The following is a 57,671-nucleotide window of genomic DNA, read 5'->3' on the forward strand; positions in this document are numbered from 1 at the left end:
TGGTACACATCCCCGCCAAGAATCGAAGAGCGTAGCTCGGGCGCTCGAAGGATTTTTCGGAACGGAGAGGCCGAATAAAGATCCCGTTGCTAGCGCACCTTCAAAAGCATTTGGCCATACGGTACGACCGGCACAAGACGCTCGATCTGCCGCGCCCCTTTCGCCATGGGCGCGTATTGAACAGGCGTTGAAGGTGACCGACCTGTTGTTGCAGGGCGGCGGCTTCAGTGCAGTGGTGCTGGATATGGCAAGCCTGCCCGCGAAGTACACCAGCCGGATTCCTCTGGCGCATTGGTTCCGCTATCGTGCTGCGGCGGAACACTCACGTTCCAGTGTCCTTTTGCTTTCGCAGCACGCCTGCGCGAACAGTAGCGCAGGACTAGTGCTTCACCTCGACGGATGCAGTGAATCATCGCAACGGAAAACGGTGCTGACCGCAGGCACACATCGGCTACAGGTTCATCGCCAGCGCTTCATGCAGGAAAGCAATGTCATTCCTATGAAGAAGCCGGTAACGAAGATTACGACGGCAGAGTGGGAGACACATGCAGCGTGGGCGGGACGCCGATGAAAGCGCCTGAACTCTACGCCGCGCTCTATGTAAGAGAGTTTCCAGCACAGGCAGCCTTGCGCCTGCGGCCTGCACTGCGAGAACAACCCTGCGCGGTTCTGGACGGCATTCCACCAAGTGAGTTTGTGTGCGCGATGAACACCAAGGCGCGGGCTCGCGGCGTGCGGCATGGCATGACGCGCGTGGAAGTGGAGACCATCTCATCGGTCATTGCGCTGGCACGAACGCCACAGGAGGAAGCACACGCGCAGACGATCGTGCAGGAAGTGGCCGGAGGCTTCACGCCGCGTATCGAAACACGTACCTTCGAACGTGCCTTTCTGTGCGTCCTCGACATCAGTGGAACGGAGTCACTGTTTGGACCCCCCCGACAACTTGCGCAAGAACTCCTGAAACGAATCCGTTCGCTAGGCATGGCGGCCACGATTGCTGTGAGTGGGAACTTCCATGCGGCGTGGTGCATGGCGCGAGGCATGTCAACAAAAGCTGCAATCACTGTCCTCCCGCAAGAGAAAGAACGGGACGCACTCGCACCGCTACCCCTCGCCGTGCTCGAACTGAACGAAGCGCAGATGTCTACGCTTTCGTCGTGGGGTATTAGCACGCTGGGCAAACTCGCAACGCTTCCTGAAAAGAGCTTGATCGCACGATTGGGTCAAGAAGGAAAACGCCTGCACCAGTTGGCCGCTGGCGAGCTTCCACACTTGTTTCAACCGGGGGAAACACCGTTCACCCTGCGCGAAGAGATGGAGTTGGACAATCCCATCGAACTGCTCGATGGCCTGCTCTTTCTGTTGAATCTCATGCTGGAGCAGATAATCCGCCGCGCTAGTGATCGCATCCTCGCGCTGGCATCGGTCTCTGTTTCTCTCGCACTTGAAGGTGGAGCGACGCACACACGCACCGTGTCTCCGCCCTCACCCACCAATGAACGGTCTCTCTGGCTGAAGTTGTTGCAGATGGAACTTGAGGTGCATCCGCCGCAAGCCGCTATCCTGCATGTCGTGCTTCAGGCGGAGTCTGGACATATCAGTAAGGTCCAACTCGGTCTGTTCTCTCCGCAGTTACCGGAACCTGGGCGACTTGAAGTGACATTGGCACGCATTGCCAAGATCGTAGGCGAAGATGCGGTGGGACAAGCCGTGTTGCGAGACACGCATCAACCGCGCGGCTTTCGCATGGAGCGGTTCCGAGTGCCCACTACGATGCCAGCGCCTACAGAGGTCGATGTAGTGCGTATCGCGTTACGCGAGCTGCGGCCATCTGAACCTATCGCAGTTCAACTCAACTCTGGAATGCCTTTCAGTCTTCGATTCCGCAATGAGCCCTACCGTGTGGACGCGGCCTATGGGCCATGGGTCATCGGGACGGACTGGTGGAATCAGGAGCATTGGGGACAAGCCCAATGGGATCTTGTCTTGGCAGACGCGAGTGATACGAAGCTGCGTTGCTGCATCATCCGCGACCTCAAACAACACTGCTGGCAGATGGCAGGGTTCTATGACTGAGTACGTCGAACTTCACAGCGCGAGCGCCTTCAGCTTTCTGGAAGGGGCATCCCAGCCCGAAGCCCTGATCGAACGAGCGACTGAGTTGGGGATGCACTCGCTGGCCCTGACGGATCGAAACGGAGTCTACGGCTCGGCACGTTTTCATACGGCGGCGAAGCGCGCTGGATTGCAGGCCCATGTGGGCGCGGAAATTGCCGTCGCCAGTCTTGGTCCAAGGCTTGCGCCGCCAAAGTGGTTGCCGCATCAATTCGGCATCGAACCCGCGCGTGTCTCTCTGCTTTGCGAATCGCAGACCGGCTATCAAAACCTGTGCCAGCTCACGACGCGGTTCAAGCTGCGGGAGAAAGGCAAAGCCGAGGGCTCTGCATTACTTCGCGATCTTCAGGAGTTCTCCGAAGGTCTGATCTGTCTCACTGGAGGCGATGAAGGGCCATTGGCCGCCGCACTCGTCAAAGGTGGTGCGGAGGCAGGCCGGGAGACGCTGGAGAAGCTGATATCCGTCTATGGTCCGCGCAATGTGTACGTCGAATTGCAGCGGCACCAGGAGCGTGAGGAGGAATGGCGGAATCAGGTTGCGATTGATCTCGCTCAATCTCTCAAGCTGCCGGTCATAGCAACGAACGGCGTTCGCTACGCCACGGCCTACGAACGTGAGGTGCTTGACCTCTTCACCGCGATTCGACATCACACCACGCTTGACCATGCGGGACGCCTGCTGGCGGTCAACGGGCAGCGTCATCTTCGCTCCCCGCAGGAGATGGTGAATCTCTTCCGCGATGTGCCGGGGGCAACCAACAACACCCTGGAACTGTCGTCGCGCCTCGAATTCCAGCTCGACAATCTCGGTTATCAGTTTCCCGCGTATCCGGTGCCGCCCGGCGACACGATGGACTCCTTTCTGCGCAAGCGCGTGGAAGAGGGCGTCATCCGCCGCTATGGCCCGAAACGAAATGCCGATCTGATGGCACGAGCGCGTAAGCAGGTGGAGCACGAACTCGCGCTCATTGCGAAGCTGGGCTTCGCTGGTTACTTCTTAATCGTTTGGGACATCGTTCAATTCTGCAAGCGCAACGGAATTCTCATTCAAGGCCGTGGCAGCGCCGCCAACTCGGCCGTCTGCTATGCGCTCGAAATCACGGTCGTTGATCCGGTCGGGATGGAACTGCTGTTTGAACGATTCCTGAACGAGAGCCGGAACGAATGGCCGGACATCGACCTCGATCTGCCCTCGGGCGACAAGCGCGAACAAGCAATTCAATACATCTACGAGCGCTACGGTGAACTCGGCGCAGCGATGTGCGCCAATGTCATCACCTACCGCGGGAAGTCTTCTGCGAACGAAGTAGGAAAGACCCTGGGCTTCGATCGCGAAGCTCTGCGGCGCCTGTCCGGGCTTGTAAGTCATTTCGAGTGGCGCGGCCCTACGGACACGATGGCGCACTCGTTCGACAAGGCGGGATTCGACATCTCGAATCCACGCATCGCCAAGTACCTCGAACTCTGCACACGCATTCAAGACCTGCCGCGCCACCTCGGACAACACTCCGGGGGCATGGTGATCTGCCAAGGTCAACTGAATCGGGTCGTGCCGTTGGAACGGGCGTCCATGCCAGGCAGGACGGTGATTCAGTGGGACAAGGAAGACTGCGCCGACATGGGGATGATTAAGGTCGATGTGCTCGGCCTGGGCATGATGGCCGTGCTCAAAGACTGCACCGAACTCATCCCCGAGCATTACGGAGACCAGATCGACCTCGCGCAGCTCCCACAGGATGATCGTGTGTATCGCACGCTGCAACGTGCAGACACCATCGGCATGTTTCAGGTGGAGTCACGCGCGCAGATGGCATCGCTTCCGAAGAACTGCCCGGAAAAGTTCTATGACCTCGTGGTGCAGGTCGCCATCATCCGCCCCGGCCCCATTGTGGGAAAGATGATGCACCCGTATATCCGGCGACGCCAGGGTATCGAGCCGGTGACGTATTTACATCCGGCACTCGAAAAGCCGCTGAAGCGAACCAAAGGTGTCCCGTTATTTCAAGAACAGTTGCTCATGATGGTGATGGCGATCGCGAACTTCAGCGCATCGGATGCCGATGAACTGCGACGCGCCGTTGGGATGCGTCGGTCCTGGCAACGCATGAAGAATCTGGAGTCGAAGATGCGTTCCGGCATGACAGCGAACGGTATCGCTCCTGAGGTACAGGAGCAGGTCATTGAGCAAATCGGTGCTTTCGCTCTGTATGGCTTCCCGGAATCTCATGCTGCGAGTTTTGCGATGATCGCGTATCAGTCCGCGTACATCAAGGAACACTACTTGGCGGCGTTCACGGCTGCGCTCCTGAACAATCAACCGATGGGCTTCTACAGCGCCGCTGTAATTGTGGAAGATGCGCGACGGCATGGCCTACGCGTGAAAGCCATCGACGTGCAGGTCTCCGATTGGCAATGCTCGATAGAGCATGAGGCTGACTTCAGCAAGTCATTGCGGCTTGGTCTCGGATATGCCAAGGGACTAAGGAGGCACATTGCCGAAGCATTGGTGAAGGCCCGCATGGAGGGCGGAGCCTTCCGCTCGATAGAAGATTTGACCCTGCGTGTGCCATCCCTGAGTCGTGGGGAGCTGGCTCTGCTTGCTCGCATCGGAGCACTCAATCAACTGGAGGGAGTGGCACATCGCCGTGATGCGCTATGGCAGGTGGAGCGAGCGGGCAAACTCGAAGGGCCGCTCCTACGACAGCAGAGTGATTGGCTCAAAGAAGAGGACGCAACGTTGCCGCTCGATTCAATGAGTGATGAGGAGAGATTGGTCGCGGACTACGCGGGCATGGGACTCACGGTGGGCCACCACCCGATGCATTACCGACGCAAAGAGCTGCGATGCCGGGGCTTTCTGACAGCCACGGACCTGCAACGCAAACGAACGGGAGAATACGTGCGGACGGCTGGACTGGCGATTGTGAAGCAGAGACCCGGCACGGCGAATGGGATGGTCTTTATGTCCATCGCGGATGAGACGGGCATCTTCAATGTGATGGTCACGAAAGAGTTCTTTGAGCGTAATCGTGAGACGGTCGTCCTCTGCAAGTTCATTAGCCTGGAAGGTCCGCTCCAAAACGAAGGTGGAGTCGTCCACGTACGCTCCACGCGCATGTCTCCGTTGCCGCAGCGGGGATTGGAGGTCGAATCGCATGACTTCCACTAATGGATCGCGCGTGGGCGGCTTTCGGAAAGAAGTGGATCAGGAGCGATTAGGACCGACCCTAGCAATCGCCGCCAGTCTTGTTCTGGGAATCAGAACTGCGAAGTGGCCTGCAACCCATAGCGAGGGTTTGTCCGATTCAGATTGGGATAAGGAGATTGAGCACAGCGTGCGAATCGCGAGAACTGTGCTTTCGCATCTGACGACGAGGCATCCTGAGTTGTTTCGTGCCCGCGAAGTACCTTGGTATGTGGCGACGGATGAAGATGCCCCACGGTAATGAGGACAGGAGTAAAGGTAATTTACAGAGCAATGTCGAGATAAACATTTGCAATCTGATTAGACTCTTTCTCTATCAGAATGTGCCCATCACAACGTGTCGTAAGGACTCTCCTAAATTTGTTCCCCGGCCAAGTGACACCTCGGGCGTGCTTGGCGTAATCATGTTCTTGGCTCTGATGAACGAGATTCTTATCCGAGAGAAGGATCAAGTCGGGTGAGCAGTATCTAAATACAGTTTCGCAATAGCCTGCATGCCGTCCGTGATGAGATGCGATGAAGATCGACGTTCTCGAAAGACATGCGCGAAAAGACGCATCTTGTAAAAGAGCTTCCCACCCGTCTGACTCCAGATCGCCTGGGACCACAATGCCAAAGCCTTCGTACTCCATAAACGTGACAAGACTTAGATTGTTTGTATCCAGAAAGCGAGGATGCCGGTTATAAAAGTAGGTCAACCGCACGCCGCCGTAATCCATAGGTACTTGCAGAGGCGTTGTCCATCCTTCGTGCATCTCAAGTGCAGAGGTCATAGCAGCGGTGACAACACCGCCAGACATTTTCTCTTGACGGATAAACGCTGACGGAACCGATGGATTGCGAGTAATGGAACTGATGAATGCCTGCCGACGAATAGCAGGCAAATCGCACACATGATCTTGGTCGAAGTGACTCAGGACCAAATTGTGAATGTTTACAATTCCTCGGTCTTTGAAGTATCGAGAGGGATAGAACTGCAATTCATCATCGTAACCACAGTCGAAGAGAATTGAGGCCCCTGACGGTGTCACTGCATAAGCACAAAATCCATGGCCGACGTTGAAGATTAAGAAGCGAAGCATTACCAGTCTCCCTTCCGTACATGGTGTCCGTTAGACTGTGTTCCGTGAACTGGTACACCACAGATCACTGCGGAAACCTCCGACAGCTTGATCGACTATCTAATCTTGACTTTGTTGCGGGACTTCGGAAATAACCTTCGCGCTCTCCAACGCGAGGACATTTGAAACAAGATGCGTTGCAGCATTACGTGCGGCGAACATTACTATCAGGTATTCGACAATTAACAGCAGAACTCCGATGACGTCCCGTTTGACTGGAACGTCGAAGAAAGCACTACAGGCTATACCGACCACGATGAAAGCAGCAGCGAGTGTTGTCATCTCTCGAAATCGCAAATAAGCACCATGCGCGTCTTCGACGGAAGTGTCCGCAGTATGAGTTCGATAAATTCTGTACCATAGCGCGGTTTGCTCTGCACATTCAGTGGGGAATGGCCCATGCTTGGTCAGAAGTTGTTTCATGTCGACCCGCGGGTCACGGTGTCCAATAACAGTGAAAGCTCTGCTGGATGGCAAACAACGTCTGCCTGTCTTCCAGAAGACAATGGACTCTTTTGCAGTCCGGGGCATCGCCCAACCGATAGTGCCTGTGACCAGCGTCAGGAACGCCGGAACGGCGATCAGCTTTCCGACTATGGTCCAGTTGCCCTTTGAAAGCTCCTGGAGAAGATTGAGAAGCTGAGGAAGCCCCAACGCGATCACGCCTAATGCAATTGCATTTGAAACGACAAAGGTAATCAGTTGAGGTTGGTTCTTTTGTTTGAGAGACTTTGCCATACCGTCCTTTCACTTCTCGATGCCATGTTTTCGAAAGAAGGGCCGGAGAGCCTCGCGGTTTGCGAGAGCAAGATGTTTTCTAGGGTTCTCTGCTTTTTCTAGAAGGCCAAGGTGCTCCAAATGATAAAGAAGAAGCGCTTCTTGGACACGCAGGATCAAGCGTCCGCCTTCCATGCAGTAGTCGGCTTCGACAACCTTGCGCTGGTCAGTTGAGAGATCTGGATGAGGGACGATGATGGCCTCGACAAAATCGTGCCAATCGGCATCATCTTTAGGATCAATCGCAGAGACGTCTCCCAGATGGATCGCATACACGCGTCCTAATACAAAGTCCCGAAACTCATTGCGGGTGTGACAGAACGCCCTCACATGCCAGCGGCGCCCGTCGAATCCTAAAGCGTGCGGAGACACCAGGCGTGAAGAAGGGCCGGGATGGCTCATCGATTGGTACTTGATCCGAATCGACCTCCGCTCACGCAACGCCAACAACACAGTTTGGAGCACTAGTGAATCGACCGACCTCGCCGGGTCGCGGACGATACCGGTCACGGGTATCCAGCCAAGGAACGACGAGTTTGCGTTCATTGCGCCGGTCGATGTGGCCCAAAGGCGGGTCAAATACTCTTCTGAGGAATCCCGAATAAGAAGTGGCTTGAACGATTCGCTTGCTATATAGGTCCTCTGCAAGACGTCGTATACGGCGTTCGTTGGCGCAAGCTCCCTGTAGCGCGCGAAATCCAAAGACGCTTGTGGAGTCGAAATGGAGAAGTAATTTACCAAATCGGTGCGATTGACTCGTCCGTCCCACAGTAGGCGAAACTCAATGAATTCCAACCGCCGTTCTTGTCCCCACCTTGCCGGTAAGAGCTGATTTTCCGCCAAACCCACCCTCTTTTCCACGTTTGTTCGCCATCTAAAAACTAGATGGGATATAGTAATCTTGATTCTACTTCAAGGAGGGACGACCCCGCCAGAAATCGAGACGAGGCCAGTTCCGTGGGAGATTCCTGCAATGGCAACTTCGATTACCTTCTTCCCCGTAGATAACGGGGATATGACGCTTATCTGCCTGGGTGACAAGTCCGGGAAAACCATTCTGATCGACTGCAATATCCGCGCAGCTGCGGACGATGCGGATGACGAAACTCGCGATGTAGCAAAAGATCTTCGTGAACGGCTAAAGACAGACGTGAATGGACGCCCGTTCGTGGACGTCTTTCTTTTGAGTCATCCAGACCAAGACCATTGCCGGGGGCTGAAGAAGCACTTCCATCTCGGGTCGCCGGCGGACTACGCAGACGACAAAAAGTCCACCAATGAAAAGCGCATTCTGATCGGGGAGATGTGGTCCTCGCCTATGGTGTTCCGGCGTGCCAGCGTCGAACATAAGCTTTGTGACGATGCCAAAGAGTTCAACGCCGAGGCGAAACGACGGGTTGCCATTGCACGCGAAAAAAACTGCTCGGGCATTGACGACGGTGATCGCATTCTGATCTTGGGTGAAGATGAAGATGGGAAAACCGATGACATCCTAGCGATTGTCGTGAAGGTCGATGAGGACATCACAAAGGTAAATGGCTCCGAAAACGCCGTCTTCAAGGGACGTCTGCTCGCGCCCATGCCGAAGTCCGAGAGCGATGAAGAAGAAGAAGAACTGCGCAAGAACCACTCCAGCGTCATTTTGAATATGGAATTGGCAGATGACGAATCCCGCAAGACGGTCAAGAACTTCCTGAGCGGCGGGGACGCCGAAGTGACCATATGGGAAAAGCTTTGGACAAAGCACAAGCAAGCATCCGCTGTCCTGGAATACGATCTGTTGCAGACGCCGCATCACTGCTCTTGGCACTCGCTGTCCCATGACAGCCGTTCCGACCTCGGCGATAAGGCCAAGGCCTCACCTGATGCGAAGTCGGCGCTCTCACAAATTCGCGGCGCAGGACGAATTATCGCCAGTAGCTGCGCGATCAAGAATGATGATTGCGATCCGCCCTCCCATGCGGCAAAAACTGAATATGAATCCATCGCCAAAGGAGCAAAAGGAGAGTTCCTCTGCACGGGAGAGAATCCGACCGAGGCCAATCCTGCACCGATGGAGTTCACCATCTCCGAACAGGCCATCAAGAAGTCTGTGCGAAAGGCGGCCATCGAGGCACCCTATGTGATGAAGAAAGGCCTGATTGACGAAATTGCTCGGAAGGCCGCAGAGGCAGAAGCTGTCCAGAGGGGTGGCAATAGCCGCTATGCCTGAGCGGACTGGCATCGCGATGCGTCTACGTGAGGAAGGAATCTCGAAGGTCGATTCCTTCCTCACGTCGGTGTGTAACGCGCGGCGCTTATCTTTGGGGGAGATTGGGGCCTATGAAGGCCGTTCGTTGATTGCCGGTTGGGAGTTCCACGTTCAAACGGACTTGGTGGCTAGACGGCTGCGGGTGGTGCTTGATTCGCGATTTCCGTTTTCTCTCCCCAATTTTTTTCTAGTGGATCGACCGGAGTTTTTGACTTGGCCGCATATAGAAGAAGATGGCCGCCTCTGTCTACGCGCCGACAATAAAGTCAAAAGGCCAGATCACCCTGCGGAAATCGTCGGTGTTCTTCTCGGCCAAGCCGCAGACTTCCTGTGTGCCTGCGAGAACCGATCCAATGAAGGCGACTTTCGCACGGAGTTCTATTCATACTGGAATCGGAGTGTTGAACAGGACGCCGTGGAGGTGTATAGCCTTTTGAAAACGGAAGGTCCCAGCAGGTTCGTTAGAGTTTGGCGAGGTGAATCTCGGTCACTAGTGGGAGAATCTGAAGAAGACATCCTAGCCTGGCAGCGGCATCGCTACGGTAACCTTCCCCAGTTCCAATCAACTGACATTGCATGTTTTCTCTGGCTTCCCCAAGCTCTCGTTCCAAGTCAATATCCGCATACAGCCGGTGATATGTATCGTTTAGCTGAGATGACGCCGGGAGGCAAACAGCTAGTAGAGCAATTTAGCCGAAAAGGAAAGTCCCCCTTTCATTTCATTCTCGGGGCGGACAGCGGCAACGGTCCCTGCCTCGCCGCATTGAAGACACAGCCCTCCGTAACAGTGGATATTCGAGGCCAACGGCGAAATCGTCGGCTGAACGGATTTCGACCTGGGAAGATCCCGCCGTCCATTACGGCTTCTCGGCTGTTCTCTTCGAACAGCGCGGCTACGCGTTTGAAAGTGAATCGCGTCGATTCTGCTTGGATTCACGGCAGAGGATATGACCCGCACCACGCAAAGCTGTCTGGGAAGAAAGTTGTAATCGTAGGTTGTGGGTCTGTTGGAGCGCCGATCGTACAACAACTGATCATGTCAGGTGTTGGGCACCTGGATATCATAGACCCCGAGGTTCTGACTTCAGCCAACGTGGGCCGGCATCCGCTCGGCACCGAATACGTTGGCCAGAACAAGGCAATTGCACTTGCCGAAAATCTGCAACGGAACTACCCACACGCGACGATTCGAGGGTTTGGGATCTCCTACGAAGAGTTCGTTTTGCAGGAAGCTTCTTCGATGAGGGACGCCGATCTCATCGTCTGCGCTACTGCAGAATGGGAAATCGAAAAACTCTTGAATCTACAACACATTCTGGGGGAGGTTCCTCAAGCCATCCTGTACACCTGGACGGAGCCACACGCATGTGCTGGCCATGCCGTACTGCTCACATCGGCTAGCCCATGTTTCCAATGCGGTATGAGCTTGGAGGGAGAAGCACGCATGACCATGACAAAGTGGCCTGCAGGTACTAAGCAAGAACTCTTCGAGCCTGCATGCGGTGCGGTGTTCCAGCCATATGGTCCGGTGGAACTGCAAGGCACGATCTCACTAGCCTCATCTTTGGCGTTGGACAGTCTTCTAGGGAATCAAACAACATCAATCCATCGCGTTTGGGGCGGACCCCAGTCGTTATTGATGGATGCAGGCGGAAGGTGGACCGAAGCATGGCTGGAGGGGCACCCTGAGCGGCTGCGCGGAGGTTTCCAAGAGGAACTTGAATGGACGAGGGACGAACTTTGCCCGGCGTGTGGAAGAAACGATATTGGCGCAGTCTTCACTTCAGAATCGGAGATTCGGAGCAGCGACTTGTCCTCACCCCCAGGGTTCTTAACCACATAGCGAGATACCAGCAGTGCGAGCCCTCCTCTCCCGAAGCGGGCGGACAGCTCTTCGCACGATTCAAGAAAAATCAGATACATGTGGAACTAGCAACTGGACCGAGAGCGGCTGATCGACGGTCACGATATGGATATGCACCAAACCGTGCGGCAGAACAGCTTGAGATCAATGCATTGCACAAGCGCGGACTGCACTTCATCGGCGATTGGCATACGCATCCGGAGCGTCTACCGCATCCCTCTCAATCCGACGTGCGCAGCATCCGTGAAGCCTTCAGGCAATCGAAACATCATTTGAATGGCTTCATCTTGCTGATCGCCGGAACAGAGCCTTTTCCACCTGGCTTGTTTCTGTCCCTCTACTATTCTGACGGTGAAACGCCAATAATTTCGAATTCGCAACATTCGAGTGTCCCACCGGTTGCTCAATGATATTTCAAAGGCTGTGACCGAAGAGGTAGAGGCTTCTAAATAAGCAGGGTGTTTAACAAAGCGGAGATGGGCTCTCGATTCGTATATTTGTTACCTCTGCTCACATGCGATGCTCTAAGCGATGAGATATGGCATTGACGCTCTCGAAAGAGACAGCTGATGATTTCGTTGCGTCATGGCTGAGGTTGGATGCGAGTGTAGCCGCATCGTTGGTATAGATCCGCGCGTCGTGTGAGGCGCGAGAGACCGATACATAAGCGAATCTGCTGGACATCAACTCGGGATGAACTTCGGTGTCCATGTTGACAATCACTCGTTCGGAAGTGAGCCCCTGTGAGCTATGTGACGTGACGGCATAGCCGTGGTCGAGGTGTCGCATGGCGTTCGCGTCGAAGCGCACAATCCTGTCTTCTGTACCGTCCATACGCACGCTAATCTTGCCATCCTCGCCGATGTGCTGGATGGTGCCGAGGTCGCGATTGGCAACCTGCAAGTCTCTGGACGGAGCCGTAAATTGGATCTTGTCTCCAACCGCAAATTCACGCTCTATCTCGCGGTAGGCAGCGATGCCGCGCAACCGTGACGGGTCATAGGTCACCTGCTGGCCGTCGTCTCTCCGCACGGTCACGAGATTTTCAGCCGTTTTGGTCGTGACGACTTGAGCATAGGTTCTGGGCTCGATGCCGTGCTCTTTGCTGCCACGCACATAATGGAGAACATCTCCGGGCTGGTAGCGTGCGGCCCATTCGCGGTCAGCTCCGGTCATATCGTTGCGCGGCGTCAGCACGCGCATGGAATACTCTTTGCTGTCTACGACACCAAGTGCCTGCAACTCCCGCCGGACGGCCTGATTGATGGCGCGGCGCGAAGCGTTATCCGGCGAGACAATGAGTGTATTTTCGGGACTCGCAGCGTACTCTTTGGCGATGGCAGCGACACGTTCCTGCGCGTCAACGATCTCTCTGATGCGCCCCTGCCGCGAAAGCATCTCTACCCCGGCAGTTGTTTCGCTGTTGGACAGATGCTCGACAGCTTTCAGCAGTTCAGGGTCTTTCTGTCGCATGATCTGGTCAAGCTGCGTTGTCCTCATGCCAGCTTCCTGCAACTGCTCGAAGGGCTTTCCGGCGTCCACTCCCTGATGCTGGCGCGTATCGCCGATCAACAGCACCTTGTCGTGCGGAGCAATCTTATTCAAGAAGTCACGCATCTGCTGCGTCGATGCCAGAGAGGACTCATCGACCATGTAGAGATGTTTGTTCGCGGGATCGCCGGCGGCCTGCAGGCCGCCGCCCGCGAGGAAGCGTTGCAGCGTGTCCGCCTGAATTCCGGCATCTCGTAATTGCTTCGCAGCACGCGATGTCGGCGCAAATCCTTCCACGGCGTAGCCGTTGTTTTCAGCTCCTTCACGGATGGTTGCCAAGACTGAAGTTTTGCCACTGCCTGCCCGCCCCTGCAATCCTTGTACGCGGTCATAAGAAGTAAGCACTTCTTCGACAACCCGCTTCTGTGCGGAGTTGAAATGAGGACGCGAATCTACCAGCGGGACCGCGCTTTCAATCCCCATGATCTGTGGTGCGCGGCCCTGTCCGTCCCGCACCTTCTGCACGATCTCAGTTTCAGCATGGATGGTGGCCGCAGTGGTGAACCTGCGCCCGGCCTTGGAGCCATCGTCGGTGATTTGTTTGAACTCGCCGGAGGCGATGCGAGCCTCGAAGCTGGCACGGACCTCCGGGTATGTCATCTCTCCCATGCCTCGCCGCAACGCATCCACGTAGAGTTCTCGTTCATCTACAACCGCCTCACGCTCGAATCCCTTATCGCGGGCAAAGGTCACAGCTTCGCGCACCTGCTGTTGACGTTCCTTGGCGGGTGCTTCTTGCGCCTGTTCCTGTCTGCGCGTCCGCGCCTCGGCAACAACCCGGTCGGCTTGGTTGCCGAACTCAGCGGCAATCTGTTTGTGCGCGGCCAGGACTTGATCGGGAGAGAGGATGACTTTCTTGTCGCGGGTGTTATGTGCCGCGATCTGCGCGGCCTCCGGCCCGGCGAAGCCACTACGTGAAAGTGCTTCCTCGATCTGTTGGCGGCGTGGGCTGGATGCCTCAAGATAGGCCGCCGTGTAGCCTTTTACATCAGGTGCTCCACTCCTGCCCGCTTCGATTTCATAGCCAAGCTCGCGCAGCTTGTAGGTCAGGTGGGATTGATAAACGGCGGTCGCAAACTGCTGGCTCTCGAAGAGGGAGTGCGGCTGCAACGCTCGCATTTTCCCGCTGTCGCGTTCGGTCACGTTGAAGATGACGACATGCGTGTGAAGCTGTGGTGCAGCATACCCATCGACCGGACGAGCGGTGTCATGCTCGAACTTGGCGGCGGCAAACTTCCCGGTGGTTTCGGCGGGATTGTTGCCGCCGATGCGAGCCTGCGTGTACTTCTCCAATTCATTCAAGGCGACGTTCACGGCCTCGCGGTGTGCTTCGCGCACCCGGTCATCGCCACCGACAAGGGCGGTGAGCGAGATCGACTTTGGGGCGGAAAAGGTAGCATCCCAACCGGCGCGGTGCTCGACCGGAGAGATGACTTTGCCATCCGCGTTCTTGTATTCATGGACGACGCGATGCGATACCAACTGCTTGCCGGTTTCCGGGTGTTGACCTTCCGACAAACGGGCAAACTCTTCCGCGCCCACGGCTCCCGACAAACCAAACTCAGAGGCCAGCTTGCCATGCCATTCGCCCTGAATGGTGTCGCCCTGCTTCCAGTAGTTCTGCTCGGCGGCGGTGAACTCTTTGGCATGATAGGTCTGTGCCTGGGATGCGGAGAGCGGTTTCGAGATATTCAACATGGCAACTCCTTATCCCTTAAACGTGAGGGCCTGTTGCTCGCTGGTGTCGTCCTGCACAGCGGTTTCCTGTTGTACCTCGTGCGCTGCGACAGGCTCATTGGGTTGTGGCTGCGGTTCGACAGGAGCAGCGGAAGGCTGCGGCTCGTGTGCCAATTCCGCCGCACCGGCTTCCGTCTTCGGGATATACGGCAGCTTGTCATCCGGGCGTTCCCGCAGCTCGAATGGCTTCGCGACCTCCGGCATATCGAAGTACGGAAAGGAAAAGTACGTGACCTTGTTTTGATATTTCATAAATGCATGGAGGTCCGGCAGGCCGGAAATTTCCGACTCCAGCACAAGCGGCTCAACCTGCCTCTCGATGGTGAAGTTGTGGCCTGCGCGTGTCCCATCGAAGTGTGTCTCACGTAGGCGCTCGATCTCGACCTTGCCGATGAACTTGGACACCCATTCCCCGGCATTCGGTTCCTTGGTCGTGAGCCAAACGCTGGTCGCAGGCTGCGACAGCATCACCTCGGCGAGATGGCCGTACAGATACTCAAGCTGCGCCTTGCCCTGGAAGCCAAGCAGCACGGGATTCTGCCCCTTTCTTCCTTCGGTAATCGCCGTGTGAAGCTGCGGCAACTTCTGCAAGCTCGCCAACTCATCAATGACGAACCACACTCGTTTTTGCTCCTTCGTTGGCTCATTCAAGAGCCGCAAAACCAGCCAGTCAATCCATAGGCTCTGCAACGGACGGAGGGCTTCGCGCTCCGCCGGAAGCGACGTAATAAAGATCCAGCCTTTCCTTTTCTCAGCCCATTCCGTTGCGGTCCATGTGCCGTTGCCTTCGTCTCTCTTCGGGAGCAAACGCAGGCTGTCCGCCACGAGGCCGAGCGAGCCGAGAACACCGGCACGTTGTTGCTGGGCGCGCGGGTCAATCAGGTGTGCGTGCTCTGTTCCTTTTAACCTGCGGTCGATCTCATCCGGGTTGGACATCCACTGCACCAGCTCATCCGGCGTCGGTCTGTAAGCCATCAGGAAGGCAAAGATTTTCTGCGGCGACTCGATGAAAAACTCTCCCTTACGATCCTGGGGCGGTTGAAAGAGAGACGCAGCTAATGCCTTTGCTTCGGAGCGGCTGCGCAGGTCTTCGGCTGGCCCCCAATAGGGGCAGCGTGCGTCGAGTGGATTGAGAATGACATCGCCGCGTGTGGGATCGTAGAACCGCTTTACAAACTCGCGGGCCGGGTCATACACGATGGCCGAATCTCCGCGGCCCTGCACTTGCCGGAGCACCTGGAAAAGAAGGGCGGACTTGCCTGAGCCTGTGTCGCCGATGATCTGCATGTGCTGCGCTTCGGCCTTCGCCGGAATGCGAATCATCTCTTTCATGTCGTCGGTTTTGAAGCCGATGCCATCGCCCTTGACGGCTCTATTGAACTCCTGAGGTGTCAGCCGCTCCGGGCCTTTCAGTCGCCGCCCATACTTGAGAGTCTTCTGCCTGTTCACGTCTTTTGTGACAGCGAACGGTAACAGTACAAGGAAGATTCCGGCGCCGCAAAGCAGCGGGAGTTTCAACATCACCGACAGGTCACTCTTGTAGATGGCTACCTTAAGGTAATCGCACAACCGGGCATCCACGTAGCTCCGCACCGGGCCACGAAAGAGCAGGTCGTTGCCATGCTGGATGGCAGACGGAGAGAGCGCCAGTGGAATGATCTTCCCACCCGGCTCGATGGTCTTTCCATGCACCACGTCATTAGTCGTGACAGGGCTCGGCTTTACGCCCCGTCCCGTCAGAAAGAGCATCCGGTACTGGCTGCGATGCGTCCGGCTGAGTGATCCGAGGAAGGATGTACGCGCATAGACCGGCATATAAAACCGCTGCAACGGAGTACCGACAAACCGGAGTCGAGCATAGACAAACACGACCGTCAGAACGATGGCCGCGAAGATCGCGGCATAGGTATAAATGGGCCGGTGTTGCGGCCAGATGATCGTCTCTTTGCGACCCCACATTGTCTTTGCCATTGCCTTATCTCCTTCCTTCGGCCAGGAGTTTTCCGGCCAGCTCATGCTTGGCCGTGCCAATCTGGTCCAGTAGCTTGTCGAATGCTTCCGGTGTCATCGTTTGCCCGATAGCAACCGAGCGGAGCGCATTCACGAGCAGCAAACGAACTCCTACGATCTCCGGCAGGATGATCTTTTCTGACCCGCCTTCCGTTCGTGCGGCAACGGCGTCCAGCGCCAAGTCGCGCAGCCATTCGCCGGTCGTCTTGGCTTCCGCGCTTGCAGCATCCTCTACGGCGCGATATTCCGTCGCCGTGACTTTGGTCGTGAGCGTCTGGTTTCGGCTCTCACGGCCACGAATCTTGCCACGCTTTGTAGTCATCTGTGCATCAAGAATCGCCATGCCGCAATGCTCCAATTCTCGAAAACCGCAGGGAGCTAACTAGCTCCCCAATTTTCGTAAGTCCTGTACTTTGCCACGGAACCCATTAGCTCCCGCAGGGAGCTAAACAGCTCCCTACGAGGGGTGGAGTGTCGAAATACACCCGGTGCGCAGCACCGCTCTGGTACTGCCACGGATGTAGGTGGAGGATCATGCCTTCGATCCCGCCACAACTGACGGTGTTTGGGACGCTGAAGATGCTGCGGAAACCGGCTTCTTCACAGCCGGGTCCGGCGCCTCATTCGCGGCTGCCCTACGCACCCGCAATGTCGGTGTGACCCGTTGCGCCTCGGGAGTCCGAAGGAACTCTTGGAACTCACGATCTTTAGAGAACACATAAGCGAGTGCCTGTTCCACAACATCGTTCGCGGAAGCGTGAATGAAAGTGGCATATTGATCGACCTGAGTGGCGGTCGTATCCGTCAACCGAATAGAGGCGCTGAGGTGGCGGGTTTGGGTGACTTCTAGCAGGGGCATTGTGTTCTCCTTTGGGGTTGAAATCAGGCTGTCTTTCGATGAGCAATCATGCGCTGCGCCGTCGCCGCAATCTCCCGCGCACGAGTGGCACAAAGTGCTGCGGAAAGCTCGGCCCAGCGGCGGGACTCAAGCAGCGTGATCACGTCGTCAATAGCGATGCCCTCGATGAGCCAGAGGCGAGCCGAAGCAACATCGAGAGCTTCACGAACGAATACAGGAACTTGATATTGCTCTCAGTTGGCTCCAGAGCGAAGGGATTGACGCGCGGGCCGTCTTTTCCGACGCGGTCAACCCGCCCGCCGTATAATTCGACAACGCTCTCGTAGCTGCCGCCAATATCGAAAATGTAGGTAAAACCGCTGTATTTCTGCTCAAGGGCGATGATCTGGTTCCCGTGAACCGACTTCCCGGTCCCGGTCGGACCGATGATGAGCATGACGCGTACGCCATCCACATACACATCCTGAAAGAACGGTGTCCGGGTACGGGTCTCGAAGATATTCAGGTACTCCGAATCGAGGTCTTCGGAATGTGGGTGGCCGATGTGCGGAGCGAAGACAGAGGAGAGTCGCGCATGATGATCCTCCGCAAGCCACAGCGGGAAGACGTTGAACTTTTGATTACCGGGGAACATCGCGTAAAAGGCAGAGAGATTGCCAAGCGTCTCCTCCATCACTTGAGCGCGTGCATCGACGAAGATCCGATGCACGGCGGGCACGGTATCGCAGAGCTGCTCCGCGCTGCGTGCCGCCAGCAGCAAGCGGAGCGAGTATTCGCCCTGCGCTTTCTTATCCAACTCGCGGATGACCTGACTCAAGTCATCGACGTTACTGCTGGCGGCCTTCGCACCGGCACCTGTTTCGAGTGACGCGGTATCGCGCCCGCTCATCACGCGAGTCAGTACACCGACCTTGAAAAACGAGATGAACTTCTCCTGAGCGTCGATCTCGCTGCGGGCCGCGGTTGTGGACTTCACGCGCCATGTCGAGCACAGGACACTATCGCAATCGAGTGTGAGCAGGCTGGAGAACTGGCACGGCCTCGATGCTTCGGGCGTCGTCTTCAGGGAGAACATCTGCACATGGCGCTTGCCGACTTGCAGGTAATCGCTGTGCCACGCAACCGGGTTCTTCACGATCTGCCGGTCTACGCCGGTATCGCTGCGGAGCTGGTCAGCACTGGCCCAATCTTCAAGGTTGAACAGATAGCTGAAGAACTGAAAGACATCATTCTTCGGGAGCAACCGCAATCCAAGAGTGCTGCCGAGATGGCTTTCAAGGATGGTCGCTGTTTTCTGAAGCTCGGACAACATCCGCGATGTGTCAGCGGCGTTCTCTTGGGGCTCACGCTCAAACGCCTTCACCCTCGACGGCTCAAGCGTGAGGCACCAATGCAGGTCAATGCGGCGGAAGGCTGCCGTCTTCTCTAGGAATGCGAGCCGGTCGTCCACGAATACCTGCGTGGCGGCATTGATGTATGTGTTCTGACGTGGCAATTCAAAGCCGGACCTGACGCGGGCGTATTGATACAGGCAGGAACCTTCGGGCAGCCCACGTAGTGCGCCCTCAATCGACCGCATCCGCGCATCGAGTTCCTGGTCGGCCAAACCTTCTCCGTCGATGCCGGTGAGGGAGAACAGGCATCCGTAACCGCCGCCCTTGAGAGCAAAGACGTTCGGGCCGATGAAGCGCGAGATGGGCACAATCGAGCACGCGGCTCCAGCCTTCGTGAACCACGGCGTATGTTTGTGTTGCTCAGTGTTTGCGCGGGTCATAGTAGGACTTCTGGTTGAGGCTGAGGCCCCAGAGTTGAAACATCTTTGGGTGTTTGCGAACAATGAGCCATGCACTCACTGCAAGCGTGGGGAAGGCAATCATCGCCAGAAGACGAAACCCAACGAGGAAAACCGTCACGCAGACGAATACGATCGCCATCCATGCTGTAAGATCGAGACCAAGCTTGGCTCTCGGTCGATTCAGCGCTTGATTGATCGGTAACGGCTCTCCCCGCTTGGTCATAGCAGATGCACCTCCTACATCTGTTGCCCGGTTAAACTGCCTATCCAACCGGCACCCCAACCGAGCACTCCGGCACCGAACAGCGCGCCGAATAGTCCAGGAATTGCGTCCTGAAATCTCCCTGACATCATGCGGATTCCGGCGAAGATCAGGCCGCCGAAGCAGATAACAGCACCCGCATAAATACAGAAAGTTTTGAATGTTCCCATCAGGGTCGTTGCACCGGAGAAATCCATCGTTCCCTGAGCGTGAGCGACGCCGCTTCCGGCTCCCGCAAACAGGAGGGCAGCAAGCGTCGGTCCCATCACATGAAGAGCGTGGCGGAGGGATTGTTTTGAGAGGGAGATTGCCCACCGTTTGGCGGGCCGATTGATCGACCGATCGAGAGGCTTTCCCAACCGGATTGCGGGGCGGATTCTGAGCATCTTTGCACCTCCGCTGACCTCACTACGTCAGCATGGCGCAAAGCTAAGTGCCGTCTTCCAACCGAGTCCAATGACTTTTAGGGAAAGCGTTATTCCGTTTAGGAATAGCGGGGGCCGTTCGACTGAGATAGATTCGCTAAAGTTCGTATTCCCGAAGAACTTCGGGCGTGCCAACTCCACCCTGATACAGAGAGGCCGTCGCCGTAGGAGCATGGGACACGCAGCAGGAGAAAAAGGTGCCGTCCGTTATATCGATTTGAAGCTCGATTCCGCCGCTCCCGTCCTTGCAAATGCGGACCGTCTTGATGGTCTTCCCGGACAGTTCGGAGCATTCCACGTAATCTCGGTTCATGTTCTCAGACCTCGCTAGAGCTGGAAGCCAGGTCCATTATCACACTCATCGTGTGTAGACTCATAGTGGTCACGCTCCAAGTATGGAAGGGTGACCACTCGCTCCGTAAAGTCTCGATTTGGAACCGCGGTGCGAAGACTGCGCGCAGAACGGGGCTATTCCCAGGAGGAACTCGCGGAACGGGCCGGACTGCACCGAAACTATGTGGGCGGTGTAGAACGAGGCGAACGGAACGTAGCTTTAGAGAACATCGTAAAACTGGCGAAGGCACTTTCGGTTGGTCCCAAAGACTTGTTTGCCGACTTTTCATAGCTATCTGTGCAACACCCTGTTGCACGAATCCGGGTCAGAGGAGCCATCCCGAGGCAGCCACGGTATTCACGATGGCTGAAGCTTGCGCGAACCGGAAGTACCCCCGAATCCAGCCCCCGAGAGCAGGAGAGATCCAATCGCCACACTCTGCAAGCTGCGCCAAAGAGACCCTTCGTTGATGTCCGGCGTAGAGCGATCCGGCTGAGGTGAGGATCGGCTCATGATGGGCGACGCGATTCCGCAACCAGCGGATTGCTTCTAATCGTCGATGGATCACGGGGCGGGCGAGTCTGACGCCGGGAAAGGCCGCACTCAGGCAGGGCTGCCAGAGAGTCCAGTGATACCGTTGGGCAGCCAGATCTGTCCAGAAGCCAAACATGAGTTCGGCTACGACCTTGCCAGGGGAGGCGTTTGCCCCGCCCGCATCCCGAACGGCCGCGGCAATCTTGTCGCGCGCATAGGCCGACAAAGGAGCTACCGTGTACCAGCGCGGCGTGGCGAAATGGGCGGTGAGCTGATCGTGCATGCTATTGCGGATGGCGACTTCGAGGCCATGCAATAGGCCGAACGTCATCTCCGAGAGCGCCACATTCTGTTCGTAGAGAGAAACCGCGTCTCCAAGGTTTTGAGAGGTGGCGGCGAGATACCGCTTGAGCCTCTCCCTGGAGACGGCGCGCTCAATTTCGGTCAGAAGCTGCGCGGAATGGGGCAATGGAATCCTCCGAGGGACCGTGCTAGTATCAATTTGAGGCTTCCGGGAGCATCCCTGCCGCAAGGCATATTCCCAGGGCAAAGAGCGAGAAGGGGCCAGCGATGGCCCCTTCTTCTTTTGCGCCACGCTTTATCGTGGCCCCTCCATTCTGTTTTGTAAATACCTATGAATGAACAAGTTACCGACCTCTGCCGGAGTTCGGCAGAGGTCTCCTATAGGTCTATCCGCAACCTGTAGAAATGAATGATCTAGGGCCATCCGTTCAATTGCCATGGGTGCAGAAGGGTGCTCAACCGTGGGTCATTCCGTCAGCGCGGAGTGGAAATAGAAGGCGATCACGACCAGCGGAGCTTCATTATGCCGTCTGTTCTCCATGCCAAATCGGGAATCCAAGCAGAACCTGAAGATCGCAATCATTGCAGCTAATGGGTCTTCCCAGCTGAGCGAAGGAGGCCGGAATGCCTCTCTCCTGCAGTACCGCAAGCACAATCAAAGTCACGCCGTAGTCACAGGTCTACTGAACCTCGGGCTGCATTATGGCTGCGCATCGAGAAAATCCATGATCCCGCTGTAGGCAGTTGCCAACTGTGTCTTCAGTGCGTCCCGCTCCCGCGATTGAAGGTGCTTCGTCTGCTTGCCACCCTTGGTTTCGAACGGATGGCTGTCAGGAATGCGATTCCGGCGATCGTTCGCAGCCCTGAGCGCTGTCGCGATCGCGGTAAATTCACGCGCGAAGGCACCGTTAGCGTCTAAAAGCTGCCCAAATGTCCTGAGCCTCTGTCCGCTTCCGTCCACCAACGTCATGGCTCCAGCCAAGTTGTTGTCCGCCAAATACTTCTGGAAGGCACGAAAGACCGCATCGTTGAATGAGTTCTGGGATGCGAGCCATCCGGACTTATCCGAATAAAACTTGCTGTCGGCGTTCAGGAGCAGGTTGAGCGCGTGCTGAAAATTCGCATCGAGAAGTGGCTTCCAACCTCGCCAATAGCGCAGGCCGAACCTAGAACGGATCACGTCACCTATCTGGTCAAATTTGGTACTGCGAGTGGCGCCGATCAAACCGAGTCCCTTGAAGACGTTCTTCGTCTCTGGCGACATCCGGCTAACTCGCAGCCTCAAATCGTGCGTCGAGATATCGCGCTGCACTAACTCTTCGGCTAGCACCATCCCCGCAGCCGGTGCGTGCTGTTGAATAAGGTCAGCGACCACACCGCCCCGCTCGAAATCGCCATCAGCAAGGTGCGGTATAACGAGCGACTGAATATATGCGGTACTGGTACGAAGCTTGTTGAGGACGCGGGTTGCGGGGACAATTCCGGCATTCCTGCACGTCAGGAAGAAAGCAAGAAGTGCACGCTGGATGGAAAACGAGAGATGTCTGGCTCTGGCGCGCCGACGGGCGATCGGCAGCAACGCTGTAAGGTCGCTGTGATTCCCCAAGCGAGCAGCCAAAAGCCAGAGTTCGCCCTCGACATAGTCGTAAAGAACTCCTTGGGTCAGCATCGCTCGAACCTTGGTCATGATCGGCCGCGACTTGGCATAGTTCTGGAAATACGCTGCGAAGGCATCGATATGCTCTGGGTGCGAAGGAAGGAGCTTCAAGGTCGTGGCGAGTAGTTTCCGTGATGCACCCGCTCGGTAGAGGACGAAGCGAAGACGGCTCTTGTCCTTCACTCTTAGCGGTCGCCCCCCAACCGCGTCGTTGAACACCGCCACCGCCGAATCATCATCAAGCTCGGCTTCGTCGCCCGTCCTGCCCGTGGATTCGGCGATGCTGGGAAGCGTGCCTAGCGCATCTGCAAGCGTCGCCGCGTACATCACACTGAACTTCGAACTCTGCGGTATCAGGCTCCAGCGCCGGCACTCCATCTCGAGAATGATTGCGGCYCTGCGAACCTCCTCCTCGGTGTGAGCTAGAACGCGGATGTCGTCCACGTACCGGATATACGGGATTCCAGCCTTCGCCATCGCTTCGTCGAGTGGAAGGAGAAATACCTCCGCGAGAAAATCCGAAGCCACTGGCCCTTGCGGAATGCCATGGTCCACGGGGATGCCGCCGGCACCAGAGGTCCAAACGCACAGCCAATCCCGGATGAGTTTCCAAACTTCGCTGCTCCCACCAGATGGAGCCACGATGCTTTGTAGCGCACGGTGGGAGATAGTCTCGTAGAACGCAGCCAAGTCGAAATGTGCGATCCAGTGATTCCCGGCCATGAGGTGACGACCGAGGCGGGTCGAGAATCCGCTATAGGTGCGGCGCCAGTCCTGAAGGAAGAAGATCGACCTCGGATCAGGGTTCAGGCAATTGCTGAAGACGACGTTTCGTTCGACGGCGGCGCGCCGCGTCGCCATCTGCGCCGCGACCTCATTGGCAATTGCTTGAAGGACGATCTGATCGTCCAGGGAGAGGAGGGACAGCGGGCGAAGAAGCTTTGAAGCCTTCGGCATATAGAGCCGAATGGGACTCGTCGGTTTCCATGCGCCACGCAACTTCTCATGTAACAACCGAAGGTTCGGCTTCCGACCGGGCTCGTAAGCCTGGTACAGATGTCGGAACATCCGCTTGTGCTGCATATTCGTCGCCGTGGTTATGCGCGCCCAGGCGAGATCGAGATTCCGGATGGAAATCAATGAGGCTTTATTCATAGAAGATTGCCTGGCGCAGCGAAACGATTCTACGTCACGCGAAGCTTCTTCATGGAACAGCAGCTCAATTCTGCGAAGGCGTCGACTACCTTCGCTCAACCGGCCAGTCGAAGAAATCTAAATTGTGATCGGTCCGCCACCGCCGACGCCTCGCAGTACAGTGGCACACGCAAGTAAGCTCACATGGGTCGAACGGTGCTGTTCTCGGCCATGTCGTGCCAAACTGGGAGGAACCAGCGAGAACACAACTGATAAATAGCATGGATCGGTGTAAGTACGTAGAATAAAGCCACTTATATTTACCCGCGTCTATGAAAGACCAAGATGGAGGGTTTCTGCCGACTATCACTCCGACGGAATTGACGGCTGTGCTGACAGGAGATCCCGAAGCGCTCGAGATCCACCTTTCTTTAGTGGAGCGGGACGTTTCGATTGCTGGTCAGGCGGTAAAAATTCACTGTCACTGTCTGACAGTTGATGCGAATGGTCGAGTCCAACCGCAGAGGTTGGCCGAGTTCATGCGTAATGCGGTCGCGGACTACGCAATTCCGCGCGTTCAGCTTGCCAAAGCCAAGGAACGCGATGCTAAGTACAACAGCACCGAAGCCGTCGCTGCACTTGTCGAGCAGGCAAAACGCTCCTTCACTGACATCGCCCTGACGGGTGAGGGCGGGGAGATGCTACTGTTCCTCCTGGCCGAGCGCTTCCTCAAACTTCCGCAGATCCTCTGCAAAATGGACCTGAAGACCGACATTAGGATGCACTATCACGGTGCCGACGGTGTCTATGCCGGAGTGACTACTGACGGTATCCTCAAGCTCTACTGGGGCGAATCAAAAATCTATAAAGACCCAGGTGCGGCGATTCGGGAGTGTCTTAGCTCGCTCGCTCCGTTCCTCATCGAACTGGATCACGAAGGTGCGGAACGCGAACGCGATCTTATTCTGCTCGCTGACAAGGCTGATCTCAGTAAGCCGGAACTGACCGAGGCACTGAAGCGGTTTTTTGACAAGAACTCGACACAGTCCAAGCGCGTTCAATATTGCGGGGTTGCGCTCGTAGGGTTCGACGCAGAATTCTATCCTCTAGATCAGGTCAAGGTCGTCGCCGATTCCATCGCGAATGCGGCACGCCTCGAACTTGAGACATGGTGCACAACAATCGGCCAGAGACTGACAACTGAGAAGCTTGAGCAGGTGGAGATCGAGCTGTTTTGTCTGCCGCTGCCATCCGCCGAAGGATTTCGTTCTGCCTTTCTCACAGCGATGGGAGTCGCCAAATGAACCTTCCCGATTTGCAGAATTGGATGGTAGAGGAAGGGTTGCGCATTGAGCTTGACGCTCTCACTCGCCAAACGGTGAGAGCTGAACTCGACAATCTTGCTATTGAGTCTGCGGATGGTCAGGTCGGCGCAACTCCTGATTGGTCTCGCTTGCTGTTCGCTGGCAGTATTCTCGCCCGATCCCGTGAACGGTCGCAGCAAGAAGCTGCACTCAGGATCGCGACAGCTGCCATGACACTTTCCTCCCGCGATGCTGTCCGCGATACCGCCGCAGTGCTGCTAAGCAAGCTATCCAATTTCCGTGCGATTGCGCTCGCAACCCATCGCAATCTGCTCGTCGAAGGTCTTGAAGGGCGGCTAGGCATGACGTTGCGTATCGAAGCACAGCGACGGCAGATGGATCAGTCGGTGCTGATTCAGTCTAGTGGCCGCTGGCTTCCCGTGAATGAGTTCCAGCAGCGCTTTTGGACTAGCGCAGGTGATCCCGGCTGGCTGTCCGCCTCAGCGCCAACTGCCTCGGGGAAGACCTATGTCGTCTTGCTATGGCTTCTCGATCAGATGCGCTCGACCGACGCCAAAGTGGCGGTTTACCTCGCGCCGACCCGTGCACTTGTATCCGAGATCGAGGCTAGTCTCCAGCTTCTGATCGGCAAGAGTCCCGATATTGATGTGTCTTCCTTGCCGTTGCGCGCGAAGTATGACGCGGCGCTCGGAGATGGCGCAAAGCTCATTCTGGTGTTCACTCAAGAGCGCTTGCATCTGATTGCCAATGTTATTGGCGATGCGATTAAAATTGATCTCCTCATAGTCGATGAGGCGCATAAGATCGGCGACAACCAGCGCGGAGTCATTCTCCAAGACGCGATCGAACGAGTCAGCCGCGTGAATCCGGCCCTCAAACTGGTATTCATTAGCCCTGCAACGGAGAATCCGGAGGAGCTGCTCCTCGATGCGCCGGATGGCGTCCAGGTAGCCGCCATCGAGAGCGACGCACCAACTGTCCTCCAGAATCTAATTGTCGCCGAACAGGTGCCACGCACGCCGAAGCGCTGGGCCCTGTCGGTGCGCGGTCACGGTGCCTCGCTCCCCATTGGTGTGCTTGTGCTCGCCAATTCGCCAGCCGGACTCAAGAAACGGCTCGCTTTTATCGCCGCAGCGGTAGGCGAGCGTGGCGGAACCCTGGTTTACGCGAATGGCGCCGCCGAGGCCGAGGATGTCGCCGATCTCATCAGCCAATTGCAACCGCCGCCCGACAAGTTGGACACCGAACTCGCTGCATTGGCAGCCTTAGCTCGGGAGGGTGTGCACCCGCAGTTCCGGCTGGCGCCGCTCGTTGAGCGCGGAGTGGCATTTCATTATGGCAATATGCCCTCGTTGATTCGACTCGAGATCGAGCGGCTCTTTCGTTCAGGCAAGCTTCGGTTTCTCGTTTGTACGTCCACCCTTATCGAGGGAGTGAACCTGTCGTGCCGAACGATTGTACTGCGCGGCCCGCGTAAGGGTATGGGACACCCCATGGAGGCACATGATTTCTGGAACCTAGCAGGTCGCGCGGGCAGATGGGGCGATGAATTTCAGGGAAACATCATCTGCATCGATCCTTATGACACCTTTGCGTGGCCCGGTGGGGTGCCGTCCCGGGCCCGTTATCCAATCAAACGCGAGAGTGACGCCGTTATCGAGCTCGGCGACGGGTTGGCCGATTACTTGGATCGCCGCGCGAACACGGATCTCGCCAGCATCGGCGATGCGGAGCGTTTCGAGCAGGTGGGCGCCTATCTCCTCGCCACATATTTGCGGGTCGGATCGATCGCTCAGGCAAACCTGGCCAAGCGTCACGACCCAGCAGTTGTCAGCCGTCTCGACGAGAGCCTCGCCGCCATTGCTGCCAAAATCGAGATAGAACCCGACCTTGTCGGACGGCATCCCGGCGTCAGTGCATTCGGCCTCCAGAACCTGCTTGATGCTTTCCGTCGCTACGAAGGCGATATCGAAAACCTCCTGCCTGCGGCGGTCGACAGCCAAGATAGCTATGATCGATTCGTCACGATTATGCGACGAATAAATGAGAATCTCTTTCCAGCCTTCGTCCCCCAAGGCCGGGTTCGTCTCCACGCCCTAATCGTGGTGCAGTGGCTGAGAGGCCACTCATTGGCGAGGATAATCAGGGAGAACATTGACTATCATCTCGAAGTTAAGCGGTCATACAAGCTACCGGTATTGATCCGAGACACGATGGATCTGGTCGAGCAGATAGCTCGTTTCCGTGCGCCTAAATACCTTTCTGCATATGTAGACGTGCTTCACCTACACCTGCGCGAGACTGGACGCCCCGACCTGATCGAGGACGAACTCGACATTGGAACCCAGCTCGAGTTCGGCGTCTCATCTCGTACTCTGTTATCGCTGATGGAGCTTGGGCTTTCTCGTATGAGCGCGGTTGCACTTTACGAGAAAATCTCCCGTGACGATCTAAGCCAGCAGGATTGCATTGCCTGGGTTGCCGAGAGGAAAGCGCAGTTCGAAGGCATGGGAATTCCTGCTATCATCCTGCATGAAATCCTGGCGAAGCTAATGCCAGCGGATCCTGAATTCCAAGTTTCACCGCCATAGACGATCGAGGAGAGGGATGCCCGCAAAACCGATCACCATTGGTTCGACGCACTTTGCCAAAAAAGGGGATGCCATCGCCTTCTATAAGGGTATGCTCAACCGCTACGATGTTGGCGACAAGGTAAGCGCTGCCGACGAGAACTTGCTCCGGGCGGTGCTTGCGCTGCATCCCGAAGCCACCGAGAAGATCGGCTGCGGCGTAACGCACTTTAGCGTTAGGAGTGCCGACTTCGGTACGAAGTGCTTTTGGGTTAATCGCCCAGACGGAACGACGGAAAAGTTCTCATGTACGACGTGCATTCGCGGCTGAGGTTAACGACTTGATGTTTAGCGGATTCGCTTCTCACATGACATCCGACAGCCATCATGCAATCAAGAGCACAGCCTATGAATCGCTTGCGGAGTTTCTATCCTTTCCAAGGAACTGGAACTTCCATACCATTTCGCATTCGCACGGCGAAGCGACACAAATACAAAAGCCGTGCGGTAGAAGTCGAATGATGGTGACAGACCTGAAGATTTTCCTCCAACCCGCCGATGCGCCGAGTAGAACCCGCCGGTATTGGGCGAACGTGATGAATTTGACTGTCAGCATCGACAAAGGCGCTCGTCGTCATCGGCTTAGTTCGGTGTCTAGGTGGCTGGGAAACAATCGCTCCCACAACTGATTGAACCGGAATGAGTTGGACCAAAGCGAGGGTGCTCGAGCACCCTTCCGCACCCTCGAATTTCGGTCGCCTCGCAGAAAGAGCAGACTTCTGCCCAGGTCGACCTCTATGCCAATGCACGGCAGAGGTCAGGAGTTTTGAGACGGTTTTGAGTGAGGGTGCTGGCGAGGGTGCTGAATTTCGGTATCTGCGTTTTTCCCAGTGTTTTTGAGTGCTCAAGGGTGCTGTACTTAGCCATCAACGCCCATGAAATCATTTAGATACAATCAATTAGCGTAACTGTCACGGCAGAGGTCGCGGGTTCGAGCCCCGTCGTCCCCGCCATCAATCTAAGAAATTAGAGTTGGCGTGATTTCCTCGACATCTAAAGTAGAGCAACCGCGCGATAACAGTTCTGTACGTGCACGCGAGACTCCTCCATCCCTCTTCTGGTAGCATCCCTCCTGCGCCCCTTCCTGAGCGCTGCATAGAGGTCGCTAGGGCCCTAATGTCATATACGAGGTGACCCATGCCGACTCCTACTATCGAATTAGGCAAAGTTCCCACGCGCTCTATCTGCATGGCCGGTGATTTTGGCGTTATTGCCAAAACCATCTCTGGCTGAGCAGAAGACTTCATCTTCCAGTTCGCGATCCCAGCCGGCAGCAAAGTGCTCGACGTTGCCTGCCCTACCAATCGAGCAGGTTAAGGGCAGGACTGGCTACTTGATCGCATCTTAGCGACGCTCGGCCGCCCTAGCTTGCTCCGAACTGCCTGATGGTTGCAAAGGCAGATCGCCAGCGGACCTACAGAAGTTGTCGGGGCCTTCATCTCCAGTTTTACAGACCGCCGCACTCACTATCGGCCGAAGGATGATAGCTAAAATCCTTCATTCGATAACCAAATGTATTGGCCATACCAAGGTCCAATTGTTTTGCTTCCTGGTCCGATCCACCACATATTTCGCCTTGGCGAACACCGAATAGCAGTAAGGAGGAACACACCAACTGCCGCCGCTCTACAGGGGCGGCGATATTTCTTCACAAAACTCAATTCAGGAGAAAACGTATGAGCACGCTTACGGTGAAAGATGGTACGACGATCTACTACAAGGACTGGGGCAAGGGACCAGTCGTCACGTTCTCCCACGGTTGGCCGCTGAACTCAGATGCCTGGGACGGCCAGATGCTGTTCCTCGCTCAGCACGGGTACCGCTGCGTTGCAGTGGATCGGCGCGGCCATGGCCGATCAGGTCAGCCCTCCATAGGAAATGATATGGACGGATACGCGGATGATCTTGCAGCGGTGATCGAAGCTCTGGACCTCAAACATGCAACCCTGCTGGCTAGCACTCACGATAAGGTTGCAACTCTTAAGAGGCAGGGGCGATCCCTGGATGAAATTGTTGCCGCGAAGCCTACAGCCGCCTGGGATGACAAATGGGGAGGGGGATTTATGAGCCCACGAATGTTCACCGGACTAGGATTTGAAGGCGTGTAGCGGTTCCACTTTCTATGTTGTGGCTCCTCTATCAACGATGGGAGGAACACAGGGCTCGGAGACACCTGCGCTGCTCATCTGATACCATCCTGCTGCAAAGCGGGCCCTAATGTCATGTACGAGGTGAACCAATGTCCGCCCCCACCATTGAACAAATCAAAGCTTCCATGCGCTCTACCTGGATGGCCGGTGATTTTGGCGTTGTTGCTAAAACCATCTCTGGCGGAGCGGAAGACTTCATCTCCCGGCTTGCGATCCCTGCCGGCAGTAAGGTGCTCGACGTTGCCTGCGGTACCGGCAACACGGCTATCCCCCTGGCACGCCGCGGATGCATTGTTACCGGTGTCGACATCGCCACCAATCTTTTGGAACAAGGCCGCGAACGTGCGGCAGCCGAAGGGCTGGCGATTACCTTCGATGAAGGTGATGCTGAGGCACTTCCTTATCCCGACGCCAGCTTCGACGCAGTGACCACTATGTTCGGCGCAATGTTCGCTCCGCGGCCCGAACTGGTCGCCTTAGAGTCGGCACGCGTGCTGAAACCGGGAGGTCTGCTGGCCATGGGCAACTGGAATCCTGGCAGCTTTACTGGCGCGATGTTCAGAGCCGGTACTAAGCATGTGCCACCTCCACCCGGAGTGCAACCGCCCGTCCTGTGGGGCGATGAGGCTACGGTGAAGTCACGGCTGGATCCGTACTTTACCAATATTGAGACCGAACTGGTTTCCATCGATTTCGATATGCCGGTAAACCCGGCAGGTGCTGTTGACTTCTTCCGGAGCCACTTCGGTCCAACAAAAGTGATGTTCAGCAAGCTGGATGAAGCGGGGCAAGGGGCACTTTATAGCGACTTAGTAGCGCTCTGGTCAGGAGCCAATGTCGCTGCTGACACCGATACCCATACGCTGGTAAAGAACCAATACCTGAAAGTCACCGCGCGGAAGAAGTAACGGAAATAACAGAAATATTCGATGCGACAGAGCCCGGCCACCGCCGGGCTTTGTCGCGTTTGTGACACCTCTTTTCCACCTAAACGTTTTAATCAGTGAAAACTTTTCACCATCAGTGAAAAATTTCCTTGACAGGCTTTTTAACAGCTTTGTAGGATTCGCCCGCTTCAAAGCAGACCGATTCCCAGGTAGCGAGGCATGCCTATGCCAGCCATTGCAGCACTGAACCGACGCACATCTTCCCGCAAAAGAGTTCTGGCAGTGTTTTGCGGCGCCATCCTTTTCATCAGCGCCATTCTTGCCAGGGCGCAAAACTCTTCCTCCTCGGTGAACGGCAGCGTCACCGACCCCACCGGCGCGTCACTGCCAGGTGCTCGAGTCGTGCTGAGGAACGTCGAGACAAACGTTCTCCGTGAGAGTGTGACCAACGATTCAGGGGCCTATGTCTTCACGGCAATTCCTCCCGCGCGCTACACCCTCACCTTCACGGCGGCATCGTTTCAGACGCTGACCGTGGCGGCGTTTGACGTAGGTGTCGCCCAGGCGGTGACCATCAATACCGAGCTTCGCACCGGAAGCGTTACCGACACCATTACCGTTGAGGCAACCGGAGCGCAGGTGGAAAGTTCAACCGCGCAGCTTGGCACTGTTATCGACGAAAAGGCTGTCAATAACCTTCCGCTTAATGGCCGCAACTTTACGCAGCTTCTTACCTTGACGCCCGGAGTGACTCCCATCAGTACCGGTCAGAACAGCAGTGCGAGCAACACCGCGGTCACTGCAGCGGGAACGACGAGCTATTCTTTTCCATCCATCAACGGAGCCGGAAACCGCTCCACCATCTATCTTGTGGACGGGATGAACGATAACCAGGCCTGGTACAACACCTACGCTGTCCCGCCCATTATCGACACCATCCAGGAGTTCAAGATCAACTCTCACAACGATGCCGTCTATGGCGGTTCGCTTGGCGGCGTGGTTAACATCGTCACCAAGTCAGGCACAAACAGCTTTCATGGTTCTGCCTGGGAGTTCATCCGCAACAACAGCTTCGATGCCAAGCCCTATATTTCCGCCCCGCCGTCGTATCACCTCAACACCTTTGGAGGTCAGGTCGGTGCCCCCATACGCATTCCCTGGCTTTATGACGGTCGCGATAAGACATTCTTTCTTATTGGTATGGAGGGAACGCTTTATTCCAAAGCCGGATCCACCAATATCCTGATTCCCACGCAGGCACAGCTCAACGGAGATTTCTCCAGTGCTACCACCGGTGTCAACAAAGGTGGAACCTGTTCTGCCAGTGACACGAAGGCGCAGACGTATTCCTGCCAGCTCTACGATCCAACCGTTGCCAACAATGCAGCAGTTCCCTACCGCCCCGCATTCCTTGGTAACCAGATTCCGGTCAACAAGATGAATGGCTATTCCCTTGCTTTCGTCAAAGCAGTCTTCGGAAATGTCAGCCCGACCGTCATTCCGGGGATCGCCCCCACCACGTACAACTACCAGATCACCGAGCCGACCCGTCAAAAGGTCTACAACTATACCGGCCGCATCGATCAGCACATCGGCACGAAGGACTTCATCTTCTTCCGCTATTCCGGCATTCAGTGGAACCAGGAATCACCCAGCACATTACCGACACTCTTCACCTCGACGGATATTCCTGCCGAACAGTATGGAGTGAGCTGGATGCATGTCTTCAGCCCCGCAACCAGCATGCAGGTTCAATACGGTCGCACACATGTCGGGAATACCACCGTCACACAATTCAACGATCGCAATCTCTGGAAGACGTATGGTTGCTCAGGAGATATGTGCAACTCGTTCGTCGGTGGTGCAACTCTGCTTGTCACCCAGGCAGTCACCAACGGCTTCTCTGGAGGTGAAGTCAACAGCCCATCGAAAAACCTCTCCAGCATTCACGAATGGCTGGGAAGCGTGATGCACACCATCGGTAGTCATCAGCTACAAGCCGGCGGTGGATGGGACCAGGTGAACTACACCGCGCAACTGCGTCAAGGACAGGTCAGTTTCACTGGAGCTTCAACGGGCAACTTCGGCAATGTTCCAGGTCAGGCCGGAGCAAACCCCGGTTCCCCTTCGAATATCACTTCCGCCCAGATCGCCGCTCAGTCAGGTTTTGGACTGGCCGATTTCCTACTCGACTATCCAAACTCCGAGAACAAGCGCAATGTCTTTTTGACGGAGCGTCCCGGCGGTATCGCCAACATCTATCTTCAGGACAGTTGGAAGATCACTCACACCTTCACACTGAACATTGGCGTTCGTTACGACCGCAGTGTGATTCCAGCCTTCGGTACGGATGACTCGATCGGCCTGCAGGGCTCGCCTGAAACTGGAGACTTCGACTTCAATACTGGCGACTACATCATCCAGAAGCTGCCACCCCTGTGCAGTGACCGCAAGCATGCGCCATGCCTTCCCAGCGCAACGCTGCCAGCACACGTCCGGGTTGCCACCGGAGGAAAGATTCTCCACGGCAGCAAAGACAATGTCTCTCCTCGTATCGGCTTCGCTTATCGCGTCAACGATAAGATGTCGGTCCGCGGCGGCTTCGGCATGACCTATGACAACTGGGCAGCCATCATTCAGATGACCCAGAACTACCAGGGGTCGTGGCCCGATACCGGAACTCTGCAGATCAATGGAACCAATACTCCAGGAACGGTCTATACCTCGGCCCAAGACCCTTTCGCCGCCAACTCCGGCAATCTGCCGGCGGCGACTCCCTTTGGCTCGTCGAACGTCAACTACATGGTCGATCCACAGTGGAAGAATCCATATTCTGAGCAGTACAACTTCGGTATCGAGCAACAGTTCGGCGCTCATACCGTCCTCTCGCTCAACTACGTTGGATCTTCGTCACACCGCCTGGATATCGGCGGCTACTACAACACGGGAACTCCCTGCTCCACGTGTGTATCCTTCGCCGCACGCGGAACCAACACCGGCCAACCGTTCCCCTACACCGTTCCGCAGAAGTCCTGGGACCATTCGGGCGCGAATGCTTCTTACAACGCACTGCAGGCGTCGTTCCAGCGTCACTTCAGCGATGGTCTCGGATACACCGTCGCTTATACGTGGAGCAAGACATTGAATGAGGGCACTGACGGCTACTTCGGCGTCGAAAATGGAGTTCCCGAGGATCCATATAATCCGCGTGGCAGCCGGGGACCTGCGGGTTTCAACATCCCTCAAATTCTCGCCGCTAACTTCGTATACGAACTTCCCATCGGAAAGAACAAGCGATTCTCAACGGGAAATACGATGGGCGACTACGTCGTTGGAAACTGGCAGGTGAATGCCATCATCTCTGCCCGCTCCGGCCAGAACTTCAATGTGACTGCAGCGGGTGACATTGCCAACACCGGTAACGCCGGAACCTATGAACGTGCCGACCTTGTCGGTGATCCTTATAAATCCGGTCCGATCGACGGCAACCCATCCTGCACACCGCCCGGTGGGGCGACCCGTACCCGGACACAATGGTTCAACCCCTGCGCCTTCAAAACACCAGCGATCGGAACACTCGGAAATGCTCCTCGAAACTTCCTTCAGGGGCAACAGTCGTGGGGGCTGGATACCTCAATCCATCGGATCTTCCCCATTCATGAGAACCTTTCCTTCAAACTCGATGCCGAAGCTTTCAATATCCTGAACCATCCAGTTCTCGGCAATCCAGCGGCCACAGTAACGACTCCTTCGACCTTTGGCACCATCAGCGGTGTCGCTTCCGGAAACTCGCAACGCATCCTTCAATTCGCCGGCAAGTTCCAGTTCTAAGAAGACGCGGCTTTGAAAAGCAGAAGCCTGTCCGGAGGAATCTCCCGGACAGGCTTTCACTTTCTTTTCAGTTAGAGCGTTTTCCCTGTTGCCGGGTATCCCGGAAGGGGCGTGCAGCGGCGTTTTCATTGCGGAAAACGCCCATAGATGCGGAAGCCCTACTCTACACCCACAGGGAAAATGCTCTATCGCTTCATCTTCAGCTCTGCACCATAGAGTGGCAACAGCGGGTGGTGAATCACTGCACGAAACTCATAAGCGCCCTTGGGATCCAGTCCTTTGAGGTCTGCCGTAAACAGTCCTGGTTTAGAAACCGTTTGCGCCGGCGTTGCGGTCCAGGCAGCCGTGCGTGAATTCACATCCTCTCCAGAGACCGGTCGATATTCGAAGGTCACTTCAAGCGAGGGCTGGTCCCCCATATCAAGGACAGAACCTTCGAGTGTTTCTTCTCCCGATGTGCGAACGACTGAGCCGGTTGTCTGCACCTCCGGTGGCTTGAGGGCAGGCTCGACGTTTGTAATTCTGATCACGGCTGGATTCGGCCAGCGGAAATTATCCTGCAGCCGCTGTGCCTGCAGCACTCGCACATGGAGGCCGTCTTTCTCCTGATGCCATGTCGATTTCGGAGTAATTTCGGGGTGATACTCCACGACCTCGTCACTCTGTCCAAGGACACTTACCTCTGTCTTTTCCGTGGCTCGAACGGAATGAAGCGTGAATTCCTTCCATGTAGCGCGGGGCCATGGTGTGTTGGACTCGACGACGGCATAAAGCGCGCTGTTGTCTTTCTTTTTGGTAAACCAGACATCGCCTTCGTTGGTAATGACCCAGGGACGCACGGCATAGATCGCATCGGAGTTCACGAACATCCAGAGAGCCATCTCACGCAGGCGCTCCTCTTCTTCGATCGGAAGCTCACCATTCGGTTTAGGCCCGACGTTCAACAGGAAGTTGCCTCCCTTGGCGCGTGTCTGTACGAGCAGGCGAATCAGCTCTCCGCCTGACTTGTAGTGTTCGTTTTGAGGCTGGTACTGCCAGGCCGTTCCCATCGTCATGCAGGTCTCCCACGGCCCGGGAAGCGGCATGCCAGGAACGGTCAGCTCAGGTGTCTTAATGGCGCCGCGCGTCACAATGATGTTGGGGTCGAGCTTCCATGCAAGATCGCGTAGACCCATGGCCTCACCATCGAGGAAGAGTTCGTCGACTTTGCCATAGTTCGTCAGCAGCTCTTTGAGCTGACTCTGGTCGTACTGCATCAGGCCCGGGTTATTCCTCGGTTGAACGTCAGGCACGGAACGGCGGATGGTCTTGCCGTTCTGGTGCAGCCATGAGAAATCATCCGGCGAGAAATAAACGCCTGTCGAAATTCCCTCGGAACGAAAGGCGTCAAAGACCTCTCGCGTGATGTCGCGATGAAAGGGCGTATGCATCACACCGAACGACGTCGTTTTGCTATCGAACATGGTGAAGCCCGAATGATGTTTGGTGGTGAACATCATGTAGCGGATGCCTGCCAGATGTGCGAGACGAGCCCAGTCCTTCGGTTGAAAGCGGTCCGGGTCGAAGCTCTTCGGCAGCTCGTTGAAAAAGCGATCCGTGTACTCGGGTGAAGCACCCACCAGCGAGTGGCTGATCACCACACCGAGTTGGCTGTCGACGCTCCAGTGAATAAAGAGACCAAAACCCTGATCGCGAAACCATTCCAACCTGTCCGGCTTGTTCAGAGATCCCTTTTCCGGGTCATCCTCAGCAATCCCTGCCAAAGGACAGGAAACAAGGATCAGAGACAGAAGACTCAGAATATGGATGATTCGGCGCAGCGGTCGTACTTCCCTCACAGATTTCCTCCGATAAAACAACACGAAAACCATACATGAAAGAACAAGTTTGCGAGTGAAATCGAAATCACTCCTCGCAGCCGAGCCGTAGAGGCTCAAAGATGGATGGCGACGATTTATGTACTTATAAATCAATAGCTTGCATGGATCATGAAGATTAGAGAATCCTCTGGTTCAAGATAAGAGCCTTCCAACGAACTGTACCCCGGTGATGGTCATGGCATTGCTACATAGAGTCTTGACTCTCCCTGTCTATGCTGTGGGGCGGTCCATGGGCACGAATTCACGGAGGACTCCCCCTTTGAAATCCGCTTTTGCCGGCGCACAACCCCGCTCATCTCAAGCGCTTATTAGCTTTGGCGCGATCTCCTCCGAGGAGCTGCTGGCTCTGGAACAGTATTTCCTTCAAGGCCGTTTAGCTGAGGCTGAAGCCCTGGCTCGCAGTTTGAATGCGCGCAACCCGCAGCACCCTCTTGCCTGGAAGATCCTTGCCGCCACCATCGCTACCCGCGGTGATCTGAACACGGCCATTGCGCTCTATCAGCAGGCGCCTGCAAATCTGCATGACGATTGGCAGTATCAGAACAACTATGGCAATGCATTGAAGGGTGCCGGGCGCCAGGGTGAGGCGGTTCGTCACTACGAGCGGGCAATTGCCTTGCATCAGGACTCCATTGAGCCCTTTTACAATCTGGGCGTCACACTGCTTGAGATGGGTAACTTGACGGCAGCAGAGACCAGACTCCGCTTTGTTTTGACCATGGATCCGGATCATGCTCTGACGCACGTAAACCTGGCGAATATCCTCAACATGCGCGAGCAGTTGGAGGAAGCCGACCTGCACTATCAATGCGCCGTTCGAGTCATGCCGCAGGAAGTACGTCTGCTGAATAACTACGGACAACTTCTAAGCAAGCAGCACCGCTATCCTGAGGCAGAGGCGTATTACCGGCGAGCCATCGAGCTCGACGCCACCTTTGCTCCGCCGTTCGTCAATCTGGGAGAGCTGATGGGGCATCATGGATTTGTCGCCGAGACAGAGATGCTGCTGCGCCATGCTATCCGGCTGGATCCCAATTTGGCCCAGGGGCACAGTAATCTGCTGTTCACGCTTTCTCTACGGGATAACTGCACTTCCGCTGCAATCCTGGCGGAACACCGCATTTACGCAGAGCGTTTCGAAACACCGCTGAAGTCTCAATGGGGAAACTATCTCAATACGCGCGAGCCTGATCGGACTCTGCGGGTAGGCTTTGTCTCGGGCGATCTGCGCAATCATCCGGTCGTCCGCTATCTGATGCCTGCGCTCGAACGGCTTACACAGCATACGGACCTGCAGCTCTATGCCTACAACGTGAGCCGGCAGTACGACACAGTTACAGCGCAGTACCAGGAATTGTTCGATTACTGGCGCGGAGCCGCTTCGGCCTCAGATGAGGCGCTTACACGCGCCATACGAGCCGACGTTATCGACATCCTATTCGACCTCTCTGGTCATAGCGGTGACAACCGCATGCTGACCTTCGCACGCAAACCAGCTCCCCTGCAGATGAGTTGGATCGGATATGTCGCGACGACTGGTCTGGACGCAATGGACTACTTCATTGGCGATGCGAATCTGATCACTCCCAGTGAACAACCGCAGTTCTCCGAGAAGATTCTTTATCTACCTGCCACCACGACGTTCGCGCCCTATGAACCAGCGCCTGAGCGAAACGAACTTCCTGCGCTGACCAATGGCTACTTCACCTTCTGCTGCCTAGCGCGCGTCAACAAGCTTAACCAGCCTCTCATCGCATTATGGGCTCGGATCTTGAAGGCGGTTCCGGGTTCGCGGATGATCCTGGCAACCATGTCCAACGGCGCTCCCCCAGAGACCGTAAAGGCATGGTTCCTCGCTGAAGGTGTAGCGGAGGAACGGTTGCTCTTCCTGCATACGCGATCTGTGCTGGAACAACTGGAACAGTATCGGATGGCCGATCTCTGCCTGGACACCTTCCCCTATAACGGCAGCACCAGCACCAGCCATGCCTTGTGCATGGGAATCCCGACCCTCACCCTCTGCAGCGAACTCGTCTCCGGCCGCATCGGTACGTCGATCGCCTCCCATGTGGGTATTCCAGAGTTCATTACGTACAGTCAGAACGAATTTGTAGAGAAGGCCGTCTGGTGGACGCAAAAGCTGGAATTGCTGAATACATTACGACATGAACTGCCTTCCATGTTCGCCCGCAGCGCATTGCGTCAACATGACCAGGTTGTAGATGTGCTGGTGGAGAAGCTTCGCACAGCCTGGAAACGATGGTGCGCAGGACTTCCCGCCGAGACCTTCTAGATGCTGCCTCGACAAGGGCCTAGAGGTATTTTCCCTGTTACTCGATATCCCGGAAGAGGCGTGCAACGGCGTTTTCATCGCGACAGGGAAAATGCTCTATCCCTTTTTACTGCGAGTCCGCGCCGCCTTACGAGCTGCACTGCGAAGGCCTTCCTTACCCTTTGTTGTTACGGCCTTCATTGCTGCCTCATGCCGGCTCTTGGAAGTCCGCTTGCTCGAAGCTGTCTTTGCCTGCTTTGAGAGAGCACCGCGTGTCGCGGACCGATGAGATTCGCGCTGCAACACCCGCTCTCTGGCCCTGGAGAGTTTAGGAGAAACTGGTTCGGCTCCCTCCTGGCCTTTTTCGTATGCTTTTTCAGCGGACTTGCGGGTGCTCTCCTTCGCTTGTCCTTTCCCTGGAGGAGGAAGCGGAATTCCGGCTCTGCGTGCCTTGCTGAGACCAATTGCGATAGCCTGCTGCGGCGATCGCGCACCATGTTTCCCTTCGCGAATATGCTCGATCTCCTCATGCACAAACTCTCCAGCCGCGGTTGAAGGAGACTTTCCTTCACGAAGATCGTTCTTTGCGCGTTCGGTTGTTGCTTTCTCTGGCATGTCGTCCTCCTTTACGGTTGTCTACGACGGAGAAAGACGGCGGGAGGTTTTCCCTCCGGCGTTTTGCGTTCCATTCCGTCTCTCATAGTCGCCAAAGATGGCGTCCTTGGATGACTTGGTTGCATCTCTGCAAGCCAGCTTAGGTGTAACGGAAAAGAGCCTTGAAGCCGTAGTCCATGTGGTTCTGGATATGGCAGTGGAAGAGAGTCAGCCCAGGCTGGTCAGCAACAAAGTCTACGGAGGCGCGGCCGAAATACGGTACGACGACCGTGTCTTTGATCAGGCCGTGGGTCCATTTTCCGTTGAGCTCTACGAGTTCCGTCTGATGGCGATGCAGATGCATCGGGTGGGCATCATCGGTGCGATTTCGATAGATGAGACGGTAGCGCTTGCCTTGCTCTAACAGAAACTCGCGCTCGTGCGGATACGGTTTGCCGTTGATGAGCCAGGCGTTGAACTTGCCCATACCCGACGGCATCTTTTCGAAGACCATGTCGATCACCGCATCGGGTTTCTGCGCCGGTGCTCCCGGCTTACCGAAGAGGGTGTAGTCCCAACTCGCCGGTCCGGGCTTGGTCCATGCTGCTTTTTTGTGCTGATTGGCGTACTCCACGATGACGCCAAGACCGGCATTGCGGATCATGTCATTCGTCGCGCCGAGGATCCATACACCCGGATTGTTCATCTCCACGATGGCACAGACACGTTCCCCGGCTCCCAGGAAGATCGCATCCACCTCCACTGGCGTAGGGACGGGATTGCCGTCCAAGGCGATGATCCGAAATTTGTGACCGGCGAAGGCGACACGCCGGTTCTCGATCGCGGATGCATTCAACAGATGGAAGAGAACCCGGTCTCCCTGTTTTACCCGAATGGGCTGGCCTGCCCCTAATGCCTTGTCGTTAATGGAGTAGGTCATGGAACTGACCTCGAGCCCTGGCGAGCCAGGCAGGTCCCTGGTCGGCTTTTCCGGCTGAAGCGCCGGTTTGCCGTCTTCATCGTCATCGTCTTCCATGGTCGAGGAGAAGAACGGCTCCCAGTCGCGGAGGGCGAGAAAGTGTTCCTGGTCGTAATGGCCCGGGTCACCCGATGCCGGGTCGATGTACACGAAGCCGAATTGCCCGGTATAGGTGCCTTTGTGCAGGTCAGATTCCGCCATGGCGTGGGTGTGATACCACCGGGAACCGAAAAGGGCTGGCGTAAATTGCAGGCGGCGCGTTCCCTGCGGCGGAATGGGACGAGCCCCCTGCTCTTCGACACCGTCCGTCTCCGGCGAGATCAGAAAGCCATGCCAGTGAACGAGTTCCGGAGTATCCGTCCGGTTGACGACGTCTACCGTGACTGGTTTTCCCTGTTTCATACGGAGGATCGGTCCAGGCGAGGTTCCGTTATAGCCAATGGTCGACAAGATGCGATCCGGGGCGAGCTCCACAGTCACGGGTTCGATGCGGAGGGTAATATCGGCAGGCGGTCCTGAATGCGATTCCAGGCCGGGAGGGGCAGACGTTTGCCCCTGAGAAGGCATCGCCATCTGTCCCATCTGGGACAGGCCATACAGGCCCGCATCTCGCAGACCGGGAGCAGCCAGCGCCATGGCGCCGGAACGTAAAAAATCTCGCCGTTTCACCTGGGGCCTCGCGTGAAGGTGATGGTCTCACGGTAAGAATTTCTCAGGCAAGCAGTTGCCGGCATACCGGTAAGACGCAGTGCATGGAAAAAAGACGAAACTTTCGTGGAAACAACTCCTTGAGTCGCTTCGTCTATCCTGCAAGCCTTATACGCACGTAGACTGAGTACCTTCTCAGGAGGTCGCACGATGAAGCTGCTTGCCGCTACCGCAGTTGCCGCCGTCGCCCTTGCCTGCTGCTCGGTTGTTCGGGCTTACCAGCGGACGGCCTACTTCGGGTTCGACGACTCGGAACAGCGCCAGGCTCAGAAAGCCGAATTCGTCTGGTCGCGCCTCGCCTATACCTCTCGCTCCGGCGGTAACGGATACGGCTGGGGGTGGGGGCGCGCCGCCTGGTCCCGCGATTACCCAAAGGCAGATCGACAGCTTCTGGTCGCGATGAAGCGCCTTACCCGTATTGAAGGCCGCCCGTATGAGCAGGTCGTCGACCTGGATTCAGACGCTATCTTCGAATATCCCTGGGTCTACGCCGTGCAGGTACAAGCCTGGACCTTCTCTGATACGGAGGCAAAGCGGCTGCGTGACTACCTCAATAAAGGTGGATTTCTGATGGTCGACGACTTCCACGGAAGCCAGGACTGGGAAGACTTTATGGAAGGCATGCGCCAGGTTCTTCCGGACCGCCCCGTAGAAGACCTGCAGAGCGGAGATGAGATCTTCCATGTTTTGTATGACATGGATGACCGCATCCAGGTTCCGGGCGAACACTATATCCGTACCCACAGAACGTATGAGAAAGACGGCTTCACCCCGAAGTGGCGGGCCATCCGTGATGACAAGGGGCGCATCATGGTTGCGATCTGTCACAACATGCATCTGGGTGATGCATGGGAGTGGGCTGACGATCCCGACTATCCGGAAAAGTTTGCCGCGCAGGCATTTCGTGTCGGCCTGAACTACATCGTGTATGGCATGACGCATTGATCAACGAACCATAGACAGGAAACCAGGCTCCGCGGCACATGTTCGAGTTCTTCTTCAAGTATCCCTACACGGCCTTCGCCCGCGGACGGCTGATCCTGCTCAGCTCTTGGCCACGCTGGATGCTCGTGCTCGCCGTCGTTCTGGGCATCCTGGGTCTGGCAGGGTTGATCTGGTTTCGCTGGAGTACAGCGGCGCCGAAGTTGAAGTCATGGAGATCTGCCGTGATCTGGGTCCTGCAGACCGCGATGTTGGTGTTGCTACTGCTCCTGTTGTGGGAGCCGGCGCTCAACGTTGCTGAACTGCGTTCCCAACAGAACATCATCGCCATCCTGGTGGATGACTCGCACAGCATGGCGCAAAGTGACGCGGGCACTCAGCAGACGCGCGAACAGGCTGCCGTTGCCGCGCTGAAGAATGGCGTTCTGGATGGCCTGAAGCAGCGTTTTCAGACCCGGCTCTATCACGTCGGTGCTTCCATGGGCGAAGTCGACAGTCCGGATAAGCTGCAATCCGCTGGACGATCCACGCACCTCAGCGACGGCCTGCGGCAGTTCCTCACCCAGACACAGGATCTGCCAATCGGCGCGATCGTGCTGATGAGTGACGGCGCAGAGAACGCTTCCGGCAGTGACGAAGGCGGAGGCGGCGTCGACATTGCCGCGCTCGATGCTCTTCGCAACCGTCACCTTCCGGTGCACACCATCGGCTTCGGCAGTGAGACCGCAGAGCACGATGTGGAGATGGAAGGCGTCAGCGTCGCCGCCCGCGCCCTGGCATCATCGCGCATGGTGGCAACAGTCCGGTTTCATCAGCGTGGATTCTCAGGGCAGAAGGCGATGTTGACCGTGCGCGAGAGCGGCAAAGCGCTCGCCGGGCATGAGCTTGTCTTGCCGGCAAATGGTGAGACGCACACCGACACCCTCTATTTCGATGCAGGCGATGCGGGCGCCAAGAGCTTTGAGTTTTCCGTTTCGCCGATGCCCGGCGAAACGAATGTCATCAACAACAGCCTCAGCCGCATGGTGAACGTGAGCGGCGACAAACGCAGGATTCTCTTCGTAGAGGGTGAGCCGCGTTGGGAGTTCAAGTTCATCCGTCGCGCGTCCGATGATGACCAGCAACTGCAGATGGTCTCCATGCTGCGAACGACGGAGAACAAGATCTATCGTCAGGGCATCAGCGATCCGAGTGAACTCGCTGAAGGCTTCCCGACACGACCGGAGGATCTCTTCGGCTACTCCGGCATCATCATTGGTTCGGTCGAGAGCGGATACTTTACGCCCTCACAACAGGAGCTGTTGCGTGAGTTCGTCGATCGCCGCGGCGGTGGAGTGCTTTTTCTTGGCGGCCGCTTTTCTCTCGCCGATGGCGGATGGACAAGTTCCGGAGCCTCGGACCTTATTCCTACCTTTCTGCCAAAAACAAAAGAGACCTTCCATCGCGACCCAGCCTATCCGCTTCTGACACAGGTTGGCGCCGAATCGCCTGTGACGCGCCTAGCCGACGACGCGGCGGTCAACTCTGCACGATGGAAGAAGCTTCCCTACACCGCCGACTACCAGGATGCCGGCTCTCCTAAGCCCGGAGCCACGGTGCTGTTAGAGATGAGCGATACGCACCGCAAGATGCCGATGCTCATCACGGAGCCATATGGCCGTGGACGTACGGCCTTGATGGCCACCGCCGGTACGTGGCGCTGGCAGATGAGTATGCCGGTCGGCGACGGATCGCACGATCAGTTCTGGAGACAGCTTCTGCGTTATGTCGCGGCGGAGTCGCCAGGACCTGTTACGGCGAGCGTTCCGGCGCAGACACTGCTGGATGAGGGGCACGTCGTTCTCTCTGCTACCGTTCGTGACAAACAGTATCAGCCCGCTCCCGATGCTGATGTAATGGCTCGCATCGTCGGCCCGGATGGCACTTCGTCCATGGTGCAGCTCGCGGCTGTTCCTGGTGAGTCAGGAAGCTTCCGCACGGAATGGACTGCCGATAAACCCGGCTCGTATGCGGTGGAGGTTACAGGATCGCGCGCGGGAGAGGTTCTCGGCTCTGACATTGTCACGCTTGAGCGGAAGGACGGCATAGCAGAGAACTTCCATACGGAGCAGAACCGTGAGTTGCTCGAGCGACTGGCAAACAGCACCGGCGGCCGTTATTGGCGACCCTCGGAGCTCAGCACCCTGCCGCGTGACATCTCCTACTCTGAGGCCGGCATCTCAGTTCGTGACACCAAGCCTCTTTGGGATATGCCCATCAACTACCTCCTGCTACTCGGGCTTGTCAGCGCACAGTGGCTGCTACGGAGAAAGTGGGGTGTGGTATGAAGCGCATGGTTCTTGGTCTGCTGCTCGCGATGGCCGGCCTCCGCTGCCATGCCGCCGTCTACTACATCACGGTAGCGGGCCTGGGCGGTGAACCAGACTACGAACAGCGCTTTACCGCCAACGCTAAAGATCTCGAGAAGGTCTACCACGGTTCGGCTGCTGCTCATGTTGTCACGCTGACCGGCAACGACGCGACCCGGGCAAAGTTGACGGATGCACTGAGTGATGTAGCTCGCAACGCGAAACCTGAGGATGACCTGGTACTTATCCTTATCGGCCATGGATCGTTCGATGGCGAGGAGTACAAGTTCAATCTCGTCGGTCCCGATCTCTCGGCGACAGAGCTCGCCGCCGTTCTCGACAAGATCCCTGCGAAGCGGCAGCTTGTCGTGAATACGACCAGCGCCAGCGGAGGCTCGGTTGTGGCGCTCCAACATCCGGGCCGTGCTGTGATTACAGCAACCAAAACCGGCACCGAGAAAAACGCCACCGTCTTTGCACGCTACTGGCTGCAGGCGATGCAGGACCCTGCCGCCGATACCGATAAGAGTGGCAGCGTCTCCGCAATGGAAGCATTTGTCTATGCGGATCGCAAGACTGCTGAGTTCTACAGCTCGCAAAAACGCCTGGCCACGGAACATCCTGTCTTCGAAGATACCGGCAAGGGGGAGGCCGTTCGTACCATTGCCCAAGGTTCTCGGGAGGGCGCACTGCTCTCAACCTTCACGGTACTGCGGCTCGATGGAGGCAACGCGGCTATTGCCAACGATCCGGAACATCAAGCGCTGCTCGCAAAGAAGGAAGAGCTGGAGCGCAAGATCGATCAGTTGAAGTATGAGAAGGCAGCCATGGAGCCTGGCGAGTATAAACAGGCTCTCACCGCTGCCTTGCTGGAACTGGCCAAGGTTCAGCAGGAGATGGAGAAATGAGATACCTCCTGCTTACGGTCGCGCTTACGCTTTCGTCGCATGCGGCGACGTGGCAGGAGTGTCGTGGTCTGGAGAAACATGGCAAGGATGCCACGGCCTGTTACACACAGCTCACACATACGAATGACCCTGCGTTGCGCGCCGAGGGGTTCTGGGGGCTGGAGAACTACCCGCAGGCCAATGCCGAGTTCCGTGACGCAGTCGCTTCTCCGAGCAGCAGCGCAGCCGTGCGCGTCCGCTGGGGCCTGCTCTTTCACGAACGCTTTAATAATCCTGAGGCAGTCAACTTATTCAACGAAGCCCTGGCCAAGGATCCTAACTGCGCGCCTGCATTCTATGGATTGGCTCTGGTCAGCGCCGATGGCTTTGATGGACGTGCTCCACAGTACATAGCGAAGGCATTGACGCTCGATCCTAAATCGGCGGAGAGCCGCGAACTGGCTGCCGATATGGCCTTTGAAAACTCCGACTTCGATACTGCAATCCAGGAAGCCGATCAGGCCATCGCTCTCGCGCCTGACGCCCTGGACGCCATGGCGATCCATGCAGCTATCGAGTTGTTGAATGACCGTTCGCCCGATGCTTGGCTGGCGAAGATCATTGCGATTAATCCAAAGTATGGAGAAGGATATGCTCGCATCGGCTATCACATGGTACAGAATCGCCGTTACAACGATGGCGTGAACTACTACCGTAAAGCCGTAGAGGTCCAACCCGGTCTATGGTCGGCGCACGCGCAGCTCGGCATTAACCTGATGCGGCTTGGCCAGCAGGATGAGCCGGAGAAAGAGCTGCAGCTTGCCTACGACAACGGATATCGCGATGCCGCCACCGTCAACAGTCTGCGGCTGCTGGACAGCTACAAGAACTTCCAGACCTTTACCGACGACACCACCATCCTGAAGCTCAACAAGAAGGAAGCAGAGCTGCTGCAACCCTACTTCTCTGCTGAGCTGCACCGTGCCATGGGGGCTTACGAAAAGAAGTATCAGATGAAGTTGAAGGGACCGGTGCAGCTTGAGGTCTATCCCGACCATGAAGACTTTGCCGTACGGACCATGGGCATGCCCGGGCTGGGAGCTCTGGGTGTGACCTTTGGCCAGGTGGTCGCCATGGACAGCCCATCAGGCAGGAAACCTGGTGAGTTTCACTGGGCCAGCACGCTTCGGCACGAGCTTAGCCACGTGTATGTGCTGTCTGCCACGAACCATCGTGTACCGCGCTGGTTTACGGAAGGTCTCGCGGTCCATGAAGAGACGCAGGCCTCGCCGGAGTGGGGCGATCGCGTCACACCGGAGATCCTTATTGCGATCCGCGATAAGAAGCTGTTGCCGGTTGCAGAGCTGGATCGCGGCTTTATCTACCCGCAGTACCCAGCGCAGGTTATCGTGAGCTACTTCCAGGGCGGAAGCATCTGCGACTATATCGGTGAGCGCTGGGGAGAAGGCAAGCTACTTGAGATCGTGCACGCCTATGCCAAACTCACGCCGACGCCGGAGGTTATCCAGACGACCCTCGGTATCTCCGCGGAGCAGTTCGATAAGGACTATACGTCATGGCTCGACAAGCAGTTGGGAGAAGTCGTCAAGAACTTCGATCCCTGGCGGAAGCAGCTGACCGAGCTCGCGCAACATGCAAAGTCGAAGGACTATGCTTTCGTTCTCGCTAACGGAGAAAAGGTAAAGGCTCTTTATCCGCAGTACATCGGCGATGCCAATGCTTACCAGATGATTGCCGATGCTCAGCTAGGCGGCAGCAACAAACAAGCAGCAACCAAAATTCTGGTGGAGTACGAAAAGATGGGCGGGCACGAACCTGCCACGCTGAAACAACTGGCGACGCTGGAAGAACAAGCTGGCGATAAGGCCGCAGCGGCAGCGACACTTGACCGGTTGAACTATGTGTATCCCACGGGTGACGAAGAGCTGCATCGCCGGCTCGGAACGCTCTTTCTTGATCTGAAGAACTACGACGGAGCCGTGCGGGAATATAACGCCGTTGTCGCACTGCATCCGCTCGACGTCGCGGGGGCGCAATACAACCTGGCCCAGGCATACATGGCGAAGGGCGACCGAACCAAGGCGGAAGAGGCTGTTCTTGCAGCGCTTGAAGCTGCACCCGGCTACCGGCCTGCACAGACATTGTTACTGCAACTGCATAACGGCAGCGCACCGGCGCCGCCCAAGACCAACTGAAGACGAGGGACTGGATGGAGACCGCACTTAACAACCTGGATGCAGTAGAGCTCGAACAGCGGATACAGCGATTCCACGCCGTGCGCGATGGCATTCTGGCGCAGGTCCGCAAGGTGATCGTCGGACAGGATGAGGTTCTGGACCAGATCCTCACCGCTCTGTTTGTCGGTGGCCACTGCCTTCTCACCGGCATGCCAGGAACGGCAAAGACGCTGACAGTGAGGGCCATCGCGGAAGCTTTGGGGCTCTCGTTCAAGCGCATTCAATTCACGCCGGACCTCATGCCGTCAGACATTACCGGCACGGACATCATTGAAGAAAATCCCGCCACCGGGCATCGCACCTGGACCTTTGTGCCGGGACCGATCTTCGGCAATATCGTACTGGCCGACGAGATCAACCGCACTCCGCCGAAGACACAGGCTGCACTGCTCGAGGCGATGCAGGAACGGTCTTGTACGGTTCGCGGGCATGTCTACCCGCTGCCCTCTCCCTTCTTTGTGCTTGCCACTCAGAATCCAATCGAGTTGGAAGGAACGTATCCTCTGCCCGAAGCACAGCTTGACCGGTTCCTCTTCAATACGGTGCTGGACTATCTCTCTGCCGATGATGAGGTGAGGGTCATCGACATGACCACCGCAACTTTGAATCCAACCATTGATGCCGTTACCTCGGCGGAAGAACTTCTTGACCTGCAGCAGCTCGTTCGCATGGTGCCGATTGCGGACTCGCTGGCTCGCTGGGCCGTCAACATGATACGGGCGACACGCTTCAAGAGCGATAACGCTCCGGACTTCGTGAAGAAGTACGTCAACTACGGAGGCAGTGTCCGCGCGGCACAGTTCCTGGTGTTAGCAGCCAAAGCGCGCGCCCTGGCGCACAAGCGCTACCACGTCACCTATGACGATCTGAAGGCGCTGGCCATACCCGTGCTCCGTCACCGCATCCTCCTCAACTTTCATGCCGAGAGCGAGCGCATCGACACCGATGAGATTCTGCGCCGCCTGATCGCCCATCTTCCCGCACCGAAGGAAATCTGATGCAACGATTCCTCGATCCCGCGATTCTGGCAAGCATCGGCAATCTTGAATTGCTGGCGCGCACAGTGGTAGACGGCTTTGTTGCCGGCCTGCACCGGTCTGCCGATTTCGGCTTCAGCCAGGAGTTCGCCGAGTACCGTGCCTATACGCCGGGAGAGGACCCGCGCCATATCGACTGGAATCTCTTTGCACGTACGGAACGAACCTACCTGAAGCGATATCGCGGCGAGACCAACAGCCAGGTGACTGTACTTCTGGATGCCAGCAACTCTATGAAGTACACCTCGCACGCCGTCAATAAGATGGACTACGCACGCTACGCGGCCGCGGCACTGATGTACATGGCCATCAAGTACCAGCGTGATGCTGCAGGCATTGTTGTCTTTGATGACGACGTCCGAGAGGCGGTGCGGCCCTCGACGCGGCAGGGGCAGCTCTATCGTGTGCTGGCGGCCCTGGACCGCGCCGAGCCCTCGGCAAGAACGAACTTTGCCAACCCGATGCGCCATGCCCATGAGCTGCTACGCCGGCGCGGCATGGTGATGGTCTTCTCGGACTTCTTCGGTGATCCGGAAGAGATGGTGGAGGCGATTGAACCGCTCCGCTATCACGGCAGCGAGGTCACACTCTTCCAGGTACTCGATCCGAAAGAGATCAAACCGGAGCTTCGTGGACCCTCTGTTTTGGAAGACATGGAGACCGGTCAGGTGATGGAGGTCATTCCCGACTACGCGAAGAATGAATACCGCCGCCGGCTGCAGGCTCATCTTGCCGCCATTGAGGCACGGGCTCGCGCAGCAGGAATGGACTATCGTCTTCTGGTTACCGATCAGCCGTTGGATGCCACCTTGCAGGCATACCTCTCGCTGAGAAAGGCGGTGGCAGCCTGATGGGATTCCTTGCGCCATGGTTTCTTGCTGGAGCGCTAGCCATAGGCCTGCCGGTCTACGTGCATCTGCTGCGCCGCCACAAATCCATACCGCTTCCCTTCAGCTCGCTGATGTTCTTCGAACGCGGCACGCAGAGTTCCACCAAACATCGGCGCCTGAAGTACCTGCTGCTCTTCGCGCTCCGCACCCTCATCGTCCTGTTGCTCACACTCGCTTTCGCCTCGCCATTCATCCGTCGACCGGCTTCCAAAGCGCATGGCCGCCTTCTGTTGCTGGTTGTCGATCGCTCCCTCAGCATGCGTAGCAGTACACGGTTTACCGAAGCCAAGCAGCAGGCGCTTAGTGCGCTGAGTGGACGGCACTCGGGACAGAAGGCACAGGTGATGGCCCTGGGCGGTCAGCTCGAAGCATTGACACAGCCAATCGAAGACGACGAAACGCTGCGTTCGGCCATCAACGGACTTCAGCCCGGCGACGGTCGCTCTAACTTCGGCGATCTTGGCCGCAGCGTGCGTGCGCTGGATGAGGCGAACCATACGCCCATCGACCTTCATCTCTTCAGCGATATGCAGCGGTCCAGCGTTCCCGGCAATTTCGCCGAGATGGTGCTGCCCGAGAGTACGAAACTTATTCTGCATCCGACCATCAATCGCACTGAAGAGAACTTCACCGTGGTGAGTGTAGACGCTCCCTCGCAGATAGCCGATACGAAGGCTGCTCGCGTTCGCGCTGTTCTTGCCGGCTACAACAGTAAGGCTGCGGCGAAGAAAGTCTCCTTAGTCATCGACGGCAAGATCATCACCACGAAAACCGTGAATCTGGCAGAGAATGGAACGGCTACGGTTGAGTTCACCGGCCTGGATGTTCCCTATGGCCTTAGCCGCTGTGCAGTTGCCATCGAGGGGGGTGATGCACTTCCGTCGGATGATCAATGGCGCTTCGCCGTACGTCGCAGCGACCCTGAGCACATCCTGCTGGTCCGTCCGGCGAACGATACTCGCTCGCCGTTGTATGTCAGCGCTGCCATCGCTGCAGCCAGCCAGGGAGCCTATCTGTTGCAACCGATGAGCTCCGATACGGTCACGGAATCCGATCCAACGAAGTACGCCTATGTCATCTTGTCGGATGTGCCTTCCCTGCCAATCGCATTTGAGAACGCATTGAAGAAATACGTTCAGGGCGGCGGAAACGTGCTGATGGCGGTCGGTACGAACGCCGGACGCCAGGGCAAGCTTCCTTTGCTTGGAAGCGGCACCGGACAGCCGCATCTCTATACCCGAGAAGGCGATCCGATGAGCGTCGGTGATCTTGACCGCACGCACGCGGCACTTCGCGAGACCACCGGCTGGACCGACACGCACTTCTCGTTCGCTGCCAACGTCGACACGAACGGGATGCGCATTCTCGCAAAGCTGACGGACGGGACACCGCTGCTTATGGACAAGCAGCTAGGCGAGGGACATGTGCTTATCCTGGCCTCGGGCTTCGACAATCTGACGAATGATCTTCCACTCTCTCCGGCCTTCGTCCCCTTCCTTGATCTGGCGACACGCTATCTTTCCGGTACAGAACGTCTAAGCGGAGCCCGGCTGGTGGACGAATTTGTTCCTCTGCGCTCTGCAACGACTGGGAACGGCCCGGGAGCGAGCGTTGACGTGATTGCGCCTGACGGTCGCCGCCCGCTGACATTGGCCGAAGCGGAGACCGCGCAGACGCTGCGGCTCAGCTCCGCGGGCTTCTACCAGGTGCGGTTCGCGAACGGCCGCGACGGCCTGATCGGCGTAAATGCCGACACGCGTGAGAGTAACCTCGAAATCCTTCCGCCCGATGTGCAACAGCTCTGGGCGGGCAGCGCCAACGGCAATGGCGGCAGCACCGCCGGCGCCGTGCAAAATGACACCGTACGCGTCAGCTTATGGTGGTACGCTATGCTCGTCCTCTTCCTGGTGGCTCTGGCGGAGTCCATCGTGGCCGGGCAGTACCTGGGTACGCAAAGGGAGGAAGCATGAGCCGTCAACAACAGCTCAACGCCTACATCGACAGCGTCGAACGCCGGCTTCGGCTGGCAGCTACTCTGCGCGGTTCGGCTGTCATTGCAGCCACCGCTCTTATCGTGACTGTCGTCGCCGTCCTGATTCTGAATGCCTACGCCTTTCCGTTGCGCGGCCTTACTCTGACACGTCTGGCCATGCTGCTGGCGATCATCGTCGCCGCGACCATCGCGCTGGTGATCCCGCTGCTCCGGCTGACACGCGCAGCCAGTGTGAAACATGCAGAACGCGCCTTCCCTGCCTTCGATGACCGTCTGTTGACCTTCTCTGAGCGGCAGGAGACACAGTCAGGTCCGTTCCTCGAACTGCTTGCAGGAGACACACTGGCCGTTGCCGAGAATGCCAGCCCACACGACCTGGTGCCGCAGCGCACCTTTTACGCATTGATGGCTGGAGGCGTAGTTTCACTCGGCATCCTGCTGTGGATGATCGCCGCAGGCCCCGGCTACCTCGGATACGGCGCCTCCCTCCTCTGGACCGGACCCAAAAAGGATGTCCCACCGCTCTATGACATCCGCGTAAGTCCAGGGAACGCCGCTTTACGCCGTAATACCGATCAGCTTGTTACCGCACAGATTACCGGCGTGCAGACCGACAAGGTGCAGCTCTTTGCCCGTTACCAGAGTGCGGGACGTTGGGAACCTGTGCCGATGAAGCCGCTGGAAGGAGCTCCCGGTTATCAGTTCCTTTTCACCGCACTGCCTGAGAATGTGGAGTACTACGTCAACGCTGGTCCGTTGACCAGCAGCCACTACACGCTGCGTGTTGTGGATATGCCGCAAATTACCGCCATCAAGGTAACGTACAACTACCCCAAATGGACCGGCATGAAGCCGCAGGTGGATGATCACGGTGGTGATCTACGCGCGATTGAAGGCACCGAGGCTGAACTCGAGATTCACACAGACCGGCCGCTTCGAGATGGCCTTCTAGCCCTCGACGATGGCACAACGCTGAAGCTCAGCGGAGGTCAGGGCAATACCTACACCACCACGCTGAAGATGCAGAAGGACGGCGCTTATCATATCGCCGGTATCGACCAGGGCCAGCCGGTTCGCCTGACGGAGGATTACTTCGTCGCAACCAACAAGGCAGAGCCTCCGACCATTGCCATCGAGAAGCCTTCGAACGATTACCGGGCCAGTCCGATTGAAGAGGTCACCGTAAAGGTGAAGGGCTCGGCGGAGTTTGGCCTGAATGCAATGGCCCTGCACTACTCCGTCAACGGTGCGCCTGAGCAGACCGTGCCCATGCTGAAAGCTCCGGGGCTGCGCCAGGCGGACGGTTCACAGATGTTGAGTCTTGAGAGCTTCAAGATGCAGCCGGGCGACGTCATCAGTCTCTACGCTACAGCCCGTGACGGGCATGCTGAATCGAAGACCGAGATCAGCTTCATCCAGGCCGATCCATTTGAGCGCGAATTCTCGCAATCGCAGGCAGGCGGTGGAGGAGGCGGTGGTGGCGGTGGAGGACGACAGGACCAGGGAGAGATCTCCCGCCGCGAGAAAGAGCTAATCGCGCAGACGTGGAAGCAGCAGAACGACAAGACGACCACGCACAAGTCCGGTGAGGACCAGGCGAAGTTTCTATCGGATGTGCAGAGCAAACTGCGTCAGCAGGTCGATGCGCTCTCCGGTCGCCTGAACAGCCGCGATATGACGGCAATGAATGAGAGCTTCAACTCCTTCGAGAAAGATATGCAGGAAGCCTCGAAGGCTATGATTCCCGCGACCGATAAGCTGCGTCAGATGCAGTGGAAGGATGCGATCGCCAATGAGCAGAAGGCGCTGCAGTATCTGCTGCGCGCCGAGGCGACCTTCCGCCAGATTCAGGTTGYCTTTGGCCAGCGTGGTGGAGGAGGCGGCGGTGGCGGTGGATCCATGGGACGCGACCTGGCCACACTGCTTGATCTCGAGCTCGATACCGCAAAGAATCAGTACGAGAGCGCGCAGACAGGGTCTCCGCAGGAAGAGAAAGAGAAGAAGATCGACGACGCGCTGCAGAAGCTCGATGCCCTGGCGCGGCGCCAGGAGGAGCTGGCACAGCAGCAGCGCAATAATCCACAACAGAGCTTCCAGGAGCGTTGGCAGCAGGAGATGCTGCGCCGCGAGGCTGAACAACTGCAGAAGCAGATGGAGCAACTAGCCCAGAACCAGAACGGACAGCAGGGCCAGCAGAATGGGCAACAATCCGGCCAACAAGGAAGCCAGTCCGGTTCGCAATCAGGTTCTTCTCAATCCGGTTCCCAGTCGGGGTCTCAATCCGGATCGCAATCAGGCTCCCGCTCCGCTTCAGCTTCCGGATCCTCAGGAAGCCAGTCCGGCAATCAACGTGGCGATGATCCTCGCGTACAGCAGGCGCTCGATCGTCTGCGCCGCGCCAATGATGAGATGAAGCGTGCCGCCAGTCCACAGGCCGGCCAGCAGAACTCGCAGCAGGCGGCCAATGAGGCAGCACGACGTGCCGCGGAGTCTCTCCGCCAGGCAACCGGTCTTATGGGAGGCGCGCAACAGCAGCAGGCCAGCGGCAAGCTCGATGGCCTTTCGCAGGAGGCCGACCGCATTGCGAAGGAAGAACGCAATCAGGCCGATCGCATCCGTCAGTTCGTCGATGAGCAGAACCGGAAGGGCCCTGCAACCACGATGCAGGAGATGGTAGATCGATCGACTGCGCGAAACCGTATCGCCGACGACCGCCAGAAGCTCTCCGAAGACTTCTCGCGGCTGCAGAACAATCTTCGCAACACGGCTCGCCAGCTTGCACCGACGCAGCCCGGAGTCTCCGGCAAGTTGCGCGATGCCTTGAATGCCGCCGACCAGGATGGGCTGGATAACCGCGTTCAGCGCACAGCCGATTGGCTGCGCCGCGGCATCAATCCTGAATCGAACGGCACAGAAGAAGGCATTCGTGCCGGCATGGACAAGTTGAACCAGCAGGTGCGCCAGGCCGCAAATGGTATTGGCAGCGGGAATGATGCCCGACAGCAGCAACGCCAGAATTCCGGAGACCAGACGGCGGCTCTTAGCGCGCTCGATCGCTTCCGCAGCCGCATCGAATCCCTCAACCGCGGCAACGGTCAACAGCCCGGCAATAACCAGCAGCGGGGACAGAATGGCCAACCCAACGGTCAGAATGGCAGCCGCAACGGACAGGGACAGCCAGGACAACAAGGGCAACAGGGGCAGCCCGGCCAACAGGGGCAACAAGGGCAGCAGGCCGGAAATGGTCAGCAGCCGGGAGGGCAGCAAGGCGGCAATCAGCGCGGTGGTGGACAGCAGATAGCCGGCAATGGTGGTGGCGGTGGACGCGCCGAAGCTGCCGGTGGCGATCTGGGTAATACCGTGAACCGCGGTGGCGGCTATGACAATGGCACCGTATGGGGGAACGTCAATACCGGGAACAACCAGTTCGACCGCTCGCGCCGTGCCGGCGACCCCGGCAATCCAAATAACCCGGCGGATATGCAGCAGATCATCTCTCAGGGCATTCGCGATCTCAACAATCTGCGTCAGGCTGCGGGCAACGATTCGCAGGCGAAGAAGGATATCGAAGACCTGCAGCGCCAGATGCAGAACCTCGATCCACGGCGCTTCCCGGGCAATCCGCAGATGGTGGAGCACATGAGCGCCGAGGTACTGGCACAGGCAGACAAGCTGGAGCTACGGCTCCGTCAGAATGGAGCGCTCGATCAGGGACAGGTCCGCAGTCCCAAGCCGAAGTCGGCAGCGCCCGCCTACCAGGATGCTGTCGCCGACTACTACCGGCGGCTCAGCAAGACACCACAGTAACGGCTAGAGCATTTTCACTGTAGACGTGATGTAGGGCTTCCGCATCTAGGGGCGTTTTCCGCAATGAAAACGCCGCTGCACGCCTCTTGCGGGCTACCCAGTAACAGGGAAAACGCTCTACACTCAGGCTTGATGCCGCAACTGATCATCAACGCCGACGATTTTGGTCAGGCGCCTGGAATTTGTCGTGCCGTCGCCGAGTTGCATGACGCCGGCGCATTAACCTCTGCAACCCTGATGGCCGGCGGCGTGGCTTTCGATGAGGCTGTATCCATCGCAAAACAACGCCCGAATCTTGGCGTCGGATGCCATATTGTTCTTCTCGACGGTCAACCGATGTTGCCGGCGGGCGAGGTGGCTTCCCTGCTTGGCCCCGACGGCCACAACTTTCGGCCGACACTCGGTAGCTTTGTGTGGGCTCTGGCCGCGGGCAAGGTGCGGGAGGACGAGATCGAGCGCGAGGCGACCGCCCAGATCCGCAGGCTGCAGGACGCTGGTATCACCGTCACCCACGTCGACACACACAAACACACGCACATGTTTCCCTCTGTCCTGCGTCCGGTACTTGCGGCGGCGAAAATCTGTGGAGTCTATCGAGTCCGCAACTCCTTCGAACAGCCCTGGAGCCTGCACGCCTCACAGGCCGATGCCTTCCGGGCGTTTGAGGTGCGTGGCCTGCGCACGCGCTTCCTTTCTCGTTTTCGCAGACAAGCCCAGCAGAGTCATGTTTTCGCTCCCGACGGCTGCATTGGCGTCGCAGCTACGGGCCGGGTCAACGCTCCCATGATCGAAGCCTGGATAAAGGCTATGCCGCCGGGTGTCTGGGAGATCGCCTGTCATCCCGGCTATCGTGACAGCGTTCTCGCTTCGCAGCGAACCCGGCTGCAGGCATCACGCGAGGAAGAGTTGTGTGGCCTTCTCGCCATACTTCCCCGCATCCAAGCCCTTCGCCCGGACATCGAACTCACACACTTCGGCAACATCGCCGTCCAGTAAGGAAACGAGTCGTTCATGAAGATCGGCATTACCTGTTATCCCACCTACGGCGGCAGCGGCGTCGTCGCGACGGAGCTCGGCATTGAACTCGCCGCCCGTGGGCACGAGATTCATTTCATCACCTACGCGGAGCCCTTCCGCCTGACCGGTCGTGAGGCCAACATCCGTTATCACGAAGTTCCGGTCACCAACTATCCGCTCTTCCAATTCCCTCCGTATGATCTGGCGTTGGCAACGCGTATGGCCGAGGTAGCGGAGTTCTACCAGCTCGATCTGCTGCATGTGCACTACGCCATTCCACACTCTGTCTGTGCGCTGTTGGCCCGGCAGATGCTGGCTGCGCGCGGAATCAGGCTGCCGTTCATCACCACGCTACACGGCACCGATATCACGCTCGTTGGGCAGGATCACTCCTTTCTGCCAATCACCAAGTTCGGCATCGAGCAGTCCGACGGCATTACGTCGATCTCGCAGTATCTGAAGGAAGAGACGGAACGCGCGTTCTCGATCACACGTCATATCGAGGTGATCCGCAACTTCGTCAACTGCGACGTCTACATGCGCCGTCCCGAAGTCTACGAACGTGACCGGCAGAAGTACGCTGCTCCGGAAGAAGCCCTGTTCGTCCATCTCTCAAACTTCCGCTCTGTGAAGCGCGCTACCGATGTAGTCCACACCTTTGCCAAGGTCACCCGCGAGCTCCCGGCGCGGCTCATGCTGATCGGCGATGGGCCCGACTGCAGCGAGGCCGAGCGGCTTGCCGTGAGCTACGGCATCAAGAACCGCATCCACTTTCTCGGCAAGCAGAACAGCGTGGAGGACCTGCTGTCGCTGGCGGACCTGATGCTGATGCCCTCCGAGATGGAGTCCTTCGGCCTGGCTGCGTTGGAAGCGATGGCCTGCAGTGTGCCGTCGATCGCAACCCGCGTTGGCGGCGTACCAGAACTTGTCGACGACGGAGTTACGGGCATGCTCTTTCCCGTAGGAGACACCGACGGCATGGCTGCGGCCGCCATCGATCTGCTCACCCACAAGAACCGGCTGGCGGAGATGTCATACGCGGCCAGGCAAACCGCGCAGAAGCTCTTCTGCAGCTCTAACGTCATTCCCCTTTATGAACGCTTCTATGACGGCGTTCTGGCTCGGCCGGCGATGTAAGGACGCCAGGGATGTGATACCTTCAGAGATGTTGCATCCCCGCAACGGAGAGATGGCCGAGTGGCTGAAGGCGCACGCTTGGAAAGCGTGTATACCGCAAGGTATCCAGGGTTCGAATCCCTGTCTCTCCGCCATACTTCCCCCCCCCCAATAATTTAATGA

The 57,671-nt window shown here is 57.1% G+C and carries 38 protein-coding genes, 1 tRNA gene and 1 pseudogene (1 of these 40 only partly in view); 25 read left to right on the forward strand and 15 right to left on the reverse strand.

Going from position 1 to position 57,671, the window contains the following annotated elements; translation table 11 throughout:
• The 3 genes in view from AB4Y89_RS04370 to AB4Y89_RS04380 are tightly spaced (each overlapping or abutting the next) and all read left to right on the forward strand, a layout consistent with a single transcriptional unit that may run on beyond the window.
• Positions 1–571, forward strand: partial view of a recombinase RecA gene (locus AB4Y89_RS04370; protein WP_442299673.1) — the 3' portion only. 440 nt of this gene lie to the left of the window's left edge; only the last 571 of its 1,011 coding nucleotides appear in the window; its start codon lies beyond the left edge, outside the window; its stop codon occupies positions 569–571.
• Positions 568–2,079 (forward strand): DNA polymerase Y family protein, encoded by a 1,512-nt coding sequence (locus AB4Y89_RS04375; RefSeq protein ID WP_442299674.1) that lies wholly within the window; start codon positions 568–570, stop codon positions 2,077–2,079. Before AB4Y89_RS04370 ends, AB4Y89_RS04375 begins: the two co-directional genes overlap by 4 nt.
• Positions 2,072–5,287, forward strand: coding sequence for a DNA polymerase III subunit alpha (locus AB4Y89_RS04380; RefSeq protein ID WP_442299675.1), 3,216 nt, complete (start codon positions 2,072–2,074; stop codon positions 5,285–5,287). The genes AB4Y89_RS04375 and AB4Y89_RS04380 overlap by 8 nt, the downstream gene beginning before the upstream one ends.
• Positions 5,288–5,586: 299 nt before the next feature.
• Here the strand turns inward: AB4Y89_RS04380 and AB4Y89_RS04385 are convergent, their stop codons facing one another.
• The 3 genes from AB4Y89_RS04385 to AB4Y89_RS04395 all read right to left on the reverse strand — a co-directional run bounded on the left by AB4Y89_RS04385 (position 5,587) and on the right by AB4Y89_RS04395 (position 8,016).
• Complete coding sequence (locus tag AB4Y89_RS04385; protein WP_442299676.1) at positions 5,587–6,405, reverse strand: ComEC/Rec2 family competence protein; 819 nt, start codon at positions 6,403–6,405, stop codon at positions 5,587–5,589.
• Between the two features lie 99 nt (positions 6,406–6,504).
• A complete protein-coding gene (locus AB4Y89_RS04390) occupies positions 6,505–7,182 on the reverse strand; it encodes a hypothetical protein (protein ID WP_442299677.1) in 678 nt (225 codons plus the stop codon).
• 9 nt (positions 7,183–7,191) lie between these two features.
• Positions 7,192–8,016 (reverse strand): helix-turn-helix transcriptional regulator, encoded by an 825-nt coding sequence (locus AB4Y89_RS04395; RefSeq protein WP_442299678.1) that lies wholly within the window; start codon positions 8,014–8,016, stop codon positions 7,192–7,194.
• A 178-nt stretch (positions 8,017–8,194) separates the two neighbouring features.
• Here AB4Y89_RS04395 and AB4Y89_RS04400 point away from each other — a divergent pair, with 178 nt between their 5' ends.
• Genes AB4Y89_RS04400 through AB4Y89_RS04410 form a run of 3 tightly spaced genes read left to right on the forward strand, consistent with a single transcriptional unit; the run spans position 8,195 to position 11,746 of the window.
• Positions 8,195–9,433, forward strand: a complete 1,239-nt coding sequence (locus AB4Y89_RS04400; protein ID WP_442299679.1) for a hypothetical protein — start codon at positions 8,195–8,197, stop codon at positions 9,431–9,433.
• A complete protein-coding gene (locus AB4Y89_RS04405; RefSeq protein WP_442299680.1) occupies positions 9,426–11,315 on the forward strand; it encodes a ThiF family adenylyltransferase in 1,890 nt (629 codons plus the stop codon). Before AB4Y89_RS04400 ends, AB4Y89_RS04405 begins: the two co-directional genes overlap by 8 nt.
• Positions 11,222–11,746: a Mov34/MPN/PAD-1 family protein gene (locus AB4Y89_RS04410; RefSeq protein ID WP_442299681.1), complete on the forward strand. Its 525-nt coding sequence runs from the start codon at positions 11,222–11,224 to the stop codon at positions 11,744–11,746. The genes AB4Y89_RS04405 and AB4Y89_RS04410 overlap by 94 nt, the downstream gene beginning before the upstream one ends.
• A 100-nt stretch (positions 11,747–11,846) precedes the next feature.
• Here the strand turns inward: AB4Y89_RS04410 and mobF are convergent, their stop codons facing one another.
• The 7 genes and pseudogenes from mobF to AB4Y89_RS04445 form a co-directional block, all read right to left on the reverse strand.
• On the reverse strand, positions 11,847–14,585 hold the full coding sequence (gene mobF / locus AB4Y89_RS04415) for a MobF family relaxase (RefSeq protein ID WP_442299682.1): 2,739 nt from the start codon (positions 14,583–14,585) through the stop codon (positions 11,847–11,849).
• Between the two features lie 9 nt (positions 14,586–14,594).
• Positions 14,595–16,595, reverse strand: a complete 2,001-nt coding sequence (locus tag AB4Y89_RS04420) for a type IV secretion system DNA-binding domain-containing protein (protein WP_442299683.1) — start codon at positions 16,593–16,595, stop codon at positions 14,595–14,597.
• A 4-nt stretch (positions 16,596–16,599) separates the two neighbouring features.
• The gene (locus tag AB4Y89_RS04425) at positions 16,600–16,977 is read right to left on the reverse strand and encodes a hypothetical protein (protein ID WP_442299684.1); all 378 of its coding nucleotides are present in this window, start codon (positions 16,975–16,977) and stop codon (positions 16,600–16,602) included.
• 189 nt (positions 16,978–17,166) lie between these two features.
• Positions 17,167–17,493: a hypothetical protein gene (locus AB4Y89_RS04430; RefSeq protein ID WP_442299685.1), complete on the reverse strand. Its 327-nt coding sequence runs from the start codon at positions 17,491–17,493 to the stop codon at positions 17,167–17,169.
• Between the two features lie 196 nt (positions 17,494–17,689).
• Positions 17,690–19,267: pseudogene (locus tag AB4Y89_RS04435) on the reverse strand (VirB4 family type IV secretion system protein); the annotation flags it as partial.
• Complete coding sequence (locus AB4Y89_RS04440) at positions 19,248–19,511, reverse strand: VirB3 family type IV secretion system protein (protein WP_213803155.1); 264 nt, start codon at positions 19,509–19,511, stop codon at positions 19,248–19,250. The pseudogene AB4Y89_RS04435 and the gene AB4Y89_RS04440, both read right to left, overlap by 20 nt.
• A gap of 14 nt (positions 19,512–19,525) precedes the next feature.
• A complete protein-coding gene (locus AB4Y89_RS04445) occupies positions 19,526–19,816 on the reverse strand; it encodes a hypothetical protein (protein ID WP_442299869.1) in 291 nt (96 codons plus the stop codon).
• Between the two features lie 562 nt (positions 19,817–20,378).
• Here AB4Y89_RS04445 and AB4Y89_RS04450 point away from each other — a divergent pair.
• The gene (locus AB4Y89_RS04450) at positions 20,379–20,600 is read left to right on the forward strand and encodes a helix-turn-helix domain-containing protein (RefSeq protein WP_442299686.1); all 222 of its coding nucleotides are present in this window, start codon (positions 20,379–20,381) and stop codon (positions 20,598–20,600) included.
• A 34-nt stretch (positions 20,601–20,634) separates the two neighbouring features.
• On the opposite strand, the gene AB4Y89_RS04455 is transcribed toward AB4Y89_RS04450, so the two are convergent.
• Both AB4Y89_RS04455 and AB4Y89_RS04460 read right to left on the reverse strand, forming a co-directional pair.
• Entirely contained in the window at positions 20,635–21,312 is a 678-nt protein-coding gene (locus tag AB4Y89_RS04455; protein ID WP_442299688.1) for a hypothetical protein, read from the reverse strand.
• 534 nt (positions 21,313–21,846) lie between these two features.
• Positions 21,847–24,057, reverse strand: coding sequence for an RNA-directed DNA polymerase (locus AB4Y89_RS04460; RefSeq protein ID WP_442299689.1), 2,211 nt, complete (start codon positions 24,055–24,057; stop codon positions 21,847–21,849).
• Positions 24,058–24,326: 269 nt separating this feature from the next.
• Between AB4Y89_RS04460 and AB4Y89_RS04465 the strand changes: the two genes are divergently transcribed.
• The 6 genes from AB4Y89_RS04465 (at position 24,327) to AB4Y89_RS04490 (ending at position 34,760) form a co-directional block, all read left to right on the forward strand.
• Complete coding sequence (locus tag AB4Y89_RS04465) at positions 24,327–25,241, forward strand: HamA C-terminal domain-containing protein (protein ID WP_442299690.1); 915 nt, start codon at positions 24,327–24,329, stop codon at positions 25,239–25,241.
• The gene (locus AB4Y89_RS04470; protein ID WP_442299691.1) at positions 25,238–27,853 is read left to right on the forward strand and encodes a DEAD/DEAH box helicase; all 2,616 of its coding nucleotides are present in this window, start codon (positions 25,238–25,240) and stop codon (positions 27,851–27,853) included. The genes AB4Y89_RS04465 and AB4Y89_RS04470 overlap by 4 nt, the downstream gene beginning before the upstream one ends.
• A gap of 16 nt (positions 27,854–27,869) precedes the next feature.
• Positions 27,870–28,163: a DCL family protein gene (locus tag AB4Y89_RS04475; protein WP_442299692.1), complete on the forward strand. Its 294-nt coding sequence runs from the start codon at positions 27,870–27,872 to the stop codon at positions 28,161–28,163.
• Between the two features lie 1,405 nt (positions 28,164–29,568).
• Entirely contained in the window at positions 29,569–30,000 is a 432-nt protein-coding gene (locus tag AB4Y89_RS04480; RefSeq protein WP_442299693.1) for an alpha/beta fold hydrolase, read from the forward strand.
• Between the two features lie 131 nt (positions 30,001–30,131).
• Positions 30,132–30,950 (forward strand): class I SAM-dependent methyltransferase, encoded by an 819-nt coding sequence (locus AB4Y89_RS04485; RefSeq protein WP_442299694.1) that lies wholly within the window; start codon positions 30,132–30,134, stop codon positions 30,948–30,950.
• 198 nt (positions 30,951–31,148) lie between these two features.
• Entirely contained in the window at positions 31,149–34,760 is a 3,612-nt protein-coding gene (locus AB4Y89_RS04490; RefSeq protein ID WP_442299695.1) for a carboxypeptidase regulatory-like domain-containing protein, read from the forward strand.
• Between the two features lie 185 nt (positions 34,761–34,945).
• Here the strand turns inward: AB4Y89_RS04490 and AB4Y89_RS04495 are convergent, their stop codons facing one another.
• Positions 34,946–36,598 (reverse strand): alpha-L-fucosidase, encoded by a 1,653-nt coding sequence (locus tag AB4Y89_RS04495; RefSeq protein ID WP_442299696.1) that lies wholly within the window; start codon positions 36,596–36,598, stop codon positions 34,946–34,948.
• 301 nt (positions 36,599–36,899) lie between these two features.
• Between AB4Y89_RS04495 and AB4Y89_RS04500 the strand changes: the two genes are divergently transcribed.
• Positions 36,900–38,933, forward strand: coding sequence for an O-linked N-acetylglucosamine transferase, SPINDLY family protein (locus AB4Y89_RS04500; RefSeq protein WP_442299697.1), 2,034 nt, complete (start codon positions 36,900–36,902; stop codon positions 38,931–38,933).
• Positions 38,934–39,029: 96 nt separating this feature from the next.
• Here the strand turns inward: AB4Y89_RS04500 and AB4Y89_RS04505 are convergent, their stop codons facing one another.
• The gene (locus tag AB4Y89_RS04505; RefSeq protein WP_442299698.1) at positions 39,030–39,527 is read right to left on the reverse strand and encodes a DNA-binding protein; all 498 of its coding nucleotides are present in this window, start codon (positions 39,525–39,527) and stop codon (positions 39,030–39,032) included.
• A gap of 139 nt (positions 39,528–39,666) precedes the next feature.
• A complete protein-coding gene (locus AB4Y89_RS04510) occupies positions 39,667–41,154 on the reverse strand; it encodes a multicopper oxidase family protein (RefSeq protein WP_442299699.1) in 1,488 nt (495 codons plus the stop codon).
• 189 nt (positions 41,155–41,343) lie between these two features.
• On the opposite strand from AB4Y89_RS04510, the gene AB4Y89_RS04515 reads away from it, so the two are divergent.
• The 11 genes from AB4Y89_RS04515 to AB4Y89_RS04565 all read left to right on the forward strand — a co-directional run bounded on the left by AB4Y89_RS04515 (position 41,344) and on the right by AB4Y89_RS04565 (position 57,643).
• Positions 41,344–42,138, forward strand: coding sequence for a DUF4159 domain-containing protein (locus tag AB4Y89_RS04515; RefSeq protein ID WP_442299700.1), 795 nt, complete (start codon positions 41,344–41,346; stop codon positions 42,136–42,138).
• A gap of 38 nt (positions 42,139–42,176) precedes the next feature.
• Entirely contained in the window at positions 42,177–44,462 is a 2,286-nt protein-coding gene (locus tag AB4Y89_RS04520) for a glutamine amidotransferase (RefSeq protein WP_442299701.1), read from the forward strand.
• On the forward strand, positions 44,459–45,391 hold the full coding sequence (locus AB4Y89_RS04525) for a hypothetical protein (RefSeq protein ID WP_442299702.1): 933 nt from the start codon (positions 44,459–44,461) through the stop codon (positions 45,389–45,391). Before AB4Y89_RS04520 ends, AB4Y89_RS04525 begins: the two co-directional genes overlap by 4 nt.
• Positions 45,388–47,586: a tetratricopeptide repeat protein gene (locus AB4Y89_RS04530; protein ID WP_442299703.1), complete on the forward strand. Its 2,199-nt coding sequence runs from the start codon at positions 45,388–45,390 to the stop codon at positions 47,584–47,586. Before AB4Y89_RS04525 ends, AB4Y89_RS04530 begins: the two co-directional genes overlap by 4 nt.
• 14 nt (positions 47,587–47,600) lie before the next feature.
• Positions 47,601–48,626, forward strand: coding sequence for an AAA family ATPase (locus AB4Y89_RS04535; RefSeq protein ID WP_442299704.1), 1,026 nt, complete (start codon positions 47,601–47,603; stop codon positions 48,624–48,626).
• On the forward strand, positions 48,626–49,516 hold the full coding sequence (locus AB4Y89_RS04540; protein WP_442299705.1) for a DUF58 domain-containing protein: 891 nt from the start codon (positions 48,626–48,628) through the stop codon (positions 49,514–49,516). The genes AB4Y89_RS04535 and AB4Y89_RS04540 overlap by 1 nt, the downstream gene beginning before the upstream one ends.
• Entirely contained in the window at positions 49,516–51,525 is a 2,010-nt protein-coding gene (locus tag AB4Y89_RS04545; RefSeq protein ID WP_442299706.1) for a BatA domain-containing protein, read from the forward strand. The genes AB4Y89_RS04540 and AB4Y89_RS04545 overlap by 1 nt, the downstream gene beginning before the upstream one ends.
• Positions 51,522–55,355, forward strand: coding sequence for a hypothetical protein (locus tag AB4Y89_RS04550; protein ID WP_442299707.1), 3,834 nt, complete (start codon positions 51,522–51,524; stop codon positions 55,353–55,355). Before AB4Y89_RS04545 ends, AB4Y89_RS04550 begins: the two co-directional genes overlap by 4 nt.
• Before the next feature lie 132 nt (positions 55,356–55,487).
• Positions 55,488–56,351 carry a ChbG/HpnK family deacetylase gene (locus tag AB4Y89_RS04555; RefSeq protein ID WP_442299708.1) on the forward strand — a complete coding sequence of 288 codons (864 nt, stop codon included), beginning with the start codon at positions 55,488–55,490 and terminating at the stop codon, positions 56,349–56,351.
• 15 nt (positions 56,352–56,366) lie between these two features.
• Positions 56,367–57,509: an N-acetyl-alpha-D-glucosaminyl L-malate synthase BshA gene (gene bshA, locus AB4Y89_RS04560; RefSeq protein ID WP_442299709.1), complete on the forward strand. Its 1,143-nt coding sequence runs from the start codon at positions 56,367–56,369 to the stop codon at positions 57,507–57,509.
• A 46-nt stretch (positions 57,510–57,555) separates the two neighbouring features.
• Positions 57,556–57,643 (forward strand) — tRNA-Ser (locus AB4Y89_RS04565).
• The last annotated feature ends 28 nt before the right edge of the window (positions 57,644–57,671 follow it).

The organism is Terriglobus sp. 2YAB30_2 (assembly GCF_052114765.1).
Classification (GTDB): domain Bacteria; phylum Acidobacteriota; class Terriglobia; order Terriglobales; family Acidobacteriaceae; genus Terriglobus.

What these genes read in the sequence shown, in the direction of transcription:
- AB4Y89_RS04400 (WP_442299679.1), top strand. Translation starts at nt 8,195, where the DNA reads ATGGCAACTTCGATTACCTTCTTCCCCGTAGATAACGGGGATATGACG.
- AB4Y89_RS04390 (WP_442299677.1), bottom strand. Translation starts at nt 7,182, where the DNA reads ATGGCAAAGTCTCTCAAACAAAAGAACCAACCTCAACTGATTACCTTT.
- AB4Y89_RS04470 (WP_442299691.1), top strand. Translation starts at nt 25,238, where the DNA reads ATGAACCTTCCCGATTTGCAGAATTGGATGGTAGAGGAAGGGTTGCGC.
- AB4Y89_RS04380 (WP_442299675.1), top strand. Translation starts at nt 2,072, where the DNA reads ATGACTGAGTACGTCGAACTTCACAGCGCGAGCGCCTTCAGCTTTCTG.
- AB4Y89_RS04485 (WP_442299694.1), top strand. Translation starts at nt 30,132, where the DNA reads ATGTCCGCCCCCACCATTGAACAAATCAAAGCTTCCATGCGCTCTACC.
- AB4Y89_RS04540 (WP_442299705.1), top strand. Translation starts at nt 48,626, where the DNA reads ATGCAACGATTCCTCGATCCCGCGATTCTGGCAAGCATCGGCAATCTT.
- AB4Y89_RS04445 (WP_442299869.1), bottom strand. Translation starts at nt 19,816, where the DNA reads ATGGGACCGACGCTTGCTGCCCTCCTGTTTGCGGGAGCCGGAAGCGGC.
- AB4Y89_RS04430 (WP_442299685.1), bottom strand. Translation starts at nt 17,493, where the DNA reads ATGCCCCTGCTAGAAGTCACCCAAACCCGCCACCTCAGCGCCTCTATT.
- AB4Y89_RS04555 (WP_442299708.1), top strand. Translation starts at nt 55,488, where the DNA reads ATGCCGCAACTGATCATCAACGCCGACGATTTTGGTCAGGCGCCTGGA.
- AB4Y89_RS04475 (WP_442299692.1), top strand. Translation starts at nt 27,870, where the DNA reads ATGCCCGCAAAACCGATCACCATTGGTTCGACGCACTTTGCCAAAAAA.
- AB4Y89_RS04425 (WP_442299684.1), bottom strand. Translation starts at nt 16,977, where the DNA reads ATGGCGATTCTTGATGCACAGATGACTACAAAGCGTGGCAAGATTCGT.
- AB4Y89_RS04385 (WP_442299676.1), bottom strand. Translation starts at nt 6,405, where the DNA reads ATGCTTCGCTTCTTAATCTTCAACGTCGGCCATGGATTTTGTGCTTAT.
- AB4Y89_RS04420 (WP_442299683.1), bottom strand. Translation starts at nt 16,595, where the DNA reads ATGGCAAAGACAATGTGGGGTCGCAAAGAGACGATCATCTGGCCGCAA.
- AB4Y89_RS04480 (WP_442299693.1), top strand. Translation starts at nt 29,569, where the DNA reads ATGAGCACGCTTACGGTGAAAGATGGTACGACGATCTACTACAAGGAC.
- AB4Y89_RS04525 (WP_442299702.1), top strand. Translation starts at nt 44,459, where the DNA reads ATGAAGCGCATGGTTCTTGGTCTGCTGCTCGCGATGGCCGGCCTCCGC.
- AB4Y89_RS04490 (WP_442299695.1), top strand. Translation starts at nt 31,149, where the DNA reads ATGCCTATGCCAGCCATTGCAGCACTGAACCGACGCACATCTTCCCGC.
- AB4Y89_RS04520 (WP_442299701.1), top strand. Translation starts at nt 42,177, where the DNA reads ATGTTCGAGTTCTTCTTCAAGTATCCCTACACGGCCTTCGCCCGCGGA.
- AB4Y89_RS04440 (WP_213803155.1), bottom strand. Translation starts at nt 19,511, where the DNA reads ATGACCAAGCGGGGAGAGCCGTTACCGATCAATCAAGCGCTGAATCGA.
- AB4Y89_RS04530 (WP_442299703.1), top strand. Translation starts at nt 45,388, where the DNA reads ATGAGATACCTCCTGCTTACGGTCGCGCTTACGCTTTCGTCGCATGCG.
- AB4Y89_RS04545 (WP_442299706.1), top strand. Translation starts at nt 49,516, where the DNA reads ATGGGATTCCTTGCGCCATGGTTTCTTGCTGGAGCGCTAGCCATAGGC.
- AB4Y89_RS04535 (WP_442299704.1), top strand. Translation starts at nt 47,601, where the DNA reads ATGGAGACCGCACTTAACAACCTGGATGCAGTAGAGCTCGAACAGCGG.
- mobF (WP_442299682.1), bottom strand. Translation starts at nt 14,585, where the DNA reads ATGTTGAATATCTCGAAACCGCTCTCCGCATCCCAGGCACAGACCTAT.
- bshA (WP_442299709.1), top strand. Translation starts at nt 56,367, where the DNA reads ATGAAGATCGGCATTACCTGTTATCCCACCTACGGCGGCAGCGGCGTC.
- AB4Y89_RS04515 (WP_442299700.1), top strand. Translation starts at nt 41,344, where the DNA reads ATGAAGCTGCTTGCCGCTACCGCAGTTGCCGCCGTCGCCCTTGCCTGC.
- AB4Y89_RS04505 (WP_442299698.1), bottom strand. Translation starts at nt 39,527, where the DNA reads ATGCCAGAGAAAGCAACAACCGAACGCGCAAAGAACGATCTTCGTGAA.
- AB4Y89_RS04375 (WP_442299674.1), top strand. Translation starts at nt 568, where the DNA reads ATGAAAGCGCCTGAACTCTACGCCGCGCTCTATGTAAGAGAGTTTCCA.
- AB4Y89_RS04405 (WP_442299680.1), top strand. Translation starts at nt 9,426, where the DNA reads ATGCCTGAGCGGACTGGCATCGCGATGCGTCTACGTGAGGAAGGAATC.